Annotated in this window: 41 protein-coding genes and 1 tRNA gene (1 of these 42 cut by a window edge); 26 read left to right on the top strand and 16 right to left on the bottom strand. The window is 41.7% G+C overall.

The genetic code is table 11. The annotated features are described in order from the left end of the window. Positions 1 to 225: 225 nt before the first annotated feature. The 5 genes from QZZ23_RS02845 to QZZ23_RS02825 all read left to right on the top strand — a co-directional run bounded on the left by QZZ23_RS02845 (position 226) and on the right by QZZ23_RS02825 (position 6,409). Positions 226 to 1,737: a 2-isopropylmalate synthase gene (locus QZZ23_RS02845; protein WP_292466692.1), complete on the top strand. Its 1,512-nt coding sequence runs from the start codon at positions 226 to 228 to the stop codon at positions 1,735 to 1,737. Positions 1,738 to 1,874: 137 nt separating this feature from the next. Beyond that, a complete protein-coding gene (locus QZZ23_RS02840; RefSeq protein WP_292466688.1) occupies positions 1,875 to 2,633 on the top strand; it encodes a TatD family hydrolase in 759 nt (252 codons plus the stop codon). Positions 2,634 to 2,664: 31 nt separating this feature from the next. Next, positions 2,665 to 3,303 (top strand): MBL fold metallo-hydrolase, encoded by a 639-nt coding sequence (locus QZZ23_RS02835; RefSeq protein WP_292466687.1) that lies wholly within the window; start codon positions 2,665 to 2,667, stop codon positions 3,301 to 3,303. 60 nt (positions 3,304 to 3,363) lie between these two features. Next, positions 3,364 to 5,166 carry a YgiQ family radical SAM protein gene (locus tag QZZ23_RS02830; RefSeq protein ID WP_292466686.1) on the top strand — a complete coding sequence of 601 codons (1,803 nt, stop codon included), beginning with the start codon at positions 3,364 to 3,366 and terminating at the stop codon, positions 5,164 to 5,166. A gap of 457 nt (positions 5,167 to 5,623) precedes the next feature. Continuing rightward, complete coding sequence (locus QZZ23_RS02825) at positions 5,624 to 6,409, top strand: transcriptional regulator FilR1 domain-containing protein (RefSeq protein ID WP_292466685.1); 786 nt, start codon at positions 5,624 to 5,626, stop codon at positions 6,407 to 6,409. On the opposite strand, the gene QZZ23_RS02820 is transcribed toward QZZ23_RS02825, so the two are convergent. From QZZ23_RS02820 to QZZ23_RS02810, 3 genes are all read right to left on the bottom strand, one after another. After that, entirely contained in the window at positions 6,396 to 9,413 is a 3,018-nt protein-coding gene (locus tag QZZ23_RS02820; RefSeq protein ID WP_292466684.1) for a chemotaxis protein CheB, read from the bottom strand. The two genes, QZZ23_RS02825 and QZZ23_RS02820, sit on opposite strands and share 14 nt — an antisense overlap. Positions 9,414 to 9,753: 340 nt before the next feature. Continuing rightward, positions 9,754 to 10,812 carry a heterodisulfide reductase-related iron-sulfur binding cluster gene (locus tag QZZ23_RS02815; RefSeq protein WP_292466683.1) on the bottom strand — a complete coding sequence of 353 codons (1,059 nt, stop codon included), beginning with the start codon at positions 10,810 to 10,812 and terminating at the stop codon, positions 9,754 to 9,756. Between the two features lie 2 nt (positions 10,813 to 10,814). Further along, positions 10,815 to 12,197, bottom strand: coding sequence for an FAD-linked oxidase C-terminal domain-containing protein (locus QZZ23_RS02810; protein WP_292466682.1), 1,383 nt, complete (start codon positions 12,195 to 12,197; stop codon positions 10,815 to 10,817). 85 nt (positions 12,198 to 12,282) lie between these two features. On the opposite strand from QZZ23_RS02810, the gene arcS reads away from it, so the two are divergent. Together arcS and rimI are read left to right on the top strand one after the other, a co-directional pair. Then, on the top strand, positions 12,283 to 14,124 hold the full coding sequence (arcS, locus tag QZZ23_RS02805; protein WP_292466681.1) for an archaeosine synthase subunit alpha: 1,842 nt from the start codon (positions 12,283 to 12,285) through the stop codon (positions 14,122 to 14,124). Positions 14,125 to 14,148: 24 nt separating this feature from the next. After that, positions 14,149 to 14,670: a ribosomal protein S18-alanine N-acetyltransferase gene (gene rimI, locus QZZ23_RS02800; RefSeq protein ID WP_292466680.1), complete on the top strand. Its 522-nt coding sequence runs from the start codon at positions 14,149 to 14,151 to the stop codon at positions 14,668 to 14,670. Here the strand turns inward: rimI and QZZ23_RS02795 are convergent. Beyond that, complete coding sequence (locus tag QZZ23_RS02795; protein ID WP_292466679.1) at positions 14,667 to 14,951, bottom strand: UPF0058 family protein; 285 nt, start codon at positions 14,949 to 14,951, stop codon at positions 14,667 to 14,669. The genes rimI and QZZ23_RS02795 overlap by 4 nt on opposite strands. Positions 14,952 to 15,220: 269 nt before the next feature. Next, positions 15,221 to 16,681 (bottom strand): DNA primase DnaG, encoded by a 1,461-nt coding sequence (dnaG, locus tag QZZ23_RS02790; RefSeq protein ID WP_292466678.1) that lies wholly within the window; start codon positions 16,679 to 16,681, stop codon positions 15,221 to 15,223. 622 nt (positions 16,682 to 17,303) lie between these two features. On the opposite strand from dnaG, the gene QZZ23_RS02785 reads away from it, so the two are divergent. Both QZZ23_RS02785 and rtcA read left to right on the top strand, forming a co-directional pair. After that, the gene (locus tag QZZ23_RS02785; protein ID WP_292466677.1) at positions 17,304 to 18,674 is read left to right on the top strand and encodes an FAD-dependent oxidoreductase; all 1,371 of its coding nucleotides are present in this window, start codon (positions 17,304 to 17,306) and stop codon (positions 18,672 to 18,674) included. Continuing rightward, on the top strand, positions 18,671 to 19,666 hold the full coding sequence (gene rtcA, locus QZZ23_RS02780; protein ID WP_292466676.1) for an RNA 3'-terminal phosphate cyclase: 996 nt from the start codon (positions 18,671 to 18,673) through the stop codon (positions 19,664 to 19,666). Before QZZ23_RS02785 ends, rtcA begins: the two co-directional genes overlap by 4 nt. 3 nt (positions 19,667 to 19,669) lie before the next feature. Here the strand turns inward: rtcA and QZZ23_RS02775 are convergent, their stop codons facing one another. Next, a complete protein-coding gene (locus tag QZZ23_RS02775) occupies positions 19,670 to 20,296 on the bottom strand; it encodes an RNA 2'-phosphotransferase (RefSeq protein WP_292466675.1) in 627 nt (208 codons plus the stop codon). Between the two features lie 197 nt (positions 20,297 to 20,493). On the opposite strand from QZZ23_RS02775, the gene QZZ23_RS02770 reads away from it, so the two are divergent. The 7 genes from QZZ23_RS02770 to QZZ23_RS02740 all read left to right on the top strand — a co-directional run bounded on the left by QZZ23_RS02770 (position 20,494) and on the right by QZZ23_RS02740 (position 27,173). Beyond that, positions 20,494 to 21,621, top strand: a complete 1,128-nt coding sequence (locus QZZ23_RS02770) for an OB-fold nucleic acid binding domain-containing protein (protein ID WP_292466674.1) — start codon at positions 20,494 to 20,496, stop codon at positions 21,619 to 21,621. A 219-nt stretch (positions 21,622 to 21,840) separates the two neighbouring features. Next, positions 21,841 to 22,449 (top strand): CBS domain-containing protein, encoded by a 609-nt coding sequence (locus tag QZZ23_RS02765; RefSeq protein ID WP_292466673.1) that lies wholly within the window; start codon positions 21,841 to 21,843, stop codon positions 22,447 to 22,449. A 420-nt stretch (positions 22,450 to 22,869) separates the two neighbouring features. Further along, positions 22,870 to 23,031 (top strand): hypothetical protein, encoded by a 162-nt coding sequence (locus QZZ23_RS02760; protein WP_292466672.1) that lies wholly within the window; start codon positions 22,870 to 22,872, stop codon positions 23,029 to 23,031. Between the two features lie 206 nt (positions 23,032 to 23,237). Continuing rightward, positions 23,238 to 24,077 (top strand): CBS domain-containing protein, encoded by an 840-nt coding sequence (locus tag QZZ23_RS02755; protein WP_292466671.1) that lies wholly within the window; start codon positions 23,238 to 23,240, stop codon positions 24,075 to 24,077. Between the two features lie 43 nt (positions 24,078 to 24,120). Then, positions 24,121 to 24,897, top strand: a complete 777-nt coding sequence (locus QZZ23_RS02750; protein ID WP_292466670.1) for a CBS domain-containing protein — start codon at positions 24,121 to 24,123, stop codon at positions 24,895 to 24,897. Between the two features lie 18 nt (positions 24,898 to 24,915). Further along, on the top strand, positions 24,916 to 26,082 hold the full coding sequence (locus tag QZZ23_RS02745) for an RNA ligase (RefSeq protein ID WP_292466669.1): 1,167 nt from the start codon (positions 24,916 to 24,918) through the stop codon (positions 26,080 to 26,082). Between the two features lie 53 nt (positions 26,083 to 26,135). After that, the gene (locus tag QZZ23_RS02740; RefSeq protein WP_292466668.1) at positions 26,136 to 27,173 is read left to right on the top strand and encodes an EF-Tu/IF-2/RF-3 family GTPase; all 1,038 of its coding nucleotides are present in this window, start codon (positions 26,136 to 26,138) and stop codon (positions 27,171 to 27,173) included. Between the two features lie 12 nt (positions 27,174 to 27,185). Here the strand turns inward: QZZ23_RS02740 and QZZ23_RS02735 are convergent, their stop codons facing one another. Together QZZ23_RS02735 and QZZ23_RS02730 are read right to left on the bottom strand one after the other, a co-directional pair. After that, entirely contained in the window at positions 27,186 to 27,692 is a 507-nt protein-coding gene (locus QZZ23_RS02735) for a hypothetical protein (protein WP_292466667.1), read from the bottom strand. A 12-nt stretch (positions 27,693 to 27,704) separates the two neighbouring features. Beyond that, entirely contained in the window at positions 27,705 to 28,448 is a 744-nt protein-coding gene (locus QZZ23_RS02730; RefSeq protein WP_292466666.1) for an ATPase domain-containing protein, read from the bottom strand. Between the two features lie 120 nt (positions 28,449 to 28,568). Here QZZ23_RS02730 and QZZ23_RS02725 point away from each other — a divergent pair, with 120 nt between their 5' ends. After that, positions 28,569 to 29,582 carry a stage II sporulation protein M gene (locus QZZ23_RS02725; RefSeq protein WP_292466665.1) on the top strand — a complete coding sequence of 338 codons (1,014 nt, stop codon included), beginning with the start codon at positions 28,569 to 28,571 and terminating at the stop codon, positions 29,580 to 29,582. A 27-nt stretch (positions 29,583 to 29,609) separates the two neighbouring features. On the opposite strand, the gene QZZ23_RS02720 is transcribed toward QZZ23_RS02725, so the two are convergent. From QZZ23_RS02720 to QZZ23_RS02710, 3 genes are all read right to left on the bottom strand, one after another. Then, complete coding sequence (locus QZZ23_RS02720) at positions 29,610 to 30,638, bottom strand: methionine synthase (protein ID WP_292466664.1); 1,029 nt, start codon at positions 30,636 to 30,638, stop codon at positions 29,610 to 29,612. Between the two features lie 128 nt (positions 30,639 to 30,766). Then, on the bottom strand, positions 30,767 to 31,072 hold the full coding sequence (locus QZZ23_RS02715; protein WP_292466663.1) for a hypothetical protein: 306 nt from the start codon (positions 31,070 to 31,072) through the stop codon (positions 30,767 to 30,769). A gap of 177 nt (positions 31,073 to 31,249) precedes the next feature. Then, entirely contained in the window at positions 31,250 to 33,187 is a 1,938-nt protein-coding gene (locus tag QZZ23_RS02710) for a sodium:solute symporter (protein WP_292466662.1), read from the bottom strand. 302 nt (positions 33,188 to 33,489) lie between these two features. Between QZZ23_RS02710 and QZZ23_RS02705 the strand changes: the two genes are divergently transcribed. Together QZZ23_RS02705 and QZZ23_RS02700 are read left to right on the top strand one after the other, a co-directional pair. Beyond that, positions 33,490 to 34,764, top strand: a complete 1,275-nt coding sequence (locus QZZ23_RS02705; RefSeq protein ID WP_292466661.1) for a DNA double-strand break repair nuclease NurA — start codon at positions 33,490 to 33,492, stop codon at positions 34,762 to 34,764. Beyond that, entirely contained in the window at positions 34,761 to 36,596 is a 1,836-nt protein-coding gene (locus tag QZZ23_RS02700) for an ATP-binding protein (RefSeq protein ID WP_292466660.1), read from the top strand. Before QZZ23_RS02705 ends, QZZ23_RS02700 begins: the two co-directional genes overlap by 4 nt. Before the next feature lie 65 nt (positions 36,597 to 36,661). On the opposite strand, the gene QZZ23_RS02695 is transcribed toward QZZ23_RS02700, so the two are convergent. Next, positions 36,662 to 37,063: an RDD family protein gene (locus QZZ23_RS02695; protein ID WP_292466659.1), complete on the bottom strand. Its 402-nt coding sequence runs from the start codon at positions 37,061 to 37,063 to the stop codon at positions 36,662 to 36,664. 95 nt (positions 37,064 to 37,158) lie between these two features. Further along, on the bottom strand, positions 37,159 to 37,671 hold the full coding sequence (locus QZZ23_RS02690) for an RDD family protein (RefSeq protein WP_292466658.1): 513 nt from the start codon (positions 37,669 to 37,671) through the stop codon (positions 37,159 to 37,161). A 242-nt stretch (positions 37,672 to 37,913) separates the two neighbouring features. On the opposite strand from QZZ23_RS02690, the gene QZZ23_RS02685 reads away from it, so the two are divergent. Next, positions 37,914 to 37,987 (top strand) — tRNA-Lys (locus tag QZZ23_RS02685). Positions 37,988 to 38,064: 77 nt separating this feature from the next. Further along, entirely contained in the window at positions 38,065 to 38,235 is a 171-nt protein-coding gene (locus QZZ23_RS02680) for a CopG family transcriptional regulator (protein ID WP_292466657.1), read from the top strand. A 51-nt stretch (positions 38,236 to 38,286) separates the two neighbouring features. Here QZZ23_RS02680 and QZZ23_RS02675 read toward each other — a convergent pair whose 3' ends face one another. The 3 genes from QZZ23_RS02675 to QZZ23_RS02665 are packed head-to-tail and all read right to left on the bottom strand — an operon-like array spanning position 38,287 to position 40,057. Continuing rightward, positions 38,287 to 39,060, bottom strand: a complete 774-nt coding sequence (locus tag QZZ23_RS02675) for a sugar phosphate isomerase/epimerase (RefSeq protein WP_292466656.1) — start codon at positions 39,058 to 39,060, stop codon at positions 38,287 to 38,289. A gap of 1 nt (position 39,061) precedes the next feature. Next, complete coding sequence (locus QZZ23_RS02670) at positions 39,062 to 39,505, bottom strand: RNA-binding domain-containing protein (RefSeq protein WP_292466655.1); 444 nt, start codon at positions 39,503 to 39,505, stop codon at positions 39,062 to 39,064. A gap of 15 nt (positions 39,506 to 39,520) precedes the next feature. Next, complete coding sequence (locus QZZ23_RS02665) at positions 39,521 to 40,057, bottom strand: AAA family ATPase (RefSeq protein WP_292466654.1); 537 nt, start codon at positions 40,055 to 40,057, stop codon at positions 39,521 to 39,523. A 158-nt stretch (positions 40,058 to 40,215) separates the two neighbouring features. On the opposite strand from QZZ23_RS02665, the gene dusB reads away from it, so the two are divergent. From dusB to porB, 5 genes are all read left to right on the top strand, one after another. Beyond that, positions 40,216 to 41,205 carry a tRNA dihydrouridine synthase DusB gene (gene dusB / locus QZZ23_RS02660; protein ID WP_292466653.1) on the top strand — a complete coding sequence of 330 codons (990 nt, stop codon included), beginning with the start codon at positions 40,216 to 40,218 and terminating at the stop codon, positions 41,203 to 41,205. Positions 41,206 to 41,479: 274 nt separating this feature from the next. Continuing rightward, positions 41,480 to 42,028: a pyruvate ferredoxin oxidoreductase subunit gamma gene (locus QZZ23_RS02655; RefSeq protein ID WP_292466652.1), complete on the top strand. Its 549-nt coding sequence runs from the start codon at positions 41,480 to 41,482 to the stop codon at positions 42,026 to 42,028. Beyond that, the gene (porD, locus tag QZZ23_RS02650; RefSeq protein ID WP_292466651.1) at positions 42,025 to 42,285 is read left to right on the top strand and encodes a pyruvate synthase subunit PorD; all 261 of its coding nucleotides are present in this window, start codon (positions 42,025 to 42,027) and stop codon (positions 42,283 to 42,285) included. Before QZZ23_RS02655 ends, porD begins: the two co-directional genes overlap by 4 nt. Beyond that, positions 42,286 to 43,500 (top strand): pyruvate synthase subunit PorA, encoded by a 1,215-nt coding sequence (porA, locus tag QZZ23_RS02645; RefSeq protein WP_292466650.1) that lies wholly within the window; start codon positions 42,286 to 42,288, stop codon positions 43,498 to 43,500. Continuing rightward, a protein-coding gene (gene porB / locus QZZ23_RS02640) for a pyruvate synthase subunit PorB (protein ID WP_292466649.1) crosses the window boundary here: on the top strand, positions 43,497 to 43,797 show its 5' portion. It continues 575 nt past the right edge of the window; only the first 301 of its 876 coding nucleotides appear in the window; the start codon lies at positions 43,497 to 43,499; its stop codon lies off the right edge, out of view. Before porA ends, porB begins: the two co-directional genes overlap by 4 nt.

Genomic DNA, 43,797 nt, shown 5'->3' with positions numbered 1-43,797 from the left:
GCTGCGGATACCGCACCAGTGAGCTCCTCGCGAGCACCCTTACATAACAGGCTTGGTATAAAAGCGTTGCGGGAGAAAGGATTATTATCCCCTTGATTAAACATATTAATACACATATTAATTTCCTTTGCGGAGGATATTTATAACATAAGTAACAAGGCGGAGTGATTAATATGAATTCAACCGTAGAACTGAGGGATCGCTTTTTACAGCGATAAACCGCTAATAAATAAACACAAGACTATTTTTGACACGACACTGCGTGACGGTGAACAAACACCTGGCGTATCACTCACCAACGATCAAAAACTCAAGATTGCCCGTCAACTGGACAAACTTGGTGTTGACGTGATCGAAGCTGGTTTCCCAATATCTTCGGAAGGCGAAAAGCAAAATGTAAGAGCCATAGCCAGCGAAGGACTCAGTCTCGATGTCTGTGGTCTTGCCCGCGTCCTTACAAAAGATCTGGATGCATGTATAGATTGTAATGTTGATGTAGTACACACATTTGTATCAACCTCTGATATCCAGAGGATACATACTATAAAGAAAAGCAGAGAAGAAGTCATCACCATGGCAGTAAATGCCGTTGAGTACATCAAAGACCACGGAGCAAAATGTATGTTCTCAGCCATGGATGCCACCAGAACTGACCTTGACTATCTTATAGAAGTATACAACGCTGTAGAAGGAGCAGGCTGTGACATAATAAACATACCTGACACAGTAGGCATAATGGCTCCTTCCTCAATGTACGAACTTGTAAAAAACATCAACAGTCACGTGAACATACCAATTGATGTCCATTGTCACAACGACTTTGGAATTGCTGTTGCAAACAGCCTCATGGCAGTAGAAGCTGGTGCCAGCCAGATTCAGGTAACTGTCAATGGAATAGGTGAACGTGCAGGTAACGCTAACCTCGCCGAGGTCGTAATGTGCCTGCATTCCATATATGGTGCAAAAACCAATATCAAGACAGAATATATGCTTGAAACTGCCAAGATGGTTGAGAACTTCACAGGCATACACATGCCCCCAAACACCCCAATCGTCGGTGATAATGCATTTGCCCACGAATCAGGCATACACACCCATGGAGTACTTGAAAAATCCGACACATTTGAACCCGGCATAATGACCCCTGAAATGGTAGGGCATAGACGGCGTATAGTCGTTGGAAAGCATGCTGGGAAGCACGCAGTCAAGAAATCACTCGAAGAAATGGGTATAGACACCACCGAAGAACAACTCGATGAGATACTTACCAAAATAAAAGACATAGCAAACAAAGGCAAACGCATATGTGATGCAGATCTTCGTGCAGTAGCATCAGCCGTCCTTGGCAGGAACCTTGGAAAAGAGACCATTATCCTGAAAGAGTTCTCATTGATGACCGGCAATCTCACAACACCGACCGCTGTTGTCCGGGCAAAGATAGGAGACGAGGAAGCTGTTGCATCCAACTATGGAGTAGGACCAATAGATGCTGCCCTTAAAGCAGTGGAACTGATGATTGGCGGATACACCAAGGTCAAAGTACGTGACTTCAGCCTCGAGGCAATAACAGGAGGAAGTGACGCCCTTGCGGAAGTTACAATTTCCGTAGAGGACGAAGAAGGCCGTGTAGCCAGTGCACAATCTGCCAGTACAGATATTGCAACTGCATCTGTGGACGCGCTCATCACAGCCATCAACATACTTCTTGAAAAGAAGAAGCTTTGGAGCATGGAATAACCAGAATTAACAACCTGAACCGTGAATCCACGGTTCTTTAACTTTTTTATTTTTAGATTTGGATACTGGAAACCGCTTTTTTGAACCATTCATATCACAGATTCATATCTATATAATAAGATTATAATTGAATATACATGAATTATGAAGTAATAGACTCTCATTGCCATCTTGATTTTCCTAAATTTAACAAGGACAGGCACGAGACAATTGAAAGAGCAAGAAAATGTGGCGTAGTCCAAATGATTAACTCAGGCATAGACTACAAAACAAATGTAGATTCCCTTGAACTCGCCAAAAAATATGATTTTGTCCATGCCACACTCGGACTCAGCCCCCAAATGGTACCTGATGCAAGCGAAGAAAAAATAAAGCAGATACTATCACAGATGGAACGTAACATCGAAAAAGCAGTGGGAATTGGAGAAGCTGGACTTGATTTCTATTATTGCACAACGGACACCGGAAGAAAAAAGCAGGAAGCTGTATTCAGACAGGTCATTGAAATAGCTGATAACTACAACAAAACCCTTGTGATACATGGCAGGAACGGCGAAGACCTTGCACTGGAAATGACAAAGGACCTTAACAGAGTGGTTTTTCACTGCTACGGCGGTTCACTTGAAACCATGAAAAACATCGTTGATGCAGGACACTACGTATCAGTACCCACCCTCGTATGTTTTTCAGAACACCACAAATCAATAGCTCAAAACCTGCCCCTTGAGAACATGCTCATTGAGACTGATAGCCCATACCTATCCCCAAGAAAAGGCAGGAATGAACCATCTTTTGTTCTTGATTCAGTCTCGGTGATAGCTAATCTCAAAGAACTAGAAGAAACTGATATCACCAGGGCGACAATACAAAATACCCGCAGGGCATTTGAACTCTAAATCCATTCTTTTTTGACATAGGAGAATAAACATGCAGGTCAAACATTTCAACATCGGCCTTTACGATGCCAATTCATATCTCATTAATGGAAAAATACTGATAGACACTGGAATGAGCACAGAAGGACTTATTTCAGCTATCGAAAATACTATCGACATTAAGAACCTTGAATTGATAATACTCACTCACTGCCACTATGATCACACAGCATCTGCAAAAGATATAGCAGCAAAGAGCGGCGCTAAGATAGCTATCCACAAGGATGATGCACCCCTACTTGAAAACGATACAATAACCGCTGCTGCAATGTTCGGATACAAGGCACCCTCCATTGAACCTGATATACTGCTCAGCGAAGGTGACAGGATACCCATAGGAGATAATGAAGAACTTGAAGTCATCCACACACCCGGACATACACCCGGTGGTATCTGCCTGTATGAAGCAAAATCAAAGAGCCTCTTTTCAGGAGATACAGTCTTCCCCAACGGAAGCATAGGACGAACGGATTTTGATAGCGGCAATCGTTTACAATTGACCGAATCCATCAACAAGCTTGTGCAGCTTGATGTCAAAACACTTTACCCGGGACACGGGGAAGTCACCTCAAATGATGTCAACACGCAGATACAATTCTCCCTGCGCATGTCCAAAAGCATGCTGCTCTAAGGACGCAATATGAAACATAATAAAAAAAGTAGACAAACTAATTCCTCTAAATTTCTCCCCATGAGCCTTGAAGAGGCAAAACAGAAAGGATGGGATGAACTTGATGTCATTATCGTTACAGGGGATGCATATGTCGACCACCCAGGTTTTGGAACAAGCATCGTAGGCAGGGTGCTGGAAGATGCAGGATACAGAGTAGGAGTTATTGCACAACCAAAATGGGACGATGTTGAAGACTTTAAAAAGCTTGGTAAGCCGCGTTTGTTCTTCGCTATCAGCGCAGGAAATACAGACTCAATGGTCAGCAACTACACCCCATCAAAGAGATTGCGCCACGATGATGCATATTCCCCTGGAAATAAGCCGGGACTTCGTCCAAACAGGGCAACTCTTGTCTACTCCAACCGTCTGAGAGAAGCATATCCTGAAGTTCCCAGAATTATCGGTGGCATTGAAGCATCCCTGCGACGCTTTGCCCAATACGACTATTGGTCTGACAAAGTGCGCCAATCGATTCTTGCAGACGCACCTGCAGATATTCTCGTTTACGGCATGGGAGAACTCCAGATACGGGAAATAGCAGACAAGCTCAATAAAGGAATACCTGTTTCAGATATCACTGATATCGAAGGAACTACATGGAAGATAGACATCAAAACATGGAAAGAGAAGCATGAGGAACTGCTTAAGGACCGCATAGAGATCGCACCATATAACGATGTTTCAAATAACAAGGAACTCTACGCTAAAACATTCAAAACTGTCTACGAAGAACAGGACCACATACGAGGCCACGGCATTATACAAGTTCATCCAAAAACAGTGGTGATCCAGAACAAGCCTATGCGCCCTCTGACACAGGAGGAACTGGACCACGTGTACGAACTTCCATTCACACGAGAGACACATCACTCTTATGAGGAAATCGTCCCTGCCCTTGACATGGTCAAATTCTCTATCAACACACACCGAGGGTGCTTTGGAGCATGCGCATTCTGCGCCATTGCTCTGCATCAGGGAAGAATGATACGTAGTCGCAGTATTGAGTCCATATTGAGGGAAGCGGAAAACTTCAGGGATATAAATGGCTTCAAAGGAACAATCAATGGACTCGGTGGTCCTTCTGCTAATATGTATGGAATGGACTGCAAAAACTGGGAGGAAAAAGGAGTTTGCAAGGATAAGGTATGCATTTACCCAAAAGCCTGCCATTCACTTGATACCAGTCACAGAAAACTCATAGAACTTATGCGCAGGCTCAGGGAGCTGCCGGATATCAAAAAAGTATTTGTAGGCTACGGAGTGCGTTATGACCTTGCATTGCTTGATGAGGAGTATATGGAGGAACTATGCGCCCACCATGTCAGCGGACAGCTCAAGGTTGCACCTGAGCACTATTGCGACAATGTTACCGATGTCATGAAAAAACCTGACAGGGAAGTCTTTGAGAGATTTGAGCAGAAGTACAAGGAAATTAACAAGAGACTCGGCAAGGACCAGTACCTTGTGGCATTTCTCATGTCAAGTCACCCCGGATGTACCCTTAAGGATATGATTGAAACAGCAGAATACATAAGAGATACAGGTAGGTACACCAGACAGGTACAGGACTTCACCCCTACTCCCATGACTTCTGCAACTTGTATGTTCCATACAGGACTTGACCCGTTCACCGGGAAGGAGATTTACGTAGCTACCACTCAAAAGGAAAAGAGTATCCAGAGGGCAATGTTACACTATAAGGAACCGGCAAACTATAATCTTGTTTACGAGGGACTAAAGCGTGCCAAACGGCTTGATCTTGTTGGAAATTCCTGGAATTGCCTTATAAATCGGAAAAAGGGAGGAAACAGAGGATGGTAGAATGGAACAACTGGAACTGGCTGATGCAATCCTCAAACATTAAAGGTTGAGAGTAAGGTGAAACCTTTAATTTTTTAATTTATCTGTGTGATTATTGTTTACATTTAGTACTGTAATTAAGTGGGAAGCACAAGTGACATTTAAAGCGCGATTTGCCAGCTTGCTTTTTGTATTTCATTCATCTACTGAACATGGAAATTCCATCCTCATTATAGATAAGAATGTTTGACAGACCGGTTACAAAATGGATATCAGATGCTCAATCAAAAACAGAATAACTTCCATCGTCGTTTCAGGCAAACCGATTCTGGCCTGAATATTGAAAATGAATATTGAAAATGAATATTGAAAATGAATTTCAGACCCCTGTTTATTCTATATACCTTTACGGCATATCTTAACAATGTCTATTGGGGTATTACCTCATCTCGCCTTTCTTGCCATGGGGATTGACTTAATGAAAATGCAAATTACTGAAGTACTACTTGCATCCAACAAGAGGAAAAACGTACTTTTGCTATTGCAGGAAGGACCTCAGGAAATGAAAACACTCCTTGAATCACTGGATACTACCAGATCAGCGTTGCTTCCACAGATAAAGATACTTAAACAAAATAGTCTTATATCCAAGTCACGGGACACTTATGAATTAACAACAATCGGAAAGTTGATCGTCGAGGAAATGGTATCTTTTTTGACTACTGCTGACATGTTTGGTGGTAATTGTGAATATTTTGGGACCCATTTCATCGATTTCATTCCACCATTACTTCTAAAGAAATTACCTGGTGTAGGGATATGTAAAGTAACGAATATCTCCGCAGAGGATTTCTATGATGTCGATAAGGAATTTTATGGAAAGGCCCTGGAATCACACGAGTGGTTAGAGATCACATCAACCCTACATCCTGCATTTCACAATTTCTATGTGCAGATGACAGATTATGTTACGGAAGTATCAGTCATCATGACTCAAGAAGTTTATAAAAAGGCTAAACAGGAATACTATGACGACTTTAAGGAACTAATAGACCTGAACCTTATCTCGCTTTACCTGTATCCTGAAAATCCTGGCTTCATTTCCTTTACTGTAGCCGGCCAATCCATTAAATTCAGGTTATTTACACTGGAAGATGTGCATGATAACAAAAATATATCCTTTTCAGGTCCGGCTGCTCTTGAGTGGGGTAAAGAGTTATTCGAATATTATAAGCGACATTCAGTGCCTATTATTGAGATTTAGTTCTATTGATATCTTTCTGCCTGTCTTCAGATTTTATCTCACGCTCAGTGCTTGCGACCGAATACACTTCACCATCTTCGTTGACCAAGGGAGTTGCTATCACCCATACATCAAGGACGCGTCCATCTTTGGTAATCCTCTGTGTCTGATAAGGTTCAGGGGTATCACCTTTAACAAGTTCTGTCATCATGGCCAGGGATTCTTCTATTCTATCCTCCGGGACCATTCTGCTGGCATTCATGTTCAACGCATCTGCTTCGCTCCAACCGTACATTTTCCCAGCCATAGGATTCCACGCGAGGATATGACCACCCTTATCCTGTAAGGTTATAGCATCAAGCGAATCGCGTACCACCGCGGCCAAGCGGCGCAGGATCTCCGTCTGTTTCAGGAATGTGATAACCACTCCTTCAATGGTGTTCTTCATTGTCCGGTAGGGACGCATCCTTACAGTGTACCACTCGTCGCTGTGTGTATGAACCTCTGTCTCCAGAGGGACCAGGTTGTCAAGTACGGACTGTATATCCGGTATCAAACGATCATAGCCTGTAAAATTGGAAACCGTATGCCCTATAGACCTTCCCACATCCGAAGGAATCAGGTTCATAACCTTTGTGACGGCAGGGGTAAAGCGCTGGATACATAGCTGATTGTCCACAAACACAATTCCCACACCCGTAGAAGCCAGTAAGTTGTTCATGTCTTCATTGGCCCCAGAAAGCTCTGTCACCTTGGCCTGAAGTTCGTTATTGACAGTGGACAGTTCCTCGTTGACAGATTGTAATTCCTCTCTGGAGGTTTCCAGTTCTTCGTTCGTGGATTGCAGTTCCTCGTTCATTGACTGCATTTCTTCGTTGGAGGATCTCAGCTCTTCATTAGAAACTTCCAGTTCTTCATTAGAAGCCCTGAGATATTCTTCCATGGTCATTAGTTCCTCTTTGAGAGCTGAAACGTTTTCTTCCTCCCCCGATATAGCCACAACAATATTCTCTTCAGCCACATGACCATCACTTTTCCCGGACTTTGGCGGTACGTCAAAAGTAACCATGAACAAATTTTGATCAGTAGATTCTTCCACAGGTCGAAGCGTCAGATCGACTGTCGTAAAGTTGCCGTTTGTCTTGACCCTGACTCCGGAATGTGTTATCTGTTCTTTACTGATCATTGCTTTGCTCAGGGCAGTGGTCAATGCCGGCCGCAGCCCCTCGCGGGCCATCTTCAGAATGTTGTTAGCAGGTTCACCGGGGGCCATTTCAAGATACAAACCTGTACGCCCATGAAGATAGAGGATATCACCGCGTTCGTTGACCAGCACACCTGCAGGAGCATATTGTTGCAGCAACTTCCTTTCAGCCAGTTCACGCATCTGGAATCTTTTCTTACCGAGATGTTTATCGGAGAGCTGAAGTGGTGTTTCGATTCCCACAGGAGAGGGAAAATATTTACCTATCGAATGGCGATAGTCACCATTGAAGACCTTGCTTTGATATAATTTGGACTGTCGATCCAGGGTATCAAAAAACATAGAGAATTCCCCAATGCTTTCGGAAGAACCAAGCAAAAGAAATCCGCCCGGATTCAGTCCATAATGGAACATAGGAATGAGCTTCTTCTGCATTTCCTTGTTCATATAGATCAACAGGTTGCGGCAACTGATAAAATCAAGTTTGGAGAACGGCGGATCCTGGATTACATCTTGTTCGGAAAAGATCATCATGTCACGGATATTTTTCTGGATGGTGTAAGTATTGGCTTCGAGGTCATGAGTAAAAAACTGCTCCAGCCTTTCAGGTGAGATATCGGAAGAAATGCTGCCTGGATAGACACCTTTGCGGGCACGCTCGATTGTTCTGCTGTCAATATCGGTGGCGAATATCTGTATTTTAATATTCTGCTTTGACTTTATCATATGCTCATGGATCAGAATACCGATGGAATATGCCTCTTCACCCGTGGAGCAACCTACAACCCAGATACGCACTTCCGTACCGGGGAATCTGTCTTCAAATAGTTTTGGAACCACTTTTTCCTGAAGTACCTCAAAGACCCGAGGATTACGGAAGAAATTTGTGACATTGATCAGGATATCACGAAAAAGAGCCTGCACTTCCTCCGGTTTTTGCTGCAAGTAGTGTGCGTACCCCTCCATGCGCTTGATGTTGTTGACGACCATGCGACGCCTTATACGACGATCCAATGTTTTCTGCTTATACTGTGAGAAGTCATGACCGGTCTGGACAAGCAGTTCATTGAAGATGATTTGCATCGTTTCTTCCGTTTTGTGAACTGGAAGTGGTTTTTCATCAGATGTTTGGGACACATATATCTGGGATACGTAATCACGGAGTTGAGCTGGCATCTCTGAAGGCTCCAGTACGTAGTCCACCAGACCTGTGTCAATAGCACTGAGAGGCATGCCATTGTAGTCGCTGGATTCCGGACTCTGTCCCATTATCATACCACCTTCTGCTTTGATAGTTCTCACGCCAGCGGTACCGTCACTGCCAGTACCTGAGAGTATTACACCAATGGCCCACTCATGACAATCTGATGCCAGAGAATGGAAAAAGGAATCAATTGGCATACGATGTCCACGCTTCTCAGCCGGCTCCATCAGGTGCAATATGCCATCCATAATGATCATATCCTGGTTGGGAGGGATAATATACACGCAATCCGGTCTGACACCCATTCCATCCTTGACATCATATATCTGCATCTTTGTAAAGCGCCTGATAATTTCAGAAAGCATGCTTTTGTGGTCGGGTGACATATGCTGCACTATGACAAAGGCAATTCCCAGACTGCTATCTGTAGGTACCGCTGAAAAGAATTTCTCCAATGCAGCCAGCCCACCAGCCGACGCACCAATACCTACAACGGGAAATTCGCCATGATGGGAGATGTTTGCAGATGCATCCGCCTCAGCAGAGATCTTTTTCTCTTTTGACGATTGAGTTTGCTCTTCGCCTGCACCATTCTCATTAATGACTATAATGTTCACCCCTTCGATTGTCGAAATACTAACAAAATAAGATGTAAATAGGTAACAATGTATTATTCAATTGATTCCTTATATTAGTATCCGGTTTAGTATTCTAACTTATTGAGGTCATCTAATTAGACAGCTTCTCATTTCAAAAAAATCTTGCTTTCGGTAGTCATTCCATAATGATCATTAATATGAACCGACACAAAGTTTGGAAACACCAGAATTAGGGATGGCAGGTGCACTTCTGGCTCTTGCCCTGAACAGGAAGAGCAAGAGAGCATTAACTAAATGCTCTTCAAAATTTAAGACCAATCAATTCAAAATAAATGAATAAAAAAGAAAATTAAAATAGCTATCCCATAGCCATTTCCAGCAGGTCGATTATATCCAGGACGTCAACCCGTGGGCCGCCACGTTTGAGATTTGTGCGGCACAATGGGCAGGCAGTTACCAGATAATCCACATCTTTTGGTATTTCTTCGACCCTGTTCTTTGATATCTCAAGGGAAAGTTCAGGATAACCTTTGAGTACTCCGCCGCCTGCTCCGCAGCATTTGGACTTTTCCCTGTTGCTTTTCATTTCTTCAAGGTCGCAGATGGATTCTATTATCTTCCTTGGAGCATCGAATATCCCATTACATCTTCCAAGATGGCAAGGGTCATGATAGGTAACTTTCAGGTCTAGTTTCTTCAGATCCAGCTCTTCAAGACGGTCTGCAAGGAACTCGGCAACATGAACAACCTTCACATCACCCGGATAATCATTCTTCAGTGTCGTAAGACATCCTGCACAACCGGTGATTATCGTATGAGCACCTATCTTTTTGATCTGTTCCAGATTCTTTGACATCAGTTCTGACGAATCAGAACCTGTCCTCAAAAGTGGAGAGCCACAGCATACTTCTTCCTGCAGAACGGTAACCTCGAACTTCTTCAGTATATCAAAAGTTCTCTTTGTAAGTTCAGGGTATCTGTATGAAGCCAGACAACCTGCAAAAAAGACATAATCTGCTTTTTCTTTTACATCCTTTTTAGAGTCTCCAAGCCATGACATCCTATCTTTGGTCTCACCAAGAGGATTTCCTTTATCAAGAGCTTCGAAACGCAGTACCTTCTGTGCGTCAGTCATCTTGCCCTGAAGCACAAGCTTGTGCCTTACATTCTCTACAACCTTGACAGGGGATGCTCCGGAAGGACACATCTGCTCACAGAGTCCACATGTGGTACAGGTGTTGATACTGTCAAAAACGCTCTCATCAACTTCCATTCCCTGGGAAATACCATGGGCCACCAACATGCGCCCACGGGAACTGGCCGATTCCCAGCCAATAACATCAAAAACAGGACACACTGAACGGCATGTTCCGCAACGGACACATTTCAGTATTGAACGCAAATCAGATTCATTCATTTTCAGACCCCCATCTTCCCGGGATTAAGTATCCCCTTGGGGTCAAGAGCCTTCTTTATCAATATCATTACATCAAGGGCCTTACCAAGCTCAAGTCCGAGATATTCAGCCCGGGCACTGCCAACACCATGCTCAGCTGTAACAGTTCCACCAATACTGATGGCTGTGCGGTGTATCTTATCTGCGGCCTTGTTCAGTTTGTCCCATTGAGTATCATCAAGCACGTCAATGCACATCCCCGTGTGAAGGTTTCCGTCACCGATGTGTCCGTAAGTCATAATCGGCAGATCAAACTCTTCAGAAATCTCGCGTACCTTATGCAACATTCCCGGAAGCTCCTTTATAGGAACACCAATGTCTTCGCCCACATAAACGCGGGTAAGAAGCGGATCAAGTCTGGAAACTGCAGCGCCTACCAGTCTTCTTGCAGCCCATATCTCATCCCTTTCTTTCTTATCTGAAGCGGCCCTGATGCTTGTTGCAAGGGAACTGCACACATCCTTTATCATCTCTATGCCTTCACGAACGCTATTTTCAGTACCATCCACCTCAAACATAAGGATAGCACCTGCCTGTGGAAGGCCAATATTCGGATCATAGGTGTTTATGGCCTCTATTATATTCCTGTCGAGAATCTCACATGCAGATGGGACTATTCCGGAAGACAGAACCTTAACAACTGCTTTGCCGGCAAGTTCCGGATCATCGAAAGATGCAAGAAGTACTGAACGCTCTTTTGGAAGAGCCCGTACTTTCAATGTTGCCTTGGTTATTATTCCAAGGGTACCTTCAGAACCGACAAAAAGATCAGTCAACGAATATCCTGCAACAGATTTCAAAACTTTGCTTCCGGTGTTTATAACAGTACCATCTGCCATTACAACCTCCAGCCCAAGTACGTAGTTCCTTGTAGTCCCGTATTTTACAGAACGCATCCCGCTACCGTTGTTAGCTATAAGCCCTCCAAGTGTGCACATTGCTGAACTTCCCGGATCAGGAGGGAAGAACAAACCATGTGGCTCAAGGGCATCATTGAGCTTTTCCTGCACGATACCTGGTTCAATGATCACCTGAAGGTAATCGAGGTCCATTTCCAGTATCCTGTCCATGGATGACATATCAAGTACGATACCCCCATCAACTGCCACAGCCCCACCAGCCAGTCCTGTACCTGCGCCTCTTGCGGTCACAGGAATTTCATTCTCAAATGCAAGCCTGACTATCTTTGAAACCTGTTCAGTACTTGCGGGCCTGACCACAAAATCAGGCATCCCCCTTATCTGTGAGGCATCGCATGAATAACAATAAAGCTCTGCAGCTGACGTAGAAACTCTTTCAGTCCCTACGATTTCCTGCAAGTTTTCAAGTAAATAGGATTTTCGCATCGAATCGTTTTTTAAGAGAGATAGTAAGATTTATACTTTTTGGTGAAGGCAAACATTTACATCTAACTACAACTATTAAGCAGCAATGACACGATACTTTGAGGTACAGCAACGAGATGGTGCTGCAAGGATAGGGAAACTTCTTCTAAAGGAAACTATCCAGACACCTTTCATACTAGATACAAGAAGCCTTAGTTCTCCTGACAGCCTGATAATAGATGGCGGCTCTCTCTGGAAATACAGTGATCTAAAGGAAAGTAAAGAATATTTCCAGGAAATACGACAAAATGCCGGAGAAGATGTCTTAATAATACTTCCTCACCAGAATCTTACACCTGATGCCCCGCAGGACCTTGCACTCAAACTTGCAGAAAGGTCAGAAATAGAAGCAACCGGAGCTACGGGAAGCATTTACATTTCCGGGCAGAAGGTAAAGCAAACTGACCTCTATGTTATGGAGGGCGCAGGGTGTTTTGAGAACAATGCAAGACGTATTCTCACCACACTTATTGAGATGAAAAATGAGATCACACCTGATACGGCAGTATACACACCCAATATCTGCACCCCTGAGAATCTTGCAATGCTGGTCTATCTTGGAATTGATATCTTTGACAATACAAAAGCCATAGTTGCTGCACATAATGACATATATCTCACTACCGCAGGACAATTCTACCTCGATTCACTGGCAGAACTGCCGTGCAGGTGCAGTGCATGTTCATCAACAGATGCAAAAGGGCTTATGGAGATGGACAAGAAGAGCCGTGCTTCAATTGTGGAAAAGCACAACATCAATGCCATGGAAGCTGAAGCGGCCCTTGTCAGAGAGAAGATACGTGCAGGAATGCTGCGTGAATACATAGAAGGACAATGCAGAGTACGACCCTGGCTTACTGCCCTGATGAGGCTCATGGATGCAGAGTACACCTACGTAGAAAGCAGAAGTCCCATAGCAAGGAACAACGGGCTCATTGCTACTTGCGGAGAATCCCAGAACAGGGCAGAGATCGTCAGATTTGCCAGAAGGATACAGGAAAGGTATAATCCACCGGAAAAAGACATACTACTGCTCCTGCCATGCTCTGCAAAGAAACCATATTCCACATCCAACTCCCACTGGAGATTCATCAATGCTCTTGGAAAGAGCCGTAAATTTGTTCATGAGGTCATAATCACATCACCTCTTGGAATCGTGCCAAGGGAGCTTGAACTTACATACCCTGCATCGCACTACGATACAACGGTGACCGGATACTGGGATGCCGAAGAAAGGCAGTGGGTAGCTTCATGTCTTGAAAAATACCTGTCACAGCACCAATATACATCCATTGTTGCACACGTGGAGGATGCATACCGTCAGATATGTGAGATCGTGGCAGAAAAACTTGGCATAGATATTATTTATACAAGCTGTGGCAATGTGACATCGCCTGAATCACTAAGAAGTCTCAGTGAAACAATGTCAGGACTCTGCACCGGAAGAAAACGAGGACATGAGCAGACCCAAAAAGACCTCATGAAAGCTGTTGCAGATTACCAGTTTGGAAAAGGATGCGGACAGATACTCGTGCCTGAAGAGTCAACTATCAAAGGACCCTTCCCCAAACACCAGGTATTTGTTGGTAAGAAGCAACTTACTACATTGATCCCTCAATATGGCACACTGGCAATTACCATTGAAGGCGTGAAAGCTATGATGGATCAAGGTAAATATATCGTAACGATAGATGACTTCGTTCCCCGTGGCTCACTTCTGGCTCCCGGAGTAATTGATGCAGACCCATTGATAAGGCCAACCGATGAAGTACTCATCTGTGGCAAGAATGCAATTGCAGTTGGAAGAGCAGTCATGAGCGGAGATGAGATGAAGAAAGCCACTCGAGGAGTGGCGGTAGACTTGCGTCATGTTCAAAAAATAGAATAATTTAGAAACTATTGTGGTTTTCAGATGATAGTAATCAGAAACTTTGAACCATCTGATTTTGAAGATGTTCTGGAAATAGAGGCAGAAGCATTTTCAGAACATAATCCTTTTCTGTATATGAACTTCTACGAAATGAATAGTGAGGGATTCTTTGTTGCTGAGTACAATCACTATATCGTAGGTTTTGTTGTAGGATACCAATTATCTACCAACGAAGGAAGGATATTCTCACTTGCAGTGAGGAAAGGGTTTAGAAGTATGGGAATCGGAGCAAGGCTCATGGACTCTATTTTATCAGAATTTATGAGGAAAATCCTTCAGAACGCAAGCCTGGAAGTAAGAATTACAAATGTCAAAGCCCAGAAATTTTACAAACGTATGGATTTCATACCCTGTTGGATAGAACGTGGATATTACTCTGATGGAGAAGATGGCGTTATTATGAAAAAACGCCTAACTCCGTTTGCAGTCACTTTCCTGGAAAACACAGGTAAACCTGTTTTACCAGAAAAGGAACGTGTTATCAGATTTCTTGACTATGTTTAATTCGTATTTGCCATATTTCCGCTTGCACGTATGGCAAGCTCATGCATCCTTACAGACGTTCGACCAATTCCGGAGATCTCATCCTGTGATAACGACGAAGCAATATCATTCCCAAGAACAAATATAGCGTGTTTATGCTCAGCTTTGCTCCTGTGAACATGGAGAGGACTTATTGACAACGAATCATATTCGCCGAAAGAGTTATTCACACCCGTGTGTTCAAAGTGTTTTCTGATCTGTGCCATTAATGTGTGCAATTGAATCAATTCATCTTTGTGCATACCAACCAACCTACATGTAAATTAAATATTACTGTTCTTTTGTGCACTGTTAAAACTAATGCACTACTTGTAGTTGGCAAACTTCATAATAAAGGCATTTCCCACGGAAATCATTTCTGCATCTAGAGCTTATAAGATTTTCGGTTTATTTACAACGATTAATCATGAGAGATACCATGTAAAAAGAGTAAATAAAGAAATCATATTAAAAAAGAAAAATAATAGAGTAGCCTAAATATTAATACTGTGCGCGAGCACAGTATTAGAAATTACAAAGAAGTGGCTGTAAGCACTTTGACTGAAGCAGGTCTCTTAGTAACACTACCTACCTTTGCACCTATCAGACGCTCTATACCTTTATCTGCTGCGATATCAAGAATCCTTTGTGTAACCACACCATCAAAAACAACTGTTTTTACTTCATCCTGATAATCCTTCAGAGTACTTACAAGGTCACGAACTGCTGTTTCATTAACAACATTATCTTTTCCATCAAGGAAACGTGCACTGAATGTGCCTATAAGATCACTTGCATGGCCCTTGAACCTCTTGTTCTCTGGTGAAGATGGGGGTTTTATCTTTTCAACTTTAATCTGCTCTTCAGCTGAATCTTCTGTTAATTCTTTTCCCCTTGTATCCCTACCCCTTGATACCTCTCTTGACGAATATCTGGAGGAATCTCTTGGAGAATCTCTTGGAGAATCCCTTGAAGAATCCCTTGAAGAATCCCTTGAAGAATCTCTTGGAGAATCCCTTGAAGAATCTCTTGGAGAATCCCTTGAAGATCTTTTTACCTGGGAAGTACCCACCCGTTTAACCTCAGTTGCAGGCCTTCTCTCCTTACGCTTTGCTGGAAGACGGGAAGAACGAGCATTTTCAGCCTGTGGTGCCTGATCTTTAACGATATATTTATCGAGTACCTGTTCAACAGGAACTTTCTGCCTGAGTGACCTTACAATCTCTTTCTGCACAAGATCTTCAACACTCTTGCCATCAGGTGCCCTTGCAATATAATCTATGTTCGCAACCTGGACCAGTTCCTTAATTATAAGTTCCCCACCACGGTCACCATCAGTGAAAGCTGTTACAGTGTCTTTCTTCTTTGTCAGTTCTGCGACCTCAGGAGGAACATTGGTGCCACCAACACAAATAGTGTTCTTGATACCGTACTTCAAAAGATTCAGGACATCAGCACGACCCTCTACAACAACAATTGCATCTGACTCGAACACTGCGGGTCCACATGGGATCTTGTTCTTTCCAAAGTACTGCATCTCTTCAACCCTTACAGACTGACGTACCTCGTCAGCGATCTCCTGGGATTCCGGAAGATTCTCATCGAACATACCTTTGAAAATAAACTTTGCTCTTTCAATGATCTGATGACGCTTTGTAGCCCTTACATCCTCGATATGGGTAATCTCTATCTTTGCACTGCATGGACCAACCCTGTCTATGGTTTCCAGGGATGCTGCCAGTATTGAAGTTTCAACCTTGTCAAGACTTGATGGAATGAGAATAGTACCTTTGGTCTTGCCGCCTTTTGCACTGACGACAACTTCTATCCTCCCTATCCTTCCTGTCTTCTGAAGGTCACGAAGATCAAGGTCAGAACCGAGTAAACCCTCGGTCTGGCCAAAGATCGCTCCGACGATATCCGGGCGTTCAATTATTCCATCTGCACTTATCTTTGAATGAATTATATATTTAGTAGTATCTGCATTCTGCATGTAATGATCTCCGAAATTTGGTAAGATGATACCAGAACAATTCGGAATACAAAAACAGTAAATCAGTAACAACTACCAGAATAGCATCATATCAAAAAAGCTAAAAGCCAGTAGTATGTAAAACTAAACATCAATGATTATACATGAAGATTTCCACTTAATCTAAACCAACGCCAAGCTAACCACAGTAGCAACATTACACTATGCACAACATGTAAATGGACTACTCCAACTGTTTTCTGGCATGGCCAATAAGCAGTATTTCCAAATCCCTCATTGAATACCTGCAGCTTTTGACCTATTAAGCATTTTTTGTGATATTATAAATGCTTTATCGATTGATGATTCCTATCTGAATCGGTAGTGATTACGAATGACTAAATTTGTATTGTTGAAAGATACCCTTGTTCGTAGTATCTGTATTATCTTGTTTTCAAGCATTAATGCAATCATATAGTAATGATGATTACATTAAGTAGTATAATTCAAAGTTTTATAAACTTATGGGTGGACATAGTATTGTTAATATGTTGGATATTTGAAATAGAAAACACAACTTATTTTGATTTATACCTAACTAACCGGGGAATATAATTAATATCCAGACAGGCTTTTAAAGCATATGCAAGAAAAAAAAATAAAACCTAGCAGAAAAATTATAATAATAGGCGGTGGTGCAACAGGTATGCCGGTAGCCACCAGTCTGGCCCGTCATAGCAACTATTCTGTAACAGTATTCTCTGCAGACAAGCACACAGCTTATAGCCAATGTGGTATGCCCTTTGTCATTGGAAGACAGATAAAGGATTTTGATTCATTGATCCTGAGGGATAATAGATTTTTCAAAGAAATGGGAATAGACCTGCGGCTTGAAAGCAGGGTGGATTCCATTAACCTGAAAGATAAAACTATTACATCAGGAGGACAAAACTACTATTTTGACAAACTTGTAATAGCCACGGGAAGCAAGCCAAAAATACCTGCAAACATCCCTGGAACTTCACTTGAAAATGTCTTCACCCTGAGAACACTTTCTGATGCTATTAAAATAGAAAAAGCACTCACCAGTGCATCAAACATCGTCATTATCGGTGGAGGGTCAATAGGTGCAGAACTTGCAGCTGCTACTGCCCAGAGGAAAATAAATACAATACTTCTCAATAGAAGTGAATCAATCCTCTCACATAATATCGACTCTGACATGGCAGACTCAGTCCAGGAACATCTTGAGTCTCTTGGTGTGAGAGTTTTGACCGGATATGTGCCTGAATCAATTAACGGAGAGAAAAAGGCAGAATCTGTAACAATTGGCTCTACCGAATTTCCGGCGGACCTTGTAATAATATCCACAGGTGTTGAACCTGAAAATAATCTGGCATCAGATGCTGGAATTGATATTGGAAAAAACGGCGGAATAATTGTAGACAAATATCTGCACCCATCTGTGGACGGCAAGTACAACCAGGACATATATTGTGGAGGAGAATGCGTTGAGGTTCATGAGCTCATCACAGGGAAAACGATGTTAAGCCAGGTTGCAAGCACCGCAAGAAGAATGGCAGGTGTCATAACCAATAACCTGACTTCAACTCCCATGGAGTTTGGCCCTATCCTGAATCCCTGGATAGCTGTAATTGGAGAGCTTCAGGTTGGAACCACAGGGATAAGCTCAAAAAAGGCAATTGAAAACAATATTAAAACCGTCACAGGCATGGCAACTGGATCTACAAGAGCTGACTACTACCCGGGCGGAAGCAAGATTTTTATCAAACTCATATTCAGTGAAGAATATCTTGTGGGAGCACAGGTTGTAGGAGGAGAAGGAGTAAAAGAACGTATAGATGCGCTCACACTTGCCATCAAAAAAAGAACAACTGTTCAGGAACTGGCAAACATTGAAACCTGCTATGCCCCACCGGTATCAATGCTCATAGACCCTGTAAATTTTGCTGCAAAGGGTGCACTGAAAAAGATGCGTAAAATAAAGACATGATAGAAATAGACGGGTCATATGGAGAAGGCGGGGGACAAATACTCAGAACAGCTGTTGCTCTCTCATCAATCATCAGGGAAGATGTTATGATTAAAAACATACGTCGCAACCGTCCAAAGGAAGGACTTAAGCCCCAGCACCTTAAATCTATAGAAACAGCTTCCATGATCTGTCATGCCGATGTAAAGGGACTTTATCCGGGGTCCACCGAGATTCACTATTCTCCATTGGAAATATGGGGGATTGATCTAAATATTATTATAGGCACTGCAGGAAGTATTCCACTTCTGATGCAGACCATCATGCCGATTGCCGCCTTTTCTTTAGAGAAGACCAAACTGAGGATCACCGGAGGAACTGATATTGCCTGGTCACCCTCCATAGACTACATGAGAAATGTGACCTTGGAAGCTCTCTCTAAAATGGGGTACAAAGCAAACATAAGACTTATTGAACGTGGTTATTATCCAAAGGGAGGAGGAATCGTAGAAATTGAGATAGAACCTTCTATCTTAAAGGGATTCGATTTTAAAACTGGGAAAAGCGGTATATCAGGAATATCACATTGTTCAAACCTGCCGGAACATGTCGCAAAACAACAGGCTGACTCTGCGATTACCTTTCTGGAAGAAAATGAAATCAAAGCACATATAGATATTGAAAATAAAAATTTCTTTTCCACTGGAAGTGGAATCACACTCTGGTCTGACCTTATTGGCTCTACAAGTATTGGAAAAAGAGGATTTCCTGCTGAAAATGTTGGAAGCAAAGCTGCCCGGGTACTGCTTGATGAATTACAATCTCAGGGATCTGTTGACATTCACCTGTCAGACCAGCTGATACCATACATGGGACTTGCAGGAAAAGGGTCATTCACAACCAGAGAACTTACTCAGCACTGTCTGACGAATATTCATGTAACAGGACAGATACTTGATGTTCAGTTTAGCATCAATAAAATAAATGGGCTTTATGAGATAAGTGTGGAATGATAATTATTCCACAATAGTGAGATACTCCGGCGGAATGCCTCTTGCAAGGACAATATCATTATTTACAGTAACGATATCCACACCATCCTGTTGAGCAGCACTTGCGTCTATCTCGATTATTACTGGATTATCCGTATGAACAGAAGCTGCTTCCTTTGCCTTTTCAAATGAAGTGCTTAGGTGTACGTAACATTGCCTGATGGGGAAGATACCATTATCAAGCAACATATCCGCTTCTTCCTGGCTGACTCCATAGTACAGATAGGATAGCTCATTTTCAGGATAGTCCGATATGAGATCCACATCTACTGAATGACCATATCTTGCCCTGATGAAACCATCATCTATTTCATAGCGCCCTTTCCTGTCAGATTCGACAAGGGATACCAGACGTTCCATTGTACCCCATTTATAACGCCTTTTCATGACTTCGCAGAGCTGGTTCAAATCCACCCATCCCTGCTGATCCATCTCAATGCCCACATCATCAGGGAAGTGCCTCAATGCACCGGAAACGAACCTTCCAAGACGTTCCTCCCGATCATCATCCAGCACGTAACGTCCTTCTTCTCCACAATCAGGGCAGCTTTCTCCCCTGAAATAGCCATGCTCTTTACATTTACGGATCATGATATCTGCAAATACATCTCATAATTAATATATCTTATCAAAATGACGCAATAAATAGAACATAATTCTTAAAAGATGAAAATCAGAGGATTTTTATAATCTTTTCGTTAGATTAATTATCTAAGAGAATACTAGACTACGTGAAAGGTAGATAGATGAATATTCAGGATATTTAATTCAGTTTTCAGGGTATTATTATGGATGAAATCAACGAAGTATACGAAAAACTTGGCGGTGTCATCAGCAAAGATGATTTTACACGCAAGGTTGAAGAAAAAGTGGAACAAATGAGCGGACTCTGCGATACCAGAACTGCCGCAATGCTTGTGGCCCATGACCTTGGAGTCAGTGATACCGGAGAAAGCCAATTACAGAAAGTATCTAGCATTACCCCAAACAGTGGTAATGTCAAGTTCATTGCAAAGATTATGTCTGCATTCCCTGCAAAGGAATTTAACCGCAATGACGGAACTATTGGAAGAGTTGCAAATGTTGTTGTTGCAGATGAAACCGGATCAATACGCCTGACACTGTGGGACGACAGAGCGGACCTTGTGAAAACAGGAGAAATTGAGATCGGTCAGAATTACCAAATCGCCGGATATGTCAAGGAAGGATATTCCGGTGTCGAAGTTAATATAGGCAACAATGGTGTTTTCTGTGAAACTGATGAAAAAGTCGAAGCTCATATCGATTCTAAACAGATAAAAGATATTCAGAACGGAATGGGCGATATTAACATTCGTGCCAGAATTATTGATATATCCGATATAAGGACATTCAATAAGAAGGACGGAGGAACAGGAAAAGTTGCAAACATTCAGATTGGAGATGAAACCGGCAAAATAAGGGTAACACTCTGGGATGAAATGGCAGACCTTACAAAAGAACTGGAAATCGATGATTCCGTAGAAATAATCAATGGATATGCCAGGGAGAATAACTTCAACCAACAGGTGGAAATGCAGGTTGGAAACCGCAGTGTTATCAAGAAAATAGAAGAAAAAATCGAGTTCAAGGAAGATTTCACATCTATTGCTGACATCATACCAGGTGAATCATACTCAATATCAGGACAAGTATCAGGGCTTGGAGAAATAAGAGAATTTAACCGTGATGACGGCACTGTGAATATGGTTTCAAATATATATGTCTCAGACGATACTGGAAGAATACGTATTGCATTATGGGGAGATCATGCCCTTCTTGTAGACCAGCTTGACATTGATATGGCTGTAGAAATCATGGATGCTTTTTCTAAATCCGGTTTCAATGACGAAATTGAACTCAGTGCAGGTAATCGGACAAGAATAGTGATTCATTAAAGACTATTATTTTAAAATTCAATCCGGGATTTTTATATATACGTATTTATAACAATTCCGGATTCTCTTTCTTATTTCAAAAATAAGCATCATGTAGCGTGTAATTTCTAAAAGTAACCCGAATCACAAAATCCACGAACACCTATATATACAATAAAAGTAACATTTTAACTAGTGGACTATATAGGTAATAGCTTCCTTTGATTCGAGGTAAATCTAGTGGTCTTGAGTGTTCAGAACGATATGGAAACCGATACTTCCATTCTAGAGATACAGAATGAAATGTTGGTCAGGGAAATAATGTCAAAAGATCTTTTTGACATTGATGTCACTGCCAGTGTTCTTGCAGTTGCAAGGAAGATGGTAGAAAGTGATACAGGCAGTATCATCGTCACAGAAGACGGTGATATCATTGGCATCATAACTGAACATGATATTATTACCAAGACCGTTGCTAAGAATGTACTGCCTTCTGAAATGACAGCCAAAGATATAATGTCATCCCCTATTATAGCAACAAAATCTTCGACAAATATAATCGAAGCTGCAGAAATGATGGTCAAATCCAACATTCGCAGGCTTGCTGTAATGGAAGGCGATGTTATTGAAGGGATGATAACTGATAGGGATATTATAGCTATCGCCCCAGGTCTTACAACTATCCTGGAAGGACTCATTGAACTACATCATGAAAACAATATTCATAAGGAACCGGAGTTTGAACGTGGTATATGCCAGCGTTGCGGAACTCTTGTTGACAACCTGATGGATGTTAATGGATTGATGCTATGTGAAGATTGTAAAGAGGAAGAAGGTTATTATGACTAGTTTTTTGACTGGTCAGCTATAAAGAACACTTCAAGTTGGTGAAATAAATGTCTGTCCCGATATATCTTAAAAAAAGAAATGTATCGACTTTCAAAGCAACACCTGAATTTAAGCCGGGGAAAGTGATTAGAACTTGGCACTTTGTGTTTGCTGGATCAACTGTTACTGCAGACAGGCATTGTATATTATCTGCATTTTGAGAGCGCGATTAAGTGCTTACATGTAAGGATTGATTTACCATGAGACTGAAATGCCGTTCACAAACTTATGGATATTATAGTGTTGTTTATCCATTTATTTTGTGATGTTATGGATTGTAGTGGTTTAATTGAAAATGAAAAATCAGGTCATTGAACTGGAAAACAAAATGACAGAACTCCGGATAAAAGACTCCATAATACAAATACTTCAGTGGTAACTATGAACGAATCAAACGACTACCACATGAAAATCATGGCACGCTTTGCATATGGAGCACTACATCTTGCAGATACCAAAGAAATACAACTTGAAAACACGGTCACATCAGTTGACACTACTAATTTATCAGGAGGTGGAAACGAAAACCCGAGTACAGCATAAACTGCCACTTGTATGGTTTTCATAAAAACGACAGGGACATGTTTTCCAAAAATACATAAACAGGCCCGTAGACGAGTATAGAAATAAAAAAGAGTACATCGATTTGCTGTAATTGAGCGATGATGAACTCTTTGGTGGATAACAGATAAAAATATCCTGCAAGCCTTGTGTAAATAAAATTCAGGGCTTCTAGAAGGAGGAACAACATGAATGTGAAGGACATTATGAGTTCACCGGTCTTTACCATAGCACCGGAAGAAACCGTAGCGCATGCAAGAAAACTTATGCTCAAGCATAAGATCAGCACCATTGTGGTCGCTGAAAATGAAGAAATGATTGGTATTGTCACAAAGACAGATATTGGAAAACGGCTTGCACAAGCTGAACCCATGTGGAGAAGGAGACCAATCGATAAGATTCCGGTAAGCATGGTAATGCATGAAAACCCTATTACAATATATCCCGGTGCTTCAATACTCCAGGCAAGCAATCTAATGATAGAGAATGGTATAAATGCACTTGCTGTGGTGAACAGAGAAGTTGTAGGTATAGTAACCGGAACTGATATTATGAGATACTTCTCGGAGCAGGATCTGAAAACTAAAATTTCAGATGTGATGACAGAAGATCTTGTCTTTGTTCACAGACACCACACCATTAATCATGTGATCCATGAAATGGAAGAGAATAAGACAAACCGTGTAATCGTCACAGATGATACAGATGAAGCTGTCGGAATAATCACAACAAGCAGTGTGGCATTCAACATCATGGCTGACAACGAAGGAAACCTTCCATCAAAGAGCATAAAAATGACCCGGCGTTCAAGCCCTGCCGGTCAAAAAGAATATCGTTACGTAAAAGAAGTTCCCCTTGTTGCCGAAGATATTATGTCAGAACTTCCACCATCCGTAGATATCAAGAACAGAGTAGTCTATGCAGCAAAAATGATGATAGCAGAACACACGATTGCCCTGCCAGTTGTCAATGACGGGAAGATCGTGGGTCTCATTAGCAGGAGAGACATACTTAAAGCAGTACAGTAAGCATCAAAAACCAGAAATTAAAACAATGATCAGAGGAATGACAATGGAAGTAAAGGATATAATGGCAGAACCACTGGTAGTAGATAAATCAGATACCATTTCCCATGCACTTGATGTAATGGAGAAAAAGGGAACGAGGCGTCTTCTGGTAAAACATGATGATAAAGTACTTGGCGTACTCACTATGAGAAACCTCACAAGGGAACTCGGAACGCGTAAAAAGGGAAGCAAGCCAGCTTCTTCTCTGCACGTGGCAACAGCAATATCAGATAATTTCATAAAAGTACTCCCGGATACGAAAGTGACCGATGCCATCACACTGATGGTAAAGAACGGAGGAGTGATCGTTGTCATGGATAACGACAAGATACTTGGGTGGGTTACTCCAAATGAGATACTTGAGAACAATGTTTTCAAAGGGTATGCCGGAGAGATAATGCAAAGAGATCCTATTGTAGCCAGTCCGGCAGACCGTGTAAGCCATGTCAGAAGAATAATGCTTGATAACAACATTGGAAGAATTCCAATCATTGAAGGTGACAAGCTTGTTGGAATGGTAACAGAGAAGGACATTGTAAAAGCTATGCGATCCTTCCGTGACCTTGTAGAAGGCGGTAAACAGGAGGCTCGTATAAAGAACCTCATTGTCGAAGACATTATAAAGATGAGTGTAAAGACTGTCTACACAAATACCCCGACAACCGATGCAGCTAAGATAATGCTTGAAGAGAATCTTGGAGGGCTCCCAGTTGTCAACCTTGAAGGACAGATGGTAGGACTGATAACAAGAAGAAGCATTATTGGTGGGATGATAGAGTAAAGAACCAGGTGTCTGGTGATGAAATTCTATCCTGAAATAGAAATTGATATTGAGAAGGCGGCAGAATTCCTAGAACTTCCGCCTTCCAGACTTGAAGATCTCATCGAGAAAAGGAGTCTGAAACGAAACTGGGACGAATACTACAATATATATAGGTTTGAAGGACATGCTCCGCATCTTGAAGATGGGACCGTGCTCATAGACCATCATGGCTCTTTTGAACTTGTACGAGGTTTTCCAAAGATTAAGAGAGCAATGCTTCTTGAACCTTCTATAAAGAACAGTTTTAGCAAGATCAACTCTGTGGTCGTTGAGGAAAAAATGAACGGATACAACGTCCGTGTCATTGAATACAATGGAAAACTCATTGCTTTTACCCGCAGCGGTCATGTCTGTCCTTATTCAACTGAGTGGATACAGAATTTACTTGAAATGGATTTCTTCAAAGAAAATCCTGAACTTATTCTTTATGGAGAAATGGTTGGACCTGACAACCCTTATGTGCAAAAATATGTCTATGACATAGCGTCACTGGAATTCTTTGTTTTTGACATTAGATATAAGAATACAGGGGAAGCCCTGCCAGTATACAAAAAAAAGGAGATTGCAGAAGAATATGGTTTTAGACAGGTGAGACTTTTTGGAGAATTTAACATTAATGAAGCTGCAGAGAAGGTAAAAGGAATAATAAAAGAGCTTGGAAAAAAAGGACGCGAAGGTGTTGTAATAAAAGATCCGGAGATGGTATTGCAACCAGTGAAATACACAGCGTCTGAAAGTAATTGTGCCGATCTACGCCAGGCATTTAAGTTCTACAATGAAGCTGGAAGAGATTATCTCTTTTCCAGGGTTATACGTGAAGGATTCCAGTCTTATGAATGGAATGAGAGTGAAGAAGAATTCCAACAGAGATGTCTGAGACTAGGAGAAAGCATTCTTCTCCCAATGAAAAAAACCATCGCACAGGTAGAAACCGGGGAACGGATCTCCGATGATTTTCAGATAAGAGTACGAGACAGGAATGTAGTCTATAAATTCAAATCATACCTTGAAAGACTGGGACTTTATGTGGTGTTTGAAACACCTGAGAAAATTGGCGATGAATATGTAGTCAGTATCAAAAAGATGAACAAAAGCACAAACGATAAGACACTTGCAATGTTAGAAGGACAGTTGTGGTCATGAAAAAGACATATATCTTAATAGATTAATTCGTAAACCACACAAAGGGTGCCCATATGACAAAAATTACAATCATCGGAAGTGAGAAAAGCGGCAAGACTACACTTGCCGGAAAACTCGGAAAGAAAGGTAATGTCACTGATATAACAATGTATGACTATGCCAAAAATGACAGGATACTCACAACAATCGATGCTATCGGTTATCCGGTATCTGTAAAGTCACTGGTTACAGCACTTAACTTATCCGACGTTGCTCTTTTATGCATACCTCCAACAGGACTTGACCCATTGGCTGCTGAGTGTATAATTGCACTTGATCTGATGCAATACAAGCAAGGAATCGTTGTCCTCACAAAATCCGATGCATCCTATGCTATTGCACAGGAAGAACTGCAGGCAAAGCTTAAGAAAATTACAATGGGTACCGCACTTGAGAACTGGGAATACATGTCAATATCCACTACTTCTTTTGAAGGTATGGAAGAGTTAAAAGAACTCATATTCACAGTCGGTGACAGAGTCGACAAAGAGCAAAGAGAACTGGATAAACTGCCTTCACGTACTCTTATAGATCAGTCTTTCAACGTAACAGGTATCGGATGTGTAGTGCTTGGAGTTGTTACCCAGGGAACCATAAATGCAAAGGATAAAATGCTTGCATACCCTGCTAAAAAGGAACTGGAAATAAGATCCATACAAATGCATGATGTAGATGTTAAATCTGCACCTGCAGGTGCTAGGGTAGGACTTGCCCTTAAAGGTGTCCAGTCAAAGGACATCGAGAGGGGGTTTGTACTCTCTAAAGAAGAAACAGTTGCTATGGACTTTACATTGAAATGCACCCTTTCCCCGCTGGCAAAAGAGTTTAATGTCGATGATATGCTGCACCTTTATGTAGGGCTTCAGTCCTCACCTGTAAAGGTTACAGAAATAATTGAAGGCGCAGACAAGGTCGAAAAAGCAAAACCCGGAAAAGAATACACTATTAACTTATCCGGCTCAAAGGAAGTAGCCTACAGTAAAAATGACAGGTTTATCCTGACAAATCTTGACGAAAAGCAACGATTCATTGCTTTTGGTTATGAACAATAATTTTTGAAAATATTATTTCTTTTTTGGTGTCAAATGTTTGGCACCATCAAGAAAAGCGGGTCTTTCTATAGCCTTTGTTCTCTCGATATTATCAGGCAGGTTAACCAGACCAGGCTGAAGAATCATCCCTGAAGAACCGCTAAGTTCATTATTGAATTCTTTGTAGCCAGAACCAATACGCACAGGATAATCATTTTTGATTATTTCAACCTGTATGTTTGAAGGTTTTTCAGGTTCCTCCGTTGCTATTCCTCTGGAAAGACCGGATTTTGTATCCCTGTCCTTTGTTTTGGAACCTTCCTCTTTACCATTATTGTAGTTTTCTTTTACAAAATCCCGAAGGTCATACTGATCGGCAAACTTGTATATCTGCGTCAATTTTTCCTGTACCCATCCAATCTCAGAGTGACGATGATAACCTACTTCAAAACCCAATCTTCGGCTTGCATCTGCAAGCTGCTCTTTGCCATCTTTCGGAAGAGTTTTTTTCACTCCTGGTTTCTTAAATATCTTTACCATGAGAAACAACCATCATTCAAGATAGCCCTCTATTTTCAAGCCTTTCTCAGAAAATACCACACTTCGCATGTTACAGTCATGTTTTGTACCACGCATCTTTATAACCTGAATAGCACGGGTCATGGTTTTGTCATAAAGGAAATTATGCATGAATATAACACCATGAGCAGCAAACTGTTCTGTGGAATAAGCAGTTGGGTCAGTCATTTCAGATAATATTAATGTAGTGCATCCAAGTTTCTTGAGATTGCGAATAAACCTACTCATCTCTTTTTCCTGCAGAGACATATCCCTTGTAGTAAACCTGATTGCAGATACTGAGTCGATTACCAGCCTCTTAACATTGTATTCTGCAACGTAGGCGGCAATTTCCTTGAATACCATAGAAGGCGATGGCACTTCACTTTCAACTGAGCTTTTACCAACATTATAATCTGTAGTTATGAACTCGTTGATCTCATCCATATAACCATATTCCATGCGCGGACCGAGATCAGCAAATAAAAGTGTCTTCATTTTGATTAGTGTTGGAACATTCATAGCATAGTTGGACATGTCGTTGATAATATTCTGAGGACATTCCAGTAAAGTTGCATATAATCCTACCTCACCCAAACCTGCTCCCTGAGCAAGAAATTGAACACCAAATGTTGTTTTCCCGCTACCTGGAGGGCCACTTAACACATAAACCCTCTCTGTTAGAAGACCGCCCTGAACCAGATCATCAAATCCCTCTATTCCTGTAGGTATCCGCATTTGTATACTTCCCAAAAGTCGTTAATAGTAAACTAGTAATATAGTAATGTGATTATATAATATCTAAAGTATTTCAATGCATCGATATATCTAAAAATACTATATTTTTTAACGATTAACATGGAAAATAAAAACAAAGACAGGTTCAAGATAAGTATAGCAGATTTTGTCTGGACTCTTAGATTATTTATATTATCAGTAGTCTTCGCATTTGTTCTGGGAATTGTTGTTTACATATTCACACTGGTGTTTGCAGAACATGCGCCTGTGAGTGAAGCTATTATGAATACCGCTACGGCAGCAACGGCTAAAGTAGAGATCACTTCAAATTACATAAGCCCCATGTGGGCAATATTTATCTTCAACAGTATCGCAGCCTCCTTCGCAGTCATAGGTTCAGGTCTTTTCATGTCTGTGCACCATCTGCTTATCGGCGACATAGCAATGAGACCAAAACATCCACTTTATGCCCGCTTTTCCATCCTCTTTGAAAAATTGATAATGCCCCTGTATAGTCTGTTCATAAGAATTGCATCTATGATAGACAGGGATTTCTCATCCATGAGAAGAAATCATCAGGAAAAAGAAGGAACCATATGGCAGTACTGTGGTTATGGAAAAGATGAGTACAGGATGTTCTCCTACATGCTCCCATATATCGTACCACTCATGATATTAATGGTAAATGGATTTCTCATGGGCATTCTTCTTTCATTCTTCGCTTTCAATGGGGCTCTAACAGGATTTGAGCTACTGGGTTTAAAAGGCATTATAATAGGCCTGATCTACAATGTGGTATACTTTTTCATATCCATCATTCCCCACGGGATAATCGAAATTCCGGCAATTATCCTGGCTGCTGCTGTTGGATACAGATTTGGGTACATACAGGCACATGATGTTATCGACAGAGGACTTTTCAATGGAGACACCATTACAAGTCTCAAAGAAGATGCTGAATTTACTTTTACTGTGGCTAAAGATTACATGCTTTCAGGATACACATGGAAAATGCTGGGAATTATCAGTTTGACTCTGCTGATTGCAGCATATATTGAAACTTATATGACGCTAGGGATTGTTGATAAAGTCATGCATGTACTTGATAGTTATGTAGAGGGACTTTTGTTCTAAATGATCTGCTAAAAATGTATTTCATAGCTATTTCTTAAAATCAGCCATACCCTCTGCAACATTCCTGAGCAACTGAGCTGCGATCTCCTGGGATGGCCAGGAACCCAGACCACAATCCGGACCTGCATATTTTATGCTCTCACCGAACATGGAGTAAGCCTTCGAAAGTCTCTTTGAGATAACTGCCGGGGTTTCCATCTCGTTGATTATCTCAGGGAAATACTGGGTTTCTTTCCAGACATTGGTGTTATATTTGTCATTGAGTACAGCGACAAGGTTGAATATATCAGTCCTTGCAATTCCGACCCTCAGGTAGGAATCGGTATCATCAAGTTCCTTTTTATCGATCAGATCAAGATAGGATGGAGTTGCTGCGGATTCAACACCTATTACACTGATATTCTCTGTCTGGCAGGCAAGTTTGTAGTGCAGGGGTGAATGAAGATGAATTTCCACATCGCAACCGGCCTTTTTGGCAGAACTGCATGCAATATCCATGGCTTTTATGAGATCATTGTCCGAGAACATTACTTGTGGATTAATACCAATGCTTGGCTCGTCAATGGAAACCGTCTTTATGTTAAAATCCTTTGCACCTGAAAGTGAGTTCTTAACGAAACGACCAACACTTTCTCCGAACAAGTTCAGTATATCGACATACTCGGTTCCGCCAAATTCCTTGAGATAAAGCTCAAGTGGTCCTGTAACACAGACGCGTACATCAAGTTTTTCTCCGTTCTCTTCCTTGTAGGCTTTTGCAACACTTTCTATGGCTTCGAGTTCAATGATACGGGCATCGGACTGCTTTACTTTGAATGGTTCCTCGGTACAATTGGAATCTCTGATGATGGACAGGAACTGCTCATTCATATCCTGATATTGGGGATAGGTAGGTACCTCCACACCTGCTTCTACTTTCTTCATGAAAGCATCATTTATGACCTTGAATAGGTCTGCATCACTTTTCTTTTCAGAAAACTTTCCAGCCATCCAGTCTTTGGATGTTCCTGCCGGAAGAGGAAAACTGCCAATATCATCAAAGATAATCTCTGCCATGCCTGTATAATTGTCCTGTATTTCACTTATAAGTTTTGAGTGATGAAATGATATGGATTTTCAAAGCTGAAATAAATGAAATATAAAAAAAGAAAGAAATCAAAAATAAATGGCACAAAGTGCCGGTTCTATTTCTTCATAACAGAAGAGATCTTTGAAACATAATAATTGATACATGCCTGGGAATAATCAAGGGATTTTGATGACATGTGTGAGATAATCTCATTTGCATCCCTCTCCGGTTGCTGATTGCCTTTTGGCATCCCATATATCTCACGGTGATTAGAAACTTTTTGAAGCATTATGTTCTGAAGTTCCACAACATCAAACCTTTCTTCCGGGGTCAGTTCTTCAAAACCGTTCTTTAAATATTGGAGTTTTTCCCTGTTCTCTTCAGTCATTTCAATGTTCAATATAGGGTTTTTCAATTCCATAAGTACCACAGAAGTATATATGCAATTTAGAATATATATAGCTTCTGAAAATTATATTTATTTAATATATACGAAGTAAATAAAGCGGTAAAGCAGACTTCTTTTAACACAACAAAATGAGATTTAAAAAGTAAAAAGCAGTTGCTCTGGATTTTACTCCAGAGCAGACTTAATATTTCAGTTGTTTTCAAGAGATGGAAGGGTCATTAGCAAGCCAATGTTTCTGAGGGCTTCTGAAACCTGCTTGAAAGCAACCAGAAACTCCTTTGTGCTCAGATCAAGATTTGCTGCAAGTGGTTCTGATGCAAACCATATTTCCCTCTCATTATCTCCCCTGGTAAGTGACACACAGGCAAGCATATCAGCTTTTGTGAGCCTGTAAACAGAGTCTCTGCCTGTTGGTGTTACCCAGGAAGGGTGGATGGATTTGAGCTCATTTACGAACTTGGGCCAGTTAATGGTTGCAGATGCCTCCAGATTCAGTTTGACAATTGCACGATCGCCTGTAACTTCTTTTTCGAGGGTTTTAAGAAGATTCTTGTAATCAGGATCGTTTTCGTCAACTACCATAACCTCTTCCTCAAGTTTCTCTGCTTCATCTGCAAAGAAAGGAGCCAGGTTCACAGTACTGGATGGTTTTGTTGCAAGGGATACACCGAAGAAGGCTACTCCACTAAGAAGCATTCCTACAATGACACCGTGGTTTGAAAGCACAGGGTGAATTGTATCCAGGTAAGGTATTGCAAAAGGAGCAGTGTTTGCAAGATCAACAACTGTCAGTCCTATCTGTGCAACGGCACCTACAATAAGTCCTGCAAGTGCGCCTTCCTTTGTTGCACGTTTCCAGAACAAACCACCCATAAGTGGGAAGAAGTATGATGCACTGGCAATGAAAGTTGCAATGTGAATTACATCGATGATACTGTTGATATAGAACGAAAGCACAGTTGCCAGTGCAACAATTATCAGTACACTGACCCGGTTTATAGTCATCATCTGTTTCATTGTTGCATCAGGTTTTATGTATCTCTGGTATATGTCGCGTGAGAGACATGAACCGCCTGATGTTGCAAATGTATCGGCTGAAGACATTGCTGCTGCTGCAAGACCAACAGCACAGAGACCTATCGCTATTGGAGAGAGGTTACTCACTATGTAGACCAGCAATGCAGGTTCTGCTTCTGCCATTGCACCCATTCCGATATCTGCAAAAGAAGCGGGTATGGACGGATAAATGTGGTTAAGGCTAATGGCAATAGCAGTACATGCGATACCAAAGATAAGAAAGATAAGGACAGAACCAAGTACCATGCCTATTCTTGCGGATTTTTCATCCTTTGCCGCCCATATCCTCTGCCATGGATCCTGCTCGGTTATCCATCCTGGTATGATGGCAAAAATAGCTATCAGTACAGCAGGAATACCAACTGCGAACGGATTCCACCATCCTGCTGGAACGTCACCAAAAAGCTCAGATGAACTTATTGCAGGAACATCAGCAGACCCTGTTGTAGCTGCATTGACAAGCACGAAGGCAATTATAATTGAGAAGGTAGCAAGCATGACAAACTGTACCACATCAGTCCATATGACTGCTGAGAAACCTCCAAGGGTTACATATACAGAGATAGCAAGAGCAACAATAGCCGCAGCATAGATAGGGTCCAGGCCGAAGAAGATGCTAAGCACCATCGAGAAACCCTTAATGTCAGCAACTGCGAAAAGAGCCATTACAATTGCGATGACAATTGCAACGGGACCACGTATGGTGCCACTAAACCTCTGTTCCAGCAATTCAGGCTGTGTGATGGCAGGTAGGTGTTTTATTTTACCCACAAGCAGGGCGATAAGCAGCAATGCCAGGATGTTTGGAGCTACAAAACCCCATATAGAACCCATTCCGAGCAACATGTAAAAGCCGATAACCGCTAATATACCACCTGCGGTCATCCACGAGGATGCCGCTGAAAAACCAATGCCTAATGCACCGATCTTACGGCCGGCAAGCCAGAAGTCAGTTACAGATTTCTGACGTTTTGTAAAATACAATCCTATGCCTATCAGTCCGAGTACGTAGACTGACATTAATAACAAGAATATTTGATAACTTTCCATAACTACAACCTCTTAAATAAGTAACAACAGGACTTCAGGGGATTAACTGCTGAAGACCTTTATATATGTAGTATAGTTCTTATTATGGTTACTATTTAAGGGTTTTCAAAAAATTGTCTTTACTTGTAATCAATTTCATTTAACTTGAATGTCTGAAACACTTTCATCCAGCATTTTTTTTAATTTGAATTTGATTTGAAAGAAACATTTAAATTGATTTTAGCAAATATCAGAACTACAGGATTCAAAATAAACAGATCTCAATACAAAATAATATTATCATTCAGATACTATTCTACTCCATGACCCTTGAGCCTATTCACATAAAAGAGATACACGAAATCGTTGACCGCATTGACAACTGTTTCAAAAAAGAGGACAATGAATGTGATGATGCCGAGAAGGTAATAAGCATTCTCGAACGGCTCAGAAAGCTGGAATATAACGGGAAGATCGTTCTGAGGTCCATTGGACCTGTCAGGCGCGGAAAAGCAAGTATCGAAAGGATGATACGGGCAGAGGACCCTTTTCCGAAAACATACTCATGTGACAGTGGAAGTACCACTGCAAAGACATTCGATAACGGCCTTTATGTTGATCTCTGCCACTGTGCCATGGCAAGTACTCCCACTGACCTTGATATCCACAGCAAACGAACCATAGTGGCAGCAGCTTACACGGCAAGTAATAAAGTATACTTGAATACCAGCAATGACTGGGAATCATTCGACAATGGTTCGGGGCGAAAAAAGATAATCCGTATCCAGCCCGGTTTGCTGAATAAGAAGGTCACGGATATCCTGCATGATGTAGCTCTTTATCTTTGTGAGTCAGAACATATACTCTGGATGCTTAATAGCATTAAGAATGAGGATTTCTTCATCATGGATGGTCCCATCTATCCGAAAAGGATCATGTATTGGATGGTTGTTGATTCCGGGGATGTGAACATACGCATTGACCCAAGCAGCATGAAAATAATCCAGAACTATATCGACATAATGGACCATCATATCGAAAACATGAAGCCTCTTGTGGGATTTGTAAAGAACCCCGAGGATATGCAGATAATGCTGGCACTGAAAAAACAGGATGGTGAACTTGATCTTCCATGGCTTGTGGATGCACAGTTCTTCAAGAATGCATTGTCCCTTGAAAGGCCGGGGATTAAGAAAAGAGATGCTGATAAGTATATTACCTACACTAACTGGTTCGTACAGCCAAACCAGTTCTACGAGAAAATGCTTAAATCCACTTCTCCCCTGGTTGCAGAACTGGCCAGCGGGAAATTTGATTCTGAGGATTATGCACTCTGTTTCTTTATGGCATATGTCCCGAAACTCAACACTATCTTCAAGATAGAATCCTCTTACGGACTGATCAAAAACGATGAGCTAAGGAATCGGATAACAAGAAAAGTGCTCTACGACCTGGCACTAAGCGGAATACCAAAAACCCTATCCAAAGCAGATTCAATTGCAAAGATACCGGTGTCTGAAAGACGGCATATCATTGACAGGTTCAGGAATTCAAAGATAGATACTACTTATAACGATACAAGGTGGGATGAACAGTGAGAGATGAGGACATACTTTCTTTTGCAAAAGACAGGAACGATGAGAATGACAGGATCACAGAGGAATTCAAAAATGAGAGTGCCCTCGCCGGAGATGAAACTGACGAATTGTTTGAGGAATTCGAACCTGAGATTACGTCTCTATTAAACAGACAAAATGGCTTTTCAGATGACGCTTTTGGTATAATCACCACTGGCATAGACCCTCTGGAGATAACGGAAGACGGGGCAAGGATAACCGCATACATTACAACTTCCCACCGTCAGAAAGTGAGACTTGGAACATATGTCATGGTTCCATACGGAGACGAGGATCTGTTCGCAAGAATATGGAAACTCCAGTATTTACAGGAGTTTGCAGTGGATGATGCCACAGAGATACACTCACGCAGGATGCTGCAATCCAATACTACTGATGAGGTGGATTACAAGTTTTTGGCTTACCTTGACCCTATATGTATCCTGTATGAACCAAAGGATAAAGCGGGATCACTTTCCAGGAGAATGAGTGACAGGATACCCCGTCCTAACACTCCCATACTACCTGTAACTGAGAAAAAGAAGATACAGACAGGTCTCAACATACCTGAAGAGGGTATTTTTATGGGACACCTGAGTGTTGGCGGGGAACTTGTCAGGACACATGCGGTACCTCCCACAGTTCCGTATTACCTGAGGAATGATTACTCAATGGGTGATCCACTGATATTCAGGCACATGCTGGTCTGCGGAAGTACGGGTACAGGAAAGACCTTCCTTACAAAGAATATCCTGCGCCAGTTCATGAGTGAGGACAACCGCTACAATCTTCGAGGTTCAGAAGAGAAAAGGAATCCATGTCTTGTGATAATGGATCCACAGGACGAGTATTCTCAGATTTTTGAGGATAACCCCGATATTACGGATGATGATGACTTCAGGCTCAGGGCAGAGAAGGTTAACTTCGGTGCCTGTAAGAACACGAAGACCTTTATAGCAAAGGTTGATGGTGAAGGATACAACGGCAGATCCAGGGCAGAGCAGATTGAGTTTACCATTCCCTTTGAAATGGTACGCAACAATTCGTGGCTCATCGCTCCGGTGGGTATGACAGAACTGCAATATGTGGGAGTTGACCTGCTGCTTGATGATTTCTTCAAGAAGGGGGGTCAGCACACATACGGTGGTTTCATAGACTTCATTGGTGATGACGCCACAAGAGACTATTATGTGGAGAGTGGCAAGATACACGAAGCATCCTATGACGGTATCGCACGCAGGGTGAAGAACCGTGCCCTTACAAGGGTCTTCGACCAACCTGCAAGGCCGATCAGCGATATACTCGGGCAGATATTCAAACCGGGACAAGTCAGCGTGTTCCCTACTGAGTACATAACCAACTCACGAATACGCGACATAATAACCCTCACTTTGATGAGCCTGATAGTTGATAATAAACTGAATACATCCGGGGAGACTGCTGTAAAGGATACACCAATCATTCTGGGACTTGATGAAGCACACCGCTATCTTGCCAAGGCAGGAGGAGAGCATTCAAGAAGACTTATCTCAAAGTTCGCAGATGCTGCACGTCAGGGAAGAAAAGAAGGACTTGGGCTATTTTTGATCACTCAAGACCCACAGGATATTGATGAGACAATCTTCAAGCAGATAAACACGCGCATCATTCTCAACCTGAGCAACGATGCTGCCATCAATACAATGAAGGTCAAAAAAGAATTCGAGAAGCGCATCCCATACCTGAAGAAAGGACAGATGATAGTGCAGAGTCCTGATAACAGTGATATGGTAGAGATCATGGGATTGTCAAGGTGTGTTGTGAAGCATGTTTGATGGATTTTGAAATTATTGATCCGCTTTTTTAGAAAAGTAAAATGAAAGCTTCCTTCGGGAAGCTTTTATTTGTAAACTACAACTGATCCAACAGCCATGTCATGCAAACCCTGTTTCTTCTTGGAGAAAATGATAGCTAAGTATCCGATTCCAAAGGTATCGCCAGCTATCATTTTAACTACATATCTAAAAACTGCTTTTCCAAAAGATATCCTGTTGCCCTCAAGGTCTGTTACTTTTATACCAAGTGTTTGCTTACCAGGTGTTGCTTGTTTTTTTGAACTTTCAAAGCCTGCAAAGTAAATCATTTCAGTAACAATGTAACCCATTAAGATGAAAATGAAAGATAATTCAGGGTCCACAATGAGAATACAAACAATAAATAGAGACACTATAACAGTATCAATAGCCCATGCAGTAAATCTTTTTCCAAAATCTACGTAAGGTGATAGCTCGGTATCCTGCAAAGATATCAAACTCAAATTTGCATTGCATTCACTACATAGAAATGCATTATCACCATTTACAGAGCCACAATATGGACAGTACATTCAAAACTCCTTTATCTGCCATTAATCACAACAGTCCCAGCTGCCATATCATAGAGACCCTGTTTCTTCTTGGAGAAAATAATAGCAAAATATCCGATTCCTAACATTATTGAAGTTACTACCTTAGTAAAATGTCTAAAAAATGCTCTTCCAAAAGATATTCTGTTACCTTCAAGGTCCGTTACTTTAATACCAATAACTTGCTTGCCAATTGTTGCCTGATACTTTGAGCTTTCAAAGCCTGCATGATAAATAAATGCAACTAGAATGCTGAACAAAAGGATAGAAATATCAGAAACTAGCCAAGGAATGAAAATACCAAAGAGTCCTAAACCATTTCCAAGGATTAAGCCCAAAATATTGGAAACTATCCAATCAATAAAAGCGGCATAAAATCTGTTCCAAAAACCTACATAAGGCGACTTTCTAATGCCTTCTAAAGGTATGGAACTCAAATTAGTATCACATTTGCTGCACGAAAGCACAGTATCTTCATTCTTAAATCCACAATTTGGACAGTACATTTAAAAACTCCTGTGATATAAAAATAATTATTCACATATAAATAATTATACTTTAATTTTTAATATAAAAATAAGCATCGTTGAATAATATTAATTTTAACAATTACCTATAATTTAATTGAAATTTTGTTCATTGTAGTTTTCAAAAAAACCGATTGGACACAATATAATGTGTTATTATCGAGATTAACCGAAACGTATATATCAGGCTAATACGTATGGATGTCTCGCTCAATCAGCGCGGGCCGGTAGCTTAGCCAGGCAGAGCGACGGACTCTTAATCCGTAGGCCAGGGGTTCAACTCCCTTCCGGCTCGCATTTTACAATCACTTTTTCTATAAAAGGTTAAATCCCATTAGATTAATCTATCTTTGTTTTTAAAATGGTGAAACCATGCCAAAAGTGAGTGTTGACATTCCACAGGAACTTCTTGACGACTTAAGTCAGCATATCGGTGACAACAAGAAGTTTGTTACACAGGCCGATGCCATAAGGACAGCATTACGTAAGATGTTGGACCAGCTTGACGATATAGACCGCAGACATGGCAGGCTGGAAGAATAAAAAAGAGATAGATTTATTCTTTGTCAGTTTACACTTTTTTGTTTTCAAAATCTAGAGGTTCTTCAAAAACCCTATACACTGTCTGCCTTCATCAAGGCTGCCCATTTCAGTAACAAGCCTGCCCTTGTAACCTGAAATACTTCCCATGAACTTTTTCCAGTCGATACTACCCTGTCCCAGAGGCAGATGTTCATCATGGACTCCATGGTTATCATGGATATGCATATGTTTGATTTTACCAAAGCATTTCTCCACAAACTCATCCACACGTCCCATGGTGTTTGCATGTCCTACATCAAGGGTCATACCTACGTTATCTCTGTCCACCTGTTCTAGTATATCCAGCATCTCATCGGGGATTTTTCCGTATATTTTAGGGATATCCGGCATATTCTCAACTGCAATGATAATGCCTCTCTCTTCTGCAAAATCACAGAGTTGCTGAATGGATTCAATATTTACCTGCCAGGCTTTATCGGGAACCTGACCGCCGTAAGGGGAAAGATAACCCGGGTGTAGCACCGCAAGCTCCACAAGACCCGATGCCATATCCAAATAATACTTCATCTGACGCATCACTTCATTGTGTATGCCTGAATTGAGACCTGCCATGTTCATATCCGAGAATGGCAGATGCATTGTAAGAGTAAGGTTGGTTGTTTCAAGTATGTCACGGACCTGCTGAATATTCTCATCATTAAGGCATTGTGAGCCTTCTTGTACTATTTCCCAGCCAGTGTATCCGATATCTTCCAAGCTGTAAGCCCAGTTGAATGGGTCTTCCACGGCTGCGCGTGATGAGTAGCTCAGGTTCCTTAAATTCATATTAAACATCCTTTATATCTATTTCAAAATCCGGAACTCCGTCAATTGTGGGAGGAGTCAGCCAGTCAAAGAACCTTTCAAGCTCTTCTATATCGTCAGCCTTGACACTGATGTTGATAGAGCCAAGAGGTTCTTCCTGTGCAGGATAGTTCAGGCGGCCAACGGTGGCTACTTGTTTACTTATAATGAAAGAAGTGGACATCCTGTCTTCTGACAAGCCCACATTCAACCTGGTGCGTGAAGTATCAATTATTTCCTCTTCTCTGATCTGCTGGTGGACTTTTTCAAGACCATAGATGTCACTTTCACCTGTGAATTTACCACTGTGTTCAGACAAAACCTCAAAATCAAAGTCTATTTTAGGAAATATCTGGCTCAGGCCAGAGTAGACCTTATCCCTGCTCTCTGTGGGATTCACAATTGCTGAAACTGTAACCTTTATCATGATACCTATTCCTGCTTATTCCAGAAGAGCTATTATCTTTTCATTGAACTCTTCAAGGGTGCTATTGTTCTCAATAACAAGGTCAGCAACTTCCATTGCTTTTCCCATTCCCCAGCCAAGTTCACGCTCATCCCTGACCTTCAGGGCATTAACATCCTGCATGTCATCACTTCTTTTGCGAGCCAGTACACGCTCAAATCTCAGCTCAAGCGGAGAATCAACAGACACCAAGGTAAAATCATCCCCAAAGGCCATTTTAAATAGTTCGACCTCTGAAACACTGCGCACACCATCAATACCGATGAAATCCTCGTTTGCATCTCTTATCTTAGGGATACATCTCTTTGCAACAGCATCTTTACCTTCCTTTTCACGCAGGTCACTACCTACTCCACCTGTGTTTGCATCAGTGGGTTCCAGTCCCCTGCGGACAACTTCTTCCCTGATAACGTCTCCCATATTAATGACAGCAATACCTTTTCGGCGCAGAACAGATGCCGCCTCTGATTTGCCCGAGGCTGGCATTCCAACAAAAGCTAAGATCTTTGTCATAGATGAACCTTTTTTATTTTGTAAAACTTAAGGGATAAGTGCTATTTCAAGTTATTTCAATAGATTTTTCCATACATCCTACTTATATATTAGTATACCCTTCGATACAACGATTTTAATCAATATTACAACTACACTTATTAAAAAACCCGATGCTATTGAACTCTCAATACACCATCAATAAGATTCCCATGAAGATTGCAGACCTAAAAATTCCCGGAAATATACTTCTTGCCCCCATGTCCAATGTGACAAACCTGCCTTTTCGCCTGATGTGCAGAAAATACGGAGCTTCCCTTACATATTCAGAAATGATCAGTGCAGACGCTGTCATATACGAAAATGAGAAAAGTATAAAACGAGGAATCAGCTGCGATGATGAAAGACCTCTTGGGATACAGATATTTGGAAATTCCCCGGAAACTATGACTACGGCAGCTCTGAGGATCGAAGAAATTTACCAACCTGAGATCATTGATGTTAATTTTGGTTGTCCTGCAAAACTCCTGACAAAAGATGGATGCGGATCAGCTCTTCTCAAATCACCTGAGCTTATTCATGAGATCATAAAGAAACTCTCAGATAATCTCTCCACTCCGTTCACTGCCAAGATACGTATTCTTCCTGATATGGATAAGACTCTGGAGATAGCCCACCTGATAGAAAGGGCCGGAGCATCGGCAATAACGGTGCATGGAAGGACACAGCAGCAGCAGTACTCAGGAAAAGCAAACCATGAGTATGTACGAAAAATAAAGCAGGAACTCAATATTCCGGTAATAGCCAATGGTGATATCGTAGACGAGATCTCAGCACAGCAGACACTGGAATATACCGGGTGTGACGGCATCATGATTGGAAGAGCTGCAATGGGTAATCCCTTCCTTTTCAGGAGGATATCCCATTTTCTTGAAACGGGAGAAATGCTGGATTACAGACAGTGCAGCCAGAGGATTGCCGATCTTCGGGAATACTTTGGTCTTCTGGAAGAGTATGACCTTGCACCTACGGTGCACATAAAGGCGCAAGCACAATGGTTCACCCGTGGGATGAGAAATGGCAGACATATAAGAAGAAGTATTGCAGAGGCAAAATGTGTTGAGGATATTTTTGAAAGTCTTGAGGAAATGTGCAAACACGCCGAATGATGTCATTTATAAAAAGATGAGTCTGTTCTACATTCTTCATATATTACTAAATTTTAATGATTTAACGGTGTAAATTACCAAAAGACTAAATAGTAATTAATAGATTCTACACAATTAACCATTGCATTTAACGTCAGTTGACGAAAAATATGATGCTTTTTCGGCACCATGTTCGACACATGACATGCGCAGTGTTGCCCGAATAAAACGTTTGATCGAATATCGGAATAAATTGTTATATCTATTATTACACATGGTTTATGGAGAATTCTAGATGAAAGAAATACGAATACACGGCCGAGGTGGCCAGGGCTCTGTCACAGCCGCTGAACTTCTGGCTGTTGCTGCTTTTGCAGACGGGAAATTTAGCCAGGCTTTCCCTGCGTTCGGAGTGGAAAGAAGGGGTGCACCGGTCCAGGCATTTACCAGGATCAACAATGAACCCATTAGACTAAGAAGCCAGATCTACGAACCTGACTATGTTATTGTACAGGATCCAACACTCCTTGAGGTCGTAGATGTTGCAAGTGGTCTCAAAGAGGACGGAATACTTATTATCAACAGTGACTTCGATGCTGACACGTTCAACATTGACACAAAGGCAAAGATAATGACAGTGAATGCAACAAAGATCGCACTGGACATCATCGGTAGACCTATTGTTAACACTGTGCTTCTGGGTGCCTTTGCAGGTGCAACAGGCGAGATAGAAGCGCAGTCCATCAAAGAAGCTGTCAAGGAAAGATTCCCTGGCAAGATCGGAGACAGGAACGCTGAAGCTATCCAGGAAGCATACAACATGATGAAGGGGGCTAAGATATGAAAATTCTTCCCGGAGGAGTCTGTAAAGCAGGTACCACCAGAGTCAACAAGACCGGTGGATGGAGAACTTTCAAGCCGGTTTACGACTACGAGAAATGCATTAAATGCAAGTTGTGTGAACTTCTGTGTCCTGACAGTTCAGTAAACCCAAAGGATGACGGATTCTTCGAGTTCGATTATGATTTCTGCAAGGGTTGCGGAATCTGTGCAAACGAATGTCCAAAGGATGCAATTACCATGGTCCTGGAGGAGAAATAAATGGCACCTGAAAACAAAATTGACAAGAAGAAAATGGTCGTTGTTGAAGGATCATATGCTGTTGCGCATGCTACCAAGGTCTGCAGACCAAACGTAATTTCAGCATATCCTATCACACCACAGACCCACATAGTTGAAGATCTCTCACAATTTATGGCAGATGGTGAAATACCAAACTGTGAATACATTAATGTAGAATCTGAGTTCTCAGCACTTTCAGCGCTTGTCGGTGCATCCGCTGCCGGTGCAAGATGTTACTCAGCTACAACATCACAGGGTCTTGAACTCATGCATGAAGTACTGTTCAATATCTCAGGTATGAGGCTGCCTGTTGTGATGACCATTGCAAACAGGGCTGTCAGTGCTCCTATCAGCATATGGAACGACCATCAGGATGCAATATCACAGAGAGATACCGGATGGTTACAGCTCTACGCTGAGAACACACAGGAAATCTCAGATATGACTGCACAGGCTTTCAAGATCTCAGAGGACAAGGATATCCTTATGCCATCAATGGTCTGTATGGACGGTTTTATCCTGTCACACGTTTACGAACCTATTGTACTTCTTGAACAGGACCTAACAGATGAATTCCTGCCTGCATTTGAACCGGACTATATTCTTGATCCGAAGAACCCAATGAGTTTCGGAGCATTTGCAGACCCTAACTACTACACTGAATTCAGATACCTGCAGGAACAGGCAATGCAGAAATCTCTTAAGAAAATAGAGGATGTAGCAAATGAATTCTACGACGTATACGGAAGATACTACGGAGGACTTATTGACGAGTATCGAACAGATGACGCAGACATCATCATCATGGCAATGGGATCCATTATCGGAACCATTAAGGACGTCATTGATAAACTCAGGGACAGGAATGTAAAGGTAGGTCTTTTGAAGGTCAGGTCATTCAGACCATTCCCTGCAGCTGCTATTAAAAACGCTCTGAAGGATGCAAAGGTCGTTGTCGTACTTGACAAGAACATCTCACTTGGACTGAATGAAGGCGCACTTTTCACTGAAACAAAGTCTTCCCTTTACAACACCAAGCTTGACGTACCTATTGTAGGCTATATGATCGGCCACGGTGGACGTGACATTAAGGTAGACCTGATCGAGAAGATCATCGATGAGGCACAGGATGTCATGAAGACAGGTATCAAGATCGAGAGCCAGTTTACTGATCTGAAGGAGGAACTACTATGAAATCATTGTTAGCCCCGGGACACAGAGGATGTGCAGGTTGCTGTGATGCAATGGCTGCAAAGTTCGCACTTATGGGCGCCGGCGAGGACTGTATAGTTATCAACCCTACCGGATGTCTTGAAGTTATGACCACCCCTTTCCCTGAAACTGCATGGGATGTACCATGGATACACTCACTTTTCGAAAATGCAGCTGCTGTTGGGTCTGGTGTTGAGGCTGCCTTAAAAGCCCTCGGCAAGAAACAGAACACCAAGGTACTTGTGATGGGTGGAGACGGTGCAACACTTGATATAGGTA

Origin of the sequence: Methanolobus sp., from assembly GCF_016278385.1 — an archaeon.
GTDB lineage: Archaea > Halobacteriota > Methanosarcinia > Methanosarcinales > Methanosarcinaceae > Methanolobus.
The sequence above is the reverse complement of the archived record's forward strand: the minus strand, read 5'-3'. Positions and strand labels throughout refer to the sequence as shown.

Excerpts from the sequence above, each read along its gene's own strand:
- QZZ23_RS02785 (WP_292466677.1), top strand. The coding sequence starts at position 17,304 with ATGCAAGAAAAAAAAATAAAACCTAGCAGAAAAATTATAATAATAGGC.
- dnaG (WP_292466678.1), bottom strand. The coding sequence starts at position 16,681 with ATGCAGAATGCAGATACTACTAAATATATAATTCATTCAAAGATAAGT.
- porD (WP_292466651.1), top strand. The coding sequence starts at position 42,025 with ATGAAAATTCTTCCCGGAGGAGTCTGTAAAGCAGGTACCACCAGAGTC.
- QZZ23_RS02795 (WP_292466679.1), bottom strand. The coding sequence starts at position 14,951 with ATGCACAAAGATGAATTGATTCAATTGCACACATTAATGGCACAGATC.
- arcS (WP_292466681.1), top strand. The coding sequence starts at position 12,283 with ATGACACGATACTTTGAGGTACAGCAACGAGATGGTGCTGCAAGGATA.
- QZZ23_RS02670 (WP_292466655.1), bottom strand. The coding sequence starts at position 39,505 with ATGATAAAGGTTACAGTTTCAGCAATTGTGAATCCCACAGAGAGCAGG.
- QZZ23_RS02690 (WP_292466658.1), bottom strand. The coding sequence starts at position 37,671 with ATGTACTGTCCAAATTGTGGATTTAAGAATGAAGATACTGTGCTTTCG.
- QZZ23_RS02720 (WP_292466664.1), bottom strand. The coding sequence starts at position 30,638 with ATGGCAGAGATTATCTTTGATGATATTGGCAGTTTTCCTCTTCCGGCA.
- porA (WP_292466650.1), top strand. The coding sequence starts at position 42,286 with ATGGCACCTGAAAACAAAATTGACAAGAAGAAAATGGTCGTTGTTGAA.
- QZZ23_RS02745 (WP_292466669.1), top strand. The coding sequence starts at position 24,916 with ATGAAATTCTATCCTGAAATAGAAATTGATATTGAGAAGGCGGCAGAA.
- QZZ23_RS02710 (WP_292466662.1), bottom strand. The coding sequence starts at position 33,187 with ATGGAAAGTTATCAAATATTCTTGTTATTAATGTCAGTCTACGTACTC.
- QZZ23_RS02725 (WP_292466665.1), top strand. The coding sequence starts at position 28,569 with ATGGAAAATAAAAACAAAGACAGGTTCAAGATAAGTATAGCAGATTTT.
- QZZ23_RS02830 (WP_292466686.1), top strand. The coding sequence starts at position 3,364 with ATGAGCCTTGAAGAGGCAAAACAGAAAGGATGGGATGAACTTGATGTC.
- QZZ23_RS02655 (WP_292466652.1), top strand. The coding sequence starts at position 41,480 with ATGAAAGAAATACGAATACACGGCCGAGGTGGCCAGGGCTCTGTCACA.
- QZZ23_RS02835 (WP_292466687.1), top strand. The coding sequence starts at position 2,665 with ATGCAGGTCAAACATTTCAACATCGGCCTTTACGATGCCAATTCATAT.
- QZZ23_RS02825 (WP_292466685.1), top strand. The coding sequence starts at position 5,624 with ATGAAAATGCAAATTACTGAAGTACTACTTGCATCCAACAAGAGGAAA.
- QZZ23_RS02810 (WP_292466682.1), bottom strand. The coding sequence starts at position 12,197 with ATGCGAAAATCCTATTTACTTGAAAACTTGCAGGAAATCGTAGGGACT.
- QZZ23_RS02735 (WP_292466667.1), bottom strand. The coding sequence starts at position 27,692 with ATGGTAAAGATATTTAAGAAACCAGGAGTGAAAAAAACTCTTCCGAAA.
- QZZ23_RS02740 (WP_292466668.1), top strand. The coding sequence starts at position 26,136 with ATGACAAAAATTACAATCATCGGAAGTGAGAAAAGCGGCAAGACTACA.
- QZZ23_RS02665 (WP_292466654.1), bottom strand. The coding sequence starts at position 40,057 with ATGACAAAGATCTTAGCTTTTGTTGGAATGCCAGCCTCGGGCAAATCA.
- QZZ23_RS02770 (WP_292466674.1), top strand. The coding sequence starts at position 20,494 with ATGGATGAAATCAACGAAGTATACGAAAAACTTGGCGGTGTCATCAGC.
- QZZ23_RS02750 (WP_292466670.1), top strand. The coding sequence starts at position 24,121 with ATGGAAGTAAAGGATATAATGGCAGAACCACTGGTAGTAGATAAATCA.
- QZZ23_RS02815 (WP_292466683.1), bottom strand. The coding sequence starts at position 10,812 with ATGAATGAATCTGATTTGCGTTCAATACTGAAATGTGTCCGTTGCGGA.
- rtcA (WP_292466676.1), top strand. The coding sequence starts at position 18,671 with ATGATAGAAATAGACGGGTCATATGGAGAAGGCGGGGGACAAATACTC.
- QZZ23_RS02755 (WP_292466671.1), top strand. The coding sequence starts at position 23,238 with ATGAATGTGAAGGACATTATGAGTTCACCGGTCTTTACCATAGCACCG.
- QZZ23_RS02730 (WP_292466666.1), bottom strand. The coding sequence starts at position 28,448 with ATGCGGATACCTACAGGAATAGAGGGATTTGATGATCTGGTTCAGGGC.
- QZZ23_RS02705 (WP_292466661.1), top strand. The coding sequence starts at position 33,490 with ATGACCCTTGAGCCTATTCACATAAAAGAGATACACGAAATCGTTGAC.
- QZZ23_RS02760 (WP_292466672.1), top strand. The coding sequence starts at position 22,870 with ATGAACGAATCAAACGACTACCACATGAAAATCATGGCACGCTTTGCA.
- QZZ23_RS02840 (WP_292466688.1), top strand. The coding sequence starts at position 1,875 with ATGAATTATGAAGTAATAGACTCTCATTGCCATCTTGATTTTCCTAAA.
- QZZ23_RS02715 (WP_292466663.1), bottom strand. The coding sequence starts at position 31,072 with ATGGAATTGAAAAACCCTATATTGAACATTGAAATGACTGAAGAGAAC.
- QZZ23_RS02680 (WP_292466657.1), top strand. The coding sequence starts at position 38,065 with ATGCCAAAAGTGAGTGTTGACATTCCACAGGAACTTCTTGACGACTTA.
- rimI (WP_292466680.1), top strand. The coding sequence starts at position 14,149 with ATGATAGTAATCAGAAACTTTGAACCATCTGATTTTGAAGATGTTCTG.
- QZZ23_RS02775 (WP_292466675.1), bottom strand. The coding sequence starts at position 20,296 with ATGATCCGTAAATGTAAAGAGCATGGCTATTTCAGGGGAGAAAGCTGC.
- QZZ23_RS02675 (WP_292466656.1), bottom strand. The coding sequence starts at position 39,060 with ATGAATTTAAGGAACCTGAGCTACTCATCACGCGCAGCCGTGGAAGAC.